Source organism: Streptomyces sp. NPDC045998, assembly GCF_056430285.1.
Genome location: NZ_JBWKLJ010000004.1, coordinates 667,498 through 723,444, shown reverse-complemented (window position 1 = coordinate 723,444; position 55,947 = coordinate 667,498). Strand labels below are relative to the sequence as shown.

General features: G+C 71.5%; 48 protein-coding genes, 6 tRNA genes, 2 pseudogenes and 1 riboswitch (1 of these 57 only partly in view). Of the genes and pseudogenes, 27 read left to right on the top strand and 29 right to left on the bottom strand.

What is annotated here, in order from left to right; translation table 11 throughout:
* Positions 1-1,674: the 5' portion of an asparagine synthase-related protein gene (locus tag AC07FJ_RS16440; RefSeq protein WP_479049471.1), read on the bottom strand. Its footprint begins 417 nt before the window's first position; only the first 1,674 of its 2,091 coding nucleotides appear in the window; the start codon lies at positions 1,672-1,674; its stop codon lies off the left edge, out of view.
* A gap of 720 nt (positions 1,675-2,394) precedes the next feature.
* Here AC07FJ_RS16440 and AC07FJ_RS16435 point away from each other — a divergent pair.
* The 4 genes from AC07FJ_RS16435 (at position 2,395) to AC07FJ_RS16420 (ending at position 7,464) form a co-directional block, all read left to right on the top strand.
* The gene (locus AC07FJ_RS16435) at positions 2,395-3,825 is read left to right on the top strand and encodes an MFS transporter (RefSeq protein ID WP_479049469.1); all 1,431 of its coding nucleotides are present in this window, start codon (positions 2,395-2,397) and stop codon (positions 3,823-3,825) included.
* A gap of 108 nt (positions 3,826-3,933) precedes the next feature.
* Positions 3,934-5,178, top strand: a complete 1,245-nt coding sequence (gene lhgO, locus AC07FJ_RS16430) for an L-2-hydroxyglutarate oxidase (protein WP_479049467.1) — start codon at positions 3,934-3,936, stop codon at positions 5,176-5,178.
* A gap of 85 nt (positions 5,179-5,263) precedes the next feature.
* Positions 5,264-6,052 (top strand): tRNA (guanosine(46)-N7)-methyltransferase TrmB, encoded by a 789-nt coding sequence (gene trmB / locus AC07FJ_RS16425; protein WP_361429762.1) that lies wholly within the window; start codon positions 5,264-5,266, stop codon positions 6,050-6,052.
* A gap of 164 nt (positions 6,053-6,216) precedes the next feature.
* The gene (locus tag AC07FJ_RS16420) at positions 6,217-7,464 is read left to right on the top strand and encodes a PrsW family intramembrane metalloprotease (protein WP_479049465.1); all 1,248 of its coding nucleotides are present in this window, start codon (positions 6,217-6,219) and stop codon (positions 7,462-7,464) included.
* A 43-nt stretch (positions 7,465-7,507) separates the two neighbouring features.
* Here the strand turns inward: AC07FJ_RS16420 and AC07FJ_RS16415 are convergent, their stop codons facing one another.
* The 5 genes from AC07FJ_RS16415 to AC07FJ_RS16395 form a co-directional block, all read right to left on the bottom strand.
* Positions 7,508-8,467 (bottom strand): aldo/keto reductase, encoded by a 960-nt coding sequence (locus tag AC07FJ_RS16415; protein ID WP_479049463.1) that lies wholly within the window; start codon positions 8,465-8,467, stop codon positions 7,508-7,510.
* A gap of 228 nt (positions 8,468-8,695) precedes the next feature.
* Positions 8,696-9,871: a M23 family metallopeptidase gene (locus AC07FJ_RS16410; protein ID WP_479049461.1), complete on the bottom strand. Its 1,176-nt coding sequence runs from the start codon at positions 9,869-9,871 to the stop codon at positions 8,696-8,698.
* Between the two features lie 11 nt (positions 9,872-9,882).
* Positions 9,883-10,018, bottom strand: a riboswitch (cyclic di-AMP (ydaO/yuaA leader).
* Positions 10,019-10,245: 227 nt separating this feature from the next.
* Positions 10,246-11,391, bottom strand: coding sequence for a PP2C family protein-serine/threonine phosphatase (locus AC07FJ_RS16405; protein ID WP_479049459.1), 1,146 nt, complete (start codon positions 11,389-11,391; stop codon positions 10,246-10,248).
* 147 nt (positions 11,392-11,538) lie between these two features.
* Positions 11,539-11,612, bottom strand: a tRNA-Met gene (locus AC07FJ_RS16400).
* A gap of 120 nt (positions 11,613-11,732) precedes the next feature.
* The gene (locus tag AC07FJ_RS16395) at positions 11,733-12,206 is read right to left on the bottom strand and encodes a carboxymuconolactone decarboxylase family protein (protein WP_479049457.1); all 474 of its coding nucleotides are present in this window, start codon (positions 12,204-12,206) and stop codon (positions 11,733-11,735) included.
* Positions 12,207-12,247: 41 nt separating this feature from the next.
* Between AC07FJ_RS16395 and pdxR the strand changes: the two genes are divergently transcribed.
* Positions 12,248-13,753: a MocR-like pyridoxine biosynthesis transcription factor PdxR gene (gene pdxR, locus AC07FJ_RS16390; protein ID WP_479049455.1), complete on the top strand. Its 1,506-nt coding sequence runs from the start codon at positions 12,248-12,250 to the stop codon at positions 13,751-13,753.
* Here the strand turns inward: pdxR and AC07FJ_RS16385 are convergent.
* Complete coding sequence (locus AC07FJ_RS16385; protein ID WP_479049453.1) at positions 13,735-14,172, bottom strand: PaaI family thioesterase; 438 nt, start codon at positions 14,170-14,172, stop codon at positions 13,735-13,737. The genes pdxR and AC07FJ_RS16385 overlap by 19 nt on opposite strands.
* Positions 14,173-14,219: 47 nt before the next feature.
* Positions 14,220-15,407 (bottom strand): aminotransferase-like domain-containing protein, encoded by a 1,188-nt coding sequence (locus tag AC07FJ_RS16380; RefSeq protein ID WP_479049451.1) that lies wholly within the window; start codon positions 15,405-15,407, stop codon positions 14,220-14,222.
* Between the two features lie 551 nt (positions 15,408-15,958).
* Between AC07FJ_RS16380 and AC07FJ_RS16375 the strand changes: the two genes are divergently transcribed.
* The 8 genes from AC07FJ_RS16375 to AC07FJ_RS16340 all read left to right on the top strand — a co-directional run bounded on the left by AC07FJ_RS16375 (position 15,959) and on the right by AC07FJ_RS16340 (position 23,837).
* A complete protein-coding gene (locus tag AC07FJ_RS16375; RefSeq protein WP_479049449.1) occupies positions 15,959-16,678 on the top strand; it encodes a Phenylacetic acid catabolic protein in 720 nt (239 codons plus the stop codon).
* A gap of 83 nt (positions 16,679-16,761) precedes the next feature.
* The gene (locus tag AC07FJ_RS16370; protein WP_479049447.1) at positions 16,762-17,874 is read left to right on the top strand and encodes a radical SAM protein; all 1,113 of its coding nucleotides are present in this window, start codon (positions 16,762-16,764) and stop codon (positions 17,872-17,874) included.
* Positions 17,875-17,946: 72 nt separating this feature from the next.
* Positions 17,947-18,192, top strand: coding sequence for an acyl carrier protein (locus AC07FJ_RS16365; RefSeq protein WP_403547842.1), 246 nt, complete (start codon positions 17,947-17,949; stop codon positions 18,190-18,192).
* Positions 18,185-19,399: a beta-ketoacyl-[acyl-carrier-protein] synthase family protein gene (locus AC07FJ_RS16360; RefSeq protein WP_479049445.1), complete on the top strand. Its 1,215-nt coding sequence runs from the start codon at positions 18,185-18,187 to the stop codon at positions 19,397-19,399. The genes AC07FJ_RS16365 and AC07FJ_RS16360 overlap by 8 nt, the downstream gene beginning before the upstream one ends.
* A gap of 21 nt (positions 19,400-19,420) precedes the next feature.
* Entirely contained in the window at positions 19,421-20,233 is an 813-nt protein-coding gene (fabI, locus tag AC07FJ_RS16355) for an enoyl-ACP reductase FabI (protein WP_479049443.1), read from the top strand.
* Positions 20,230-21,171 carry a beta-ketoacyl-ACP synthase 3 gene (locus AC07FJ_RS16350; RefSeq protein ID WP_479049441.1) on the top strand — a complete coding sequence of 314 codons (942 nt, stop codon included), beginning with the start codon at positions 20,230-20,232 and terminating at the stop codon, positions 21,169-21,171. Before fabI ends, AC07FJ_RS16350 begins: the two co-directional genes overlap by 4 nt.
* Positions 21,168-22,064: an alpha/beta hydrolase family protein gene (locus tag AC07FJ_RS16345; protein WP_479049439.1), complete on the top strand. Its 897-nt coding sequence runs from the start codon at positions 21,168-21,170 to the stop codon at positions 22,062-22,064. The genes AC07FJ_RS16350 and AC07FJ_RS16345 overlap by 4 nt, the downstream gene beginning before the upstream one ends.
* A gap of 240 nt (positions 22,065-22,304) precedes the next feature.
* Positions 22,305-23,837, top strand: a complete 1,533-nt coding sequence (locus AC07FJ_RS16340; RefSeq protein WP_479049437.1) for a long-chain-fatty-acid--CoA ligase — start codon at positions 22,305-22,307, stop codon at positions 23,835-23,837.
* Positions 23,838-24,334: 497 nt separating this feature from the next.
* Here AC07FJ_RS16340 and AC07FJ_RS16335 read toward each other — a convergent pair whose 3' ends face one another.
* Positions 24,335-24,589, bottom strand: a complete 255-nt coding sequence (locus tag AC07FJ_RS16335) for a hypothetical protein (RefSeq protein WP_479049435.1) — start codon at positions 24,587-24,589, stop codon at positions 24,335-24,337.
* A 162-nt stretch (positions 24,590-24,751) separates the two neighbouring features.
* Between AC07FJ_RS16335 and AC07FJ_RS16330 the strand changes: the two are divergent.
* Positions 24,752-24,907, top strand: a pseudogene (locus tag AC07FJ_RS16330) (helix-turn-helix domain-containing protein); the annotation flags it as partial.
* Positions 24,908-25,138: 231 nt separating this feature from the next.
* Entirely contained in the window at positions 25,139-26,065 is a 927-nt protein-coding gene (locus tag AC07FJ_RS16325) for a pentapeptide repeat-containing protein (RefSeq protein ID WP_479049527.1), read from the top strand.
* Here AC07FJ_RS16325 and AC07FJ_RS16320 read toward each other — a convergent pair.
* Positions 26,062-26,937, bottom strand: coding sequence for a hypothetical protein (locus AC07FJ_RS16320; protein WP_479049433.1), 876 nt, complete (start codon positions 26,935-26,937; stop codon positions 26,062-26,064). The genes AC07FJ_RS16325 and AC07FJ_RS16320 overlap by 4 nt on opposite strands.
* Positions 26,938-27,269: 332 nt before the next feature.
* Here AC07FJ_RS16320 and AC07FJ_RS16315 point away from each other — a divergent pair.
* Positions 27,270-27,655 (top strand): annotated as a pseudogene (locus AC07FJ_RS16315) (site-specific integrase); the annotation flags it as partial.
* A 13-nt stretch (positions 27,656-27,668) separates the two neighbouring features.
* On the opposite strand, the gene AC07FJ_RS16310 reads toward AC07FJ_RS16315, so the two are convergent.
* On the bottom strand, positions 27,669-29,156 hold the full coding sequence (locus AC07FJ_RS16310; protein ID WP_479049431.1) for a 5'-methylthioadenosine/S-adenosylhomocysteine nucleosidase family protein: 1,488 nt from the start codon (positions 29,154-29,156) through the stop codon (positions 27,669-27,671).
* A gap of 76 nt (positions 29,157-29,232) precedes the next feature.
* On the opposite strand from AC07FJ_RS16310, the gene AC07FJ_RS16305 reads away from it, so the two are divergent.
* On the top strand, positions 29,233-29,802 hold the full coding sequence (locus tag AC07FJ_RS16305) for a hypothetical protein (RefSeq protein ID WP_479049429.1): 570 nt from the start codon (positions 29,233-29,235) through the stop codon (positions 29,800-29,802).
* A gap of 134 nt (positions 29,803-29,936) precedes the next feature.
* Here the strand turns inward: AC07FJ_RS16305 and AC07FJ_RS16300 are convergent.
* From AC07FJ_RS16300 to AC07FJ_RS16285, 4 genes are all read right to left on the bottom strand, one after another.
* Positions 29,937-30,009, bottom strand: a tRNA-Lys gene (locus AC07FJ_RS16300).
* A 190-nt stretch (positions 30,010-30,199) separates the two neighbouring features.
* Positions 30,200-32,380: a DEAD/DEAH box helicase gene (locus AC07FJ_RS16295; protein ID WP_479049427.1), complete on the bottom strand. Its 2,181-nt coding sequence runs from the start codon at positions 32,378-32,380 to the stop codon at positions 30,200-30,202.
* 202 nt (positions 32,381-32,582) lie between these two features.
* Positions 32,583-33,227, bottom strand: coding sequence for a hypothetical protein (locus AC07FJ_RS16290; RefSeq protein ID WP_479049425.1), 645 nt, complete (start codon positions 33,225-33,227; stop codon positions 32,583-32,585).
* A 128-nt stretch (positions 33,228-33,355) separates the two neighbouring features.
* On the bottom strand, positions 33,356-33,706 hold the full coding sequence (locus tag AC07FJ_RS16285; protein ID WP_064072095.1) for a metallopeptidase family protein: 351 nt from the start codon (positions 33,704-33,706) through the stop codon (positions 33,356-33,358).
* 84 nt (positions 33,707-33,790) lie between these two features.
* Between AC07FJ_RS16285 and AC07FJ_RS16280 the strand changes: the two genes are divergently transcribed.
* The 5 genes from AC07FJ_RS16280 to AC07FJ_RS16260 all read left to right on the top strand — a co-directional run bounded on the left by AC07FJ_RS16280 (position 33,791) and on the right by AC07FJ_RS16260 (position 35,987).
* Positions 33,791-35,383 carry a metallophosphoesterase family protein gene (locus AC07FJ_RS16280; RefSeq protein WP_479049423.1) on the top strand — a complete coding sequence of 531 codons (1,593 nt, stop codon included), beginning with the start codon at positions 33,791-33,793 and terminating at the stop codon, positions 35,381-35,383.
* Between the two features lie 81 nt (positions 35,384-35,464).
* Positions 35,465-35,537, top strand: a tRNA-Glu gene (locus tag AC07FJ_RS16275).
* A gap of 39 nt (positions 35,538-35,576) precedes the next feature.
* Positions 35,577-35,651 (top strand) — tRNA-Asp (locus tag AC07FJ_RS16270).
* A gap of 22 nt (positions 35,652-35,673) precedes the next feature.
* Positions 35,674-35,747, top strand: a tRNA-Phe gene (locus AC07FJ_RS16265).
* Between the two features lie 78 nt (positions 35,748-35,825).
* Positions 35,826-35,987, top strand: a complete 162-nt coding sequence (locus AC07FJ_RS16260; RefSeq protein WP_479049422.1) for a hypothetical protein — start codon at positions 35,826-35,828, stop codon at positions 35,985-35,987.
* 98 nt (positions 35,988-36,085) lie between these two features.
* On the opposite strand, the gene AC07FJ_RS16255 is transcribed toward AC07FJ_RS16260, so the two are convergent.
* From AC07FJ_RS16255 to AC07FJ_RS16245, 3 genes are all read right to left on the bottom strand, one after another.
* On the bottom strand, positions 36,086-36,910 hold the full coding sequence (locus AC07FJ_RS16255; protein WP_479049420.1) for a cytochrome c biogenesis CcdA family protein: 825 nt from the start codon (positions 36,908-36,910) through the stop codon (positions 36,086-36,088).
* A complete protein-coding gene (locus AC07FJ_RS16250) occupies positions 36,907-37,638 on the bottom strand; it encodes a DsbA family protein (RefSeq protein WP_479049418.1) in 732 nt (243 codons plus the stop codon). The genes AC07FJ_RS16255 and AC07FJ_RS16250 overlap by 4 nt, the downstream gene beginning before the upstream one ends.
* Before the next feature lie 66 nt (positions 37,639-37,704).
* Positions 37,705-38,052: a hypothetical protein gene (locus AC07FJ_RS16245; RefSeq protein WP_479049416.1), complete on the bottom strand. Its 348-nt coding sequence runs from the start codon at positions 38,050-38,052 to the stop codon at positions 37,705-37,707.
* 112 nt (positions 38,053-38,164) lie between these two features.
* Between AC07FJ_RS16245 and hrpA the strand changes: the two genes are divergently transcribed.
* From hrpA to AC07FJ_RS16230, 3 genes are all read left to right on the top strand, one after another.
* The gene (gene hrpA, locus AC07FJ_RS16240) at positions 38,165-42,103 is read left to right on the top strand and encodes an ATP-dependent RNA helicase HrpA (protein ID WP_479049414.1); all 3,939 of its coding nucleotides are present in this window, start codon (positions 38,165-38,167) and stop codon (positions 42,101-42,103) included.
* Positions 42,104-42,201: 98 nt separating this feature from the next.
* Positions 42,202-42,276 (top strand) — tRNA-Asp (locus AC07FJ_RS16235).
* 124 nt (positions 42,277-42,400) lie between these two features.
* Positions 42,401-42,673 carry a DUF6274 family protein gene (locus AC07FJ_RS16230; protein ID WP_479049412.1) on the top strand — a complete coding sequence of 91 codons (273 nt, stop codon included), beginning with the start codon at positions 42,401-42,403 and terminating at the stop codon, positions 42,671-42,673.
* A gap of 317 nt (positions 42,674-42,990) precedes the next feature.
* On the opposite strand, the gene bldC is transcribed toward AC07FJ_RS16230, so the two are convergent.
* Both bldC and AC07FJ_RS16220 read right to left on the bottom strand, forming a co-directional pair.
* Positions 42,991-43,197, bottom strand: a complete 207-nt coding sequence (gene bldC / locus AC07FJ_RS16225; RefSeq protein WP_003949541.1) for a developmental transcriptional regulator BldC — start codon at positions 43,195-43,197, stop codon at positions 42,991-42,993.
* Positions 43,198-43,677: 480 nt separating this feature from the next.
* Positions 43,678-44,532, bottom strand: a complete 855-nt coding sequence (locus AC07FJ_RS16220) for a DUF8083 family protein (protein ID WP_479049410.1) — start codon at positions 44,530-44,532, stop codon at positions 43,678-43,680.
* A 154-nt stretch (positions 44,533-44,686) separates the two neighbouring features.
* Between AC07FJ_RS16220 and AC07FJ_RS16215 the strand changes: the two genes are divergently transcribed.
* Together AC07FJ_RS16215 and AC07FJ_RS16210 are read left to right on the top strand one after the other, a co-directional pair.
* Complete coding sequence (locus tag AC07FJ_RS16215) at positions 44,687-45,769, top strand: Leu/Phe/Val dehydrogenase (protein ID WP_361423835.1); 1,083 nt, start codon at positions 44,687-44,689, stop codon at positions 45,767-45,769.
* 331 nt (positions 45,770-46,100) lie between these two features.
* The gene (locus AC07FJ_RS16210) at positions 46,101-46,349 is read left to right on the top strand and encodes a DUF3073 domain-containing protein (protein ID WP_361423838.1); all 249 of its coding nucleotides are present in this window, start codon (positions 46,101-46,103) and stop codon (positions 46,347-46,349) included.
* Positions 46,350-46,492: 143 nt separating this feature from the next.
* Here the strand turns inward: AC07FJ_RS16210 and purM are convergent, their stop codons facing one another.
* The 9 genes from purM to purS form a co-directional block, all read right to left on the bottom strand.
* Complete coding sequence (gene purM / locus AC07FJ_RS16205; protein WP_479049407.1) at positions 46,493-47,569, bottom strand: phosphoribosylformylglycinamidine cyclo-ligase; 1,077 nt, start codon at positions 47,567-47,569, stop codon at positions 46,493-46,495.
* A gap of 46 nt (positions 47,570-47,615) precedes the next feature.
* The gene (gene purF, locus AC07FJ_RS16200; protein WP_361423844.1) at positions 47,616-49,142 is read right to left on the bottom strand and encodes an amidophosphoribosyltransferase; all 1,527 of its coding nucleotides are present in this window, start codon (positions 49,140-49,142) and stop codon (positions 47,616-47,618) included.
* 159 nt (positions 49,143-49,301) lie between these two features.
* Positions 49,302-50,156, bottom strand: a complete 855-nt coding sequence (locus AC07FJ_RS16195; RefSeq protein ID WP_479049405.1) for an META domain-containing protein — start codon at positions 50,154-50,156, stop codon at positions 49,302-49,304.
* Between the two features lie 48 nt (positions 50,157-50,204).
* Complete coding sequence (locus AC07FJ_RS16190) at positions 50,205-51,011, bottom strand: maleylpyruvate isomerase family mycothiol-dependent enzyme (RefSeq protein WP_361423850.1); 807 nt, start codon at positions 51,009-51,011, stop codon at positions 50,205-50,207.
* A 69-nt stretch (positions 51,012-51,080) separates the two neighbouring features.
* Complete coding sequence (locus AC07FJ_RS16185; protein WP_479049403.1) at positions 51,081-51,926, bottom strand: M23 family metallopeptidase; 846 nt, start codon at positions 51,924-51,926, stop codon at positions 51,081-51,083.
* A gap of 33 nt (positions 51,927-51,959) precedes the next feature.
* A complete protein-coding gene (locus AC07FJ_RS16180; RefSeq protein ID WP_479049401.1) occupies positions 51,960-52,475 on the bottom strand; it encodes an ArsR/SmtB family transcription factor in 516 nt (171 codons plus the stop codon).
* A gap of 193 nt (positions 52,476-52,668) precedes the next feature.
* Positions 52,669-54,918: a phosphoribosylformylglycinamidine synthase subunit PurL gene (gene purL, locus AC07FJ_RS16175; protein ID WP_479049399.1), complete on the bottom strand. Its 2,250-nt coding sequence runs from the start codon at positions 54,916-54,918 to the stop codon at positions 52,669-52,671.
* Complete coding sequence (gene purQ, locus AC07FJ_RS16170) at positions 54,915-55,598, bottom strand: phosphoribosylformylglycinamidine synthase subunit PurQ (RefSeq protein ID WP_355352597.1); 684 nt, start codon at positions 55,596-55,598, stop codon at positions 54,915-54,917. The genes purL and purQ overlap by 4 nt, the downstream gene beginning before the upstream one ends.
* Positions 55,595-55,840, bottom strand: coding sequence for a phosphoribosylformylglycinamidine synthase subunit PurS (gene purS / locus AC07FJ_RS16165; RefSeq protein ID WP_215092426.1), 246 nt, complete (start codon positions 55,838-55,840; stop codon positions 55,595-55,597). Before purS ends, purQ begins: the two co-directional genes overlap by 4 nt.
* Between the last annotated feature and the right edge of the window lie 107 nt (positions 55,841-55,947).

Below are 55,947 nucleotides of genomic sequence, written 5' to 3'. Positions count from 1 at the left end.
GCGGCAGGCGCGTACGACCTGGTTGTCGAGGAAGGGGGCGTGCAGCCGCTGGCTGCGGATCTCGGCGGCCTGCTCCAGGATGCGGTGGTCCGCCGCGTGCCGCGCCAGGGCCGCCCGCGCGCGTGCCTCGCCCGGCCGCTGGACGGATGTGGGGCGGGTCGCCGCCTGCCCCAGGCGAACCGATACTTCAGCGAGCGCCTCGCCGGTGAGCCAGCGCGCGGCGGGCCCCGGCCGGGACCAGGCCAGTGCGGAGAGGGAGGCGTCCAGGGGCCCGGCCGCGGCCGGCACGGTCCGGTTCGCCGCGAGCAGCCCGTCGGCGGCGGACTCCAGACCCGCGCGGTACGGCGTACGGGCCAGCTTGCGCGCCGCCCGGTACACGGTCAGCGGCACCAGAAGGGAGCCCGCCGAGGGCCCGGCGGCCTTGGCGAGCGCGGTGACCGGACGCAGCAGGTGCCGGCGTCTGCGGTCCAGCAGCAGGTCGGCGAGGCGCGCGGGGTGGGCGTCCAGGACCTGGCGGGCGCCGTGCCCGGTGAAGTGGTCGGCGCTGCCCGCCGCGAGGCGCCGCCGGTGGCGTGCGGCGGTCACCAGGGAGGGGCCCGGTTCGTCGGTCAGGGGGCCCTCCAACTCCAGGAAGGGAAGGGCCTCTTCGCCCGCCGCGACCACCACGTGGTGGAGGCGGGGGTTCTCGGCGATGAGGCGGGCCCGTTCCCGTTCGTCGTCGTGGCCGCCCGTGGCCAGGTCGTTGAAGGTGACGGCGAGCAGCCGCTCCCCGGCACCCGTACCGTGCCCGAGGACCGTGCCGGGCGCGCCGGGCAGCCCCGCCGCGAGCAGCGCCAGCGTGCTGGACGCGCTGCCGCCCGACAGGTCGGCACCGATGCCGGGGGCGGGCGCCCCGCGCGCGGCGCGCCGTTCGGCGGGCCCCATCCCGGGCACGGGCCCGGGGTCGGGCGGCGGTGTCTCCGGGGCGTGCCGGGGCGCGGTGAGCCGGGCGCGTACCGCCTCGACCAGCGCTTCCCGTACGCCTTCGACGGCCCGGTCCGGGTCGATGCGGGGCCCCTCGACGGCGAGCGAGGCGACCGGTTCGTAGCCGGTGATCTCGCGCGAGCCCTCGCGCAGCACGAGCGCGTGGCCCGGCGGGACCCGCTTCACCCCGGCGTACGGCGTGGAGTCGCGCAGGGCCTCGGGGGTCTCGGGGCAGGCGAGGAGCGCCGCCAGGTGGCCGATGTCCAGCTGTGCCTCGATGAGGTCGGCGAGCGGCAGGGCGGCGGTCGCGTACGCCGTGCCGTTGGCCCACGGCGTGTGGAACACCGGGCGCGCCCCGGCCAGGTCCCCCGCGACGATGATGCGCCGCCCGGTCTGGACGACGGCGGTGTAGCTTCCCGGCCACGCCGTGAGGTGGCGCATGGCGCCGCCGCGCGCCGCGAACAGCCCGACCCTCAGCTGCTCGTCGCTGGCGGCACAACAGCCCAGTACGGCAAGGCGCGTGCACGCGTCGACGGAGATGACCCGCACTTCGTCCGGGCGCCAGTCGCCCACCGCCCACAGCGGATCCGGGTCGCCCCACAGCAGTTGGGCGCCGACCGGGTGCACGGTGCGTCCGTCGTCGTCCGCCCCTACCGCCCCCGCCGTACCGAAGCTCGCGGCGATACTGCTCCACCCCACCAGCCACCGCATCGCCGCCTCCACCGCCTGTGGACAACATCAGCCTTCGATGAGGACATGCTGCCACGACAACGGCGCGCAAGAGGGCTCCCGGGCGCGCCCCCGGGAAAAGGGAACACGCCCCTGGCATGGGCGATATGACGTTGGTGACGACGACGCTTCGGAAAGGGTTCGGAGTCGGAAGGGGGATGGTTCGACCGGTTCGGCGATGGGCATCATCCAGCCAATCTGCCCCGCATCCGTACAGATCCGGTACCGGCTTCGGACCGGATCCGTACGCACGGCATCGGATCCGTACGGAGGTTCGTACGCATGGCTCCCTACGTACGGTTCCGTACGCACGGCTCCGGACGGATCGACGGTCCGGGAGGCGCCCTTCGCCTCCCGGACCGGTCCGCCACCCGCGGGGAATGAGGCGGCGGTGTCCCCCAGCCCACTGGTTCCAGTACGCAGCGGGCCGACCCACGCAGGCTCCATGGAAGCGCTCCCCCTCCGACCAGGGCCAGAGCGCACGGCCGGGCGCACGGCCACACGGCCGGAGCACGGAGCAGGGGTGGCGGGCGCGCGTCCGGAACACCGCACGCTCCTCACCATCCGCCCGTACGCACAACAATCTCGCCATACGGAACACTGCCTCTTAACGGTCGGGATCCGCCGAACTACGCTGGGTTTACGAATGCCGCGCGCCTATGCCTGGCGTGCGGCGGCCGTCTGGGTGTCGAGGGGTGGCGCATGTCCAGGGAGCAACGCGGGCCGAACGAGAAGCTCGGCACCGTTCTCGCCCTCGCGGGAATCAGCAACGCCGGCCTGGCCCGGCGGGTCAACGACCTCGGGGCGCAGCGCGGTCTGACCCTGCGCTACGACAAGACGTCGGTGGCCAGGTGGGTGTCGAAGGGCATGGTGCCGCAGGGCGCCGCGCCCCACCTCATCGCGGCCGCGATCGGGCAGAAGCTCGGCCGTCCGGTGCCGCTGCACGAGATCGGTCTGGCGGACGCCGACCCGGCGCCGGAGGTCGGTCTCGCCTTCCCGCGCGACGTCGGCGAGGCGGTCAAGTCGGCGACCGAGCTGTACCGGCTGGATCTGGCCGGGCGGCGGGCGGGCGGCGGCGGGATCTGGCAGTCGCTGGCCGGTTCCTTCGCGGTGAGCGCGTACGCGACGCCCGCGTCCCGCTGGCTGATCACCCCCGCCGACTCGTCGGTGGAGCGGTCGGTGCCGCCGGGGGACGGGCCGGACGGGACGGGGCTCGTGCGCGTGGGCCACAGCGACGTGGCCAAGCTCCGCGAGGCGGCCGAGGACGCACGCCGCTGGGACTCCAAGTACGGCGGCGGGGACTGGCGTTCGTCGATGGTGCCGGAGTGCCTGCGGGTGGACGCGGCGCCGCTGCTGCTCGCTTCGTACTCGGACGAGGTGGGCCGGGCGCTGTTCGGGGCGACCGCCGAGCTGACCCGGCTGGCGGGCTGGATGGCGTTCGACACGGGCCAGCAGGAGGCGGCCCAGCGGTACTACATCCAGGCGCTGCGGCTCGCGCGGGCGGCGGCGGACGTGCCGCTCGGCGGGTACGTGCTGGCGTCGATGTCGCTGCAGGCCACCTACCGGGGCTTCGCCGACGAGGGCGTGGACCTCGCGCAGGCGGCGCTGGAGCGCAACCGGGGGCTGGCGACGGCCCGGACCATGTCGTTCTTCCGGCTGGTGGAGGCGCGGGCGCACGCGAAGGCGGGCGACGCGGTGGCGGCCGGGGCCGCGCTCAAGGCGGCGGAGGGGTGGCTGGAGCGGTCGCGGGAGGGCGACGCGGACCCCACGTGGCTGGGCTTCTACTCGTACGACCGGTTCTGCGCGGACGCCGCCGAGTGCTACCGCGATCTGAAGGCGCCGCGGCAGGTGCGCCGGTTCACCGAGCAGGCCCTGTCCCGGCCCACGGAGGAGTTCGTCCGCTCGCACGGCCTGCGGCTGGTGGTGAGCGCGGTCGCCGAGCTGGAGTCGGGGAACCTGGACGCGGCGTGCGCGGCGGGCACGCGCGCGGTGGAGGTGGCCGGGCGCATATCGTCGGCCCGTACGACCGAGTACGTACGGGACCTGCTGCACCGGCTGGAGCCGTACGGCGACGAGCCGCGGGTGGTGGAGCTGCGGGAGCGGGCGCGGCCGCTGCTGATGACACCGGCGTGAGGCCCGGGCGCGAGGCCCGGGCGTAAGACCCGGGCGTGACCCGCGTCCCACCGGGTTTAGCGCCATTGTCAGTGGGCCAGTGCACTATCTGGGGTGGGAGGTGGCACGGTGTCCGCGTACGGCAGTGAGGGTTCGACCCAGGTCGACAGGTTCGACCGGTTCGTCCGGTTCGACTGCGACGTGCTCGTGATCGGCGGCGGGATCGTCGGCTTGTCGACGGCGTACGCCCTCACGCGCGCCGCGCCCGGGACGCGCGTGGTGGTGCTGGAGAAGGAGCCCGGCCCCGCCCGCCACCAGACCGGGCGCAACAGCGGCGTGATCCACAGCGGCATCTACTACCGCCCCGGCTCCCTCAAGGCGCGGTACGCCGTGCGCGGCGCGGCCGAGATGGTGAAGTTCTGCGCCGAGTACGGCCTGCCGTACGAGGTCACGGGCAAGCTGATCGTCGCCACCGAGCGCGACGAGCTGCCCCGGCTGCACGCGCTGGTCCAGCGGGGCCGGGAGAACGGCATCCCGGTCCGGGAGCTGGGCCCGGCGCAGATCAGCGAGTACGAGCCCCAGGTGCGGGGCCTCGCCGCCATCCACGTCGGCACGACGGGCGTGTGCGACTACGGCGCGGTGGCGGCCCAGCTGGCGGAGTCCTCCGGCGCGGACGTCCGGTACGGCGCGGAGGTCACCGCCGTCGACCGGCGCCCCTGGGGCGTCGCCGTCCGTACGGCCGCCGGGGACGTCGTCCGCGCGCGGGCCCTGGTCAACTGCGCGGGCCTGCACTGCGACCGGGTCGCGCGACTGGCGGGCGACGAGCCGGGCGTGCGGATCGTCCCGTTCCGCGGCGAGTACTACGAACTGGTCCGACCGGAGCTGGTGCGCGGCCTGGTGTACCCGGTGCCCGACCCCGCCTTCCCGTTCCTCGGGGTGCATCTGACCCGGGGCATCGACGGCGGCGTCCACGTCGGGCCGAACGCCGTGCCGGCGCTGGCCCGCGAGGGGTACGGCTGGACCACCGTCCGCCCGCGCGACCTGGCCGGGACGCTGACGTGGCCCGGCTCCTGGCACATCGCCCGCCGCCACTGGCGGTACGGCGCCGGCGAGCTGCGCCGGTCCGCGTCGAAGCGCGCCTTCACGGAGGCGGTGCGGCGCCTGCTGCCCGCGATCGGCCCTGGTGACCTGCGCCGCACCCCGGCGGGCGTCCGGGCGCAGGCGGTCCTGCGCGACGGCACCCTCGTCGACGACTTCCTGATCCACGAGGCGCCCCGCACGGTCCACGTGCTGAACGCCCCGTCGCCGGCGGCCACGGCGTCCCTCCCGATCGGCCGGGAGGTGGCGCGGCGCGCACTGGCGCAGCTGGGGTAGCCCGTCCGCAGAGCGGCCGCGGGGCCGCCCCGGGGCCCTTCGGCCCTGCCGCCCCGGTGGGTCGGGGCCGTAGAATCGGGGCATTGTGTCTGAGATCCGTGAAACCGCCGCGCCCCTCCGGCCCAAGGGTGAACCCCGCTTCCCCGAGGGTCCCGCGCCCGATCCCGCCGGGTCGCACTTCGAGCGGCGGATCCGCAGCTTCCAGCCCCGGCGCAGCCGCGTCACGCCCGGGCAGGCCGACGCCCTGCGCCGGCTGTGGGGCCGGTGGGGGCTGGACATCGACGGCCGTCGGGTGCTCGACCTGGACGAGCTGTTCGACGGGCTGCCGGTCGTGCTGGAGATCGGCTTCGGGATGGGCGAGGCCACCGCGCGGATGGCCGCCGACGACCCGACGACCGGCATCCTCGCGGTCGACGTGCACACCCCCGGCCAGGGCAACCTGCTCGCCCTCGCGGACCGGGCCGGCCTCACCAACGTACGCGTGGCCAACGGCGACGCGATCATCCTGCTGCGCGAGATGCTGGCGCCCGACGCCCTCGACGGCGTGCGCGTGTACTTCCCGGACCCCTGGCCCAAGAAGCGGCACCACAAGCGGCGGCTGATCCAGCCCGAGTTCCTGACGCTCGCCGCGTCCCGCATGAAGCCCGGGGCCGTCCTGCACTGCGCGACCGACTGGGAGCCGTACGCCGAGCAGATGCTGGACGTGCTGAGCGCCCACCCGGACTTCGAGAACACCCAGGCCGACGGGGGCTACGCGCCCCGGCCCGCCTTCCGGCCGCTGACCCGGTTCGAGGGGCAGGGACTGGACAAGGGGCACGTGGTGCACGACCTGCTGTTCCGGCGGCGGGCCGAGCGCGCGGACTCACAGCCGTAACCAAAGCGTCGCGGGCTGTCAGTGGTCGTCGTTAGGGTCGTTGTGTGACCCACTCGTTCCCGCAACCCGCAGCGCAGGCAGCGCAACCGGCACACGCGGCGCACCCGGGGCAGCCGGCCCAGCCGGCTGTTCCGGCGTACGACCCCGAGCCATCGTTCGAGGCCGTGCCCGAGCGCGCCCGCTGGCGCTACAAACCGCGGCGCCTGTGGCGCAGCCGGGTGGTGCGGCTCGGCTCGGTGTTCACCGTGCTCGCGCTGTGCGGGCTGGTGATCCTGGCGCTGGTGCGGGAGCAGACCGGCACGGAGGGCTTCCTGGTGGGGCTCGGGCTCGCCCTGCTCCCCGTGCCGCTGCTCCTGGCGGCGTTCCGGTGGCTGGACCGGGTGGAACCGGCCCCCTGGCGGAACATGATCTTCGTCTTCTCCTGGGGCGCCTTCGCCGCCGCGCTCGTCGCGATCATCGCGAACACCTTCGCGCACCGCTGGATAGCCACCGCCACCGCCGATCCGACGGCCGCGGACACGATCGGCGCGACGGTCATAGCGCCCGTGGTGGAGGAGACCGCGAAGGCCGTCGCCGTGCTGCTGCTCTTCCTCTTCCGCAGACGGGAGTTCACGGGCGTCGTCGACGGCGTCGTGACGGCGGGTTTCACGGCGACCGGCTTCGCCTTCACCGAGAACATCCTGTACCTGGGGAACGCCTTCGGGGAGGACCAGCAGCTCGGGGCGACCGGCTTCGCCTCGGTCACGGCCGCGACCTTCTTCGTACGGGTCGTGATGTCGCCCTTCGCGCACCCGCTGTTCACGGTCTTCACCGGCCTGGGCTTCGGCATCGCCGCCGTCAGCGCGCGCCGCAAGCGCGTACGCCGCATCGCGCTGCCCCTGCTCGGGCTCCTGCTGGCGATGGGCATGCACGCGATGTGGAACGGCTCGGTGTCGTTCTTCGGCCCCTGGGGGTTCTACGCGGTCTACGGGGCGTTCATGCTGCCCGCCTTCGGGCTGATGACCTGGCTGGTGATCTGGACCCGCCAGCGCGAGCTGCGCACCATATCCGGCGAGCTGCCCGCGTACGCGGCGGCCGGCTGGCTCTCGCCCACCGAGCCGCTGGCGCTGGCCTCGATGCGGGCGCGCGGCCTGGCCCGCGGGTACGCGGCCCGCTCCTTCGGCCCGGCGGCGGCACGGGCGGTCGGCGAGTACGAGGCGTTCGCGACGACGCTGGCGTTCCTGCGCCACCGGGCCCGCAGGGGTGCGGCGGACCCGGACTTCGTGGCGCGGGAGCAGGAGCTGCTGCACCACCTGTGGCAGCGCAAGGCGGTGGCGAGCCCGGCCCTGACGTACGCGGCGCGCGCGACGGGCCGGGTGTGGGCGCCGCCTCCGCACCGGGACTACGACGGCTACAACCCGTACCGGGCCTGACGCACGCCTCGGAACCGGCCCCGGCCGTCAGGAGCCCTACGCCCTACGCCGACGCCTCGGACGCGGCCGTCAGCGTGGCGACCTCGTCCGCCGTGAGCTCCAGGTCCGCGGACGCGAGCAGCGGGGGCAGCTGCTCGACCGCGCGGGCGGAGGCGAGCGGCGCGGCGACGGTCGGCTGCGCGGCCAGCCACGCCAGCGCGACGCTCGAGACCTCGGCGCCCCGCGCCTCGGCGACGGTGTCGAGCGCGGCGAGGACCTTGCGGCCCCGCTCGGTCCCGAGGTGCTTGGCGGCCCCCTCGGCCCGGGCGCTGTCGACCTGCGCGCCCGGCCGGTACTTGCCGGTGAGGAACCCGGAGGCCAGCGCCCAGTACGGCACAGCCGACAGCCCCGCCCGCTCGGCGGTGTCGCGCAGGGCGCCCTCGTAGGTGTCGCGCGAGACAAGGCTGTAGTGCGGCTGAAGCGCGACGTACGAGGCGAGGCCCTCGCGCGCGGAGAAGTCCAGCGCCTCCTGGAGCCGCTCGGCGGAGATGTTGGAGGCGGCGACGGCCCGCACCTTGCCCTCCTTCACCAGCTGGTCCAGCGCCGGGATGAACTCCTCGACCGGGACGGCCGGGTCGTCGAAGTGGGTGTAGTACAGGTCGATGTAGTCGGTCCTCAGGCGGCGCAGTGACTGCTCGGCCGCGGCCTTGATGTTGGCGGCGCCGATCCCCTTGTACTGGGGGTGGCCGCCGACCTTCGTGGCGACGATGACGTCCGACCTGTTGCCCCGGGCGGCCATCCAGTCACCGATGACCGTCTCGGACTCGCCGCCCTGGTGGCCGGGGGCCCACGAGGAGTAGGTGTCGGCGGTGTCGACGAAGTTGCCGCCGGCCGCCGTGTAGGCGTCGAGGACGGCGAAGGACTGCGCGGCGTCGGCGGTCCAGCCGAAGACGTTGCCGCCGAGGCCGAGGGGGAAGACGTGGAGGTCGGACGTACCCAGCTTGCGAAGGGGAAGTGAGGTCATGCGGTACCTCAACACCCCGTCTGCCGTGCCGTATTTCCGATGGCGGGCGGATTCACAGCACGAGTGGACCGGCGGCCCTGGCGTCGGGGGGTGGAACGCCAGGGCCACCGGAGTGCCGGGGCGGCCGGGCCTCAGGAGGCCGGGCCGCGGACTGCCGGGCCTCAGGAGGCCGGGCCTTCAGGGGGCGCGGGCCGCGGAGTGTCGGGCCTCAGGCGGGCGGGCCGGGCCTCAGACCGACAGGCCCTTGCCGCGCAGCCAGGCCAGCGGGTCCACGCCGGCGCCGCCCGCCGTGTGGACCTCCAGGTGCAGGTGCGGTCCGGTCACGTTGCCGGTCGCGCCGACGCGCCCGATGGTCTCGCCCGTGCCGACCTTCTGCCCGGCGCCGACCGTCATCGAGGAGAGGTGGCAGTACCAGACCTCGGTGCCGTCCTCCAGCTCCAGGACGATCCGGTAGCCGTACGAGCCGGACCAGCCGGCCGACTTGATGGTGCCGCCGTGCACGGCCTTGGCCGGGGTGCCCGTGGGAGCCGCGAGGTCGAGGCCGGTGTGGTAGCCGGAGGACCACATGTTGCCGGCCTGGCCGTAGGTGGAGGTGATCGTGTACGAGGAGGTCGGCAGCGCGTAGCTGCCGGCGAGCTTGGCCAGGCGCTCGGCCTCCGCCTTGGCCGCCGCGGCGGCCTCGGCGGCCTCGGCCTTCGCCGCCGCCTCCGCCTTGGCCTTCGCCTCGGCGGCGGCCTCCTTCTCGGCGGCGGTCTGCTGGGCCTTGGCCGCGGTGGCCGCCTGCTCGGCGGCCTCCTTCTCGGCCGCGAGCTTCGCCGCCGCGTCCGCGGACGCCTGCTGCTGCTCGGCCTGCTGGAGGATGCGGGCCCGCAGGGCCTCGCCCGCGCTCGCACCGCTCTCGGCGCGGCCCCCGGCGGACCCTCCGGCGGCGGAGGACCCGGCAGTCAGCGGCGCGGCGGCCGGCTGGGCGTCGGCGGAGGCGCCGGCTCCGTCGGACCCGTCCGCACCGCCATCGGCGCCGTCGTCGGAGAGCAGGGAGCCGATGCCCGGCATGGACTCGGCGTCCGGGAGGCTGTCGGCTATCGCACCGGGCAGGTCGGGCAGCGATATGGAGACCGGCGGCTTGTCCTGCGCGGTGGCCATTCCGCCCGCGCCGACGGCCGCGATGACGCCCACGCCCAGGACGGTGGAGCTACGGGCCAGCCCGCCGCGCTGCTTGACCACGCGATGGCGGCCGCGGACGGGGCGGACGGTGTCCTCGGTGGGGTTCCACTCCTCCCACTGCCCCTGACTCTCAGCGGGGGAACCGGAACTGGGGCCCGGACCGAAGGCATCGACGAAATGAGGGGCCGGGGAGGCCGATGGAGCAGACGGCGCTTCGGGGGCAGGCCTGTTGGACGCCACGGGGGCGCACTCCTTTCCTTCCTTCTCGCCTACCGGGTTAGCTGACGGGTTCGGAGCAGGAAGGTCTCCTTCAGGCCGCGATGCGGCCCGATTCACCCCAAGGTGGTGGTTCCCCGGTTCCCTTGCGGAATTCGGCGCGCGCGCACGGTGCCGTCGCTCTTGCGTCGGCTGGGACGACCGCGCTGCGTTATCGAACGTTAATAGACGCGGGGCCGTGTTTCCAAGCTGTTCCTACTGATCATTAACTACTTAGCCCCTGGCATACCGCCCCACAAACGGGCAAGAGCAGTCAAGTTGACTGCCCCTCACACCCCGTGGGCCTCACCACACTTCCTGACGGTTCGTCAACTGTTATGCGGAGCGCTCCACGCCGATCACCCTCCGTGCGGGACCGCCCTGGCCCGCTGCCCCTGGGGCTTGGTCACCGCGAGCAGCGCGAGGTCGTCGGTCGTCCCCCCGCCCCCCGTATGCCGCCGTACGTCCTCGACCAGGGCGTCCAGCAGCTCCCCCGGCCCCGCGAAGTTCCGCCCCGCCAGCCACTCCGCCGGTTCGTAGAAGGCCCCGCCCGCGTCCCGCGCCTCGGAGAGCCCGTCCGTGTAGAAGAGCAGCGTCGCCCCGGGCGGGAACGGCACCTCGTCCGCGCGGTCCGGCCACGGCCCCAGGTCCACCATCCCGAGCGGCAGCGCGGGCTCGGTCGGCGCCAGCCGCTCCAGGCCCCCGTCGGCGTACAGCATCAGCGGCTCCGGGTGGCCGCGGTTGACCAGCCGCACCACCGCGTCACCGCGCGCCACCTCGGCCAGGACGGCGGTGGTGAAGCCCTCGAAGGCGTCGAGCCCGTCACGCCGGGTCCCCTCCCGCGCCAGCGCCCGCTCCAGCCGCTGCGACACCCCCTCCAGCGAGCTCTCCTGCTCGGCCGCCTCCCGGAACGCCCCGAGCACGACCGCCACCGCCTCGACCGCGCCCATCCCCTTCCCCCGTACGTCCCCGACCACCAGCCGCACCCCGTAGGGCGTGTCCTGCACGGCGTAGAGGTCGCCCCCGATGAACGCGTCCGCCTGCGCCGCCTCGTACCGCGCCGCCACCCGCAGGCCGCCGATCCGCTCGGCCGGCGTCGGCAGCACGGCGCGCTGGGCCGACTCGGCGATGCCGCGGGCGGAGGCGAGCCGCTCGCCGCTGCGCCGCACGACCCGGTTGATCATCAGCGCGAACGCCGAGACCGTGGCCAGGGTGACGAGCTCGGTGACGGACGGCGCCTCGTCCAGGGTGCCGCTGTGGAGGCGCAGTCCGGCCAGCGCCAGAAGGGCGGCGGCCCCGGCCACCAGCGTGATCCGCGCGGTGAAGAACGGCGCGGCGACGAGCGGGGCGGCGGTGAACAGCGGCACGGCCGTGAACCGGGGCGGCGTCAGCAGGTCGAACACCACCCCGCCGACGATCATCAGGACGGGCACCACCCGGAGGAAGCGGCGCACCTTCGCGCGTCGCGCGCTCCGACTCCAGGTCCTGTCGCCGTTGTCACCCACGGTTACGGACGGTAGGCGGGCCGCGCGCACGCCGTCCGGAGCCGCGCCGCACGACGCCCCGCCATCGGCCGACCGGGCGACCGGGGCGTACGACATGCGCATACGACGAAGGCCCGGTGCCTTGCGGCACCGGGCCTTCGCCATCAGTAGCGGGGACAGGATTTGAACCTGCGACCTCTGGGTTATGAGCCCAGCGAGCTACCGAGCTGCTCCACCCCGCGTCGGTGAACACCACCTTACGCCATGCGGAGCAAGATCATCTCCATTTACGCAGCCGGCCTCACGCGACCGGCCTCCCGCGACGGCCGCAGCCGAACCCGCGGGCGACGCAGCCGGCGCCCTCACGCACCCGGCACCTTCGCGGTGCTGATCGCGATGCGGTTCCAGGTGTTGATGGTGAAGATCAGCGCGAGCAGCCGCCCGAGCTCGCCCTCCTCGAAGTGGGCGGCGGCGCGCGCGTACACCTCGTCCGGCACACCCCCGGCCGCGACCAGCGTGACGGCCTCGGTCAGGGCGAGGGCGGCCCGCTCCCGCTCGGTGAAGAAGTGCGCCGCGTCCCGCCAGACGGCGACCATGTGCAGCCGCTCCTCGCTCTCGCCCGCCTTGCGGGCGTCGGTGGTGTGCATGTGCAGGCAGTACGCGCAGCCGTTGAGCTGGGAGGAGCGGATCTGTACGAGCTCGACGAGGGCGGGGTCCAGGCCCTCGCGGGCGGCGGCGTCGAAGCCGATCAGGGCCTTGAACGCCTGGGGGGCGGCCTTCGCGAAGTTGATCCGGGAAACGGGGTCCGTGTGCGTGTTCGTCTTCGTCATGACCATGAATCTACGGGCCGGAAAGACCCCCAGTAGGGTGCACTTCCATGCCGGAATCTCGGGTCAATCCACCAGGCCGTCCCTGGTCCGAAGCAGCCGAACGCATCGGTGCCGACCTCCACCTGGAGCTGTCCCCCACGGGCAGCCGCCGCGCCGCGCTCACCACCGCCCTGCGCGACGCCGTACGCGACGGCCGGCTCGCCCCCGGCACGCGCCTGCCGCCGTACCGCTCGCTCGCCGCCGACCTGGGCCTGGCCCGCAACACGGTCGCCGACGCGTACGCCGAACTCGTCGCCGAGGGCTGGCTCACCGCCCGCCAGGGCTCGGGCACCCGGGTCGCCGAACGCGCCGCGCCCGCGAGGCCGCCCCGCGTCCCGAAGAAGTCCCCGGCGCTCCCCGCCGCCACCCCTACGCCCCGCCACAACCTGCGCCAGGGCACCCCCGACGCCGCCTCCTTCCCCCGCGCCGCCTGGCTCACCTCGGCCCGCCGCGCGCTGAACGCCGCCCCGAACGAAGCCTTCGGGCCCGGCGATCCCCAGGGCCGGGTCGAACTGCGCACCGCGCTCGCCGCCTACCTGGCACGCGCCCGCGGCGTGTACACCGCCCCCGAGCGCATCGTCGTCTGCTCCGGCTTCGCGCACGCGCTGCGGCTGCTGTTCGGCGGCGGCGTCCTGCGCGGGCCGCTCGCGGTCGAGTCGTACGGGCTGGGCTTCCACCGCTCGCTCCTCCAGGCCGCGGGCGTCCGCACGGTTCCGCTCGGGCTCGACGAGGACGGTGCGCGTACCGGGGAACTGGCCTCCCTCACGCGCGGCGTACGGGCGGTCCTGCTCACCCCCGCGCACCAGTTCCCCACCGGCGGCCCGCTCCACCCCGCCCGCCGCGCCGCAGCGGTCGACTGGGCACGCGCGCACGGCGGCCTCGTCCTGGAGGACGACTACGACGGCGAGTTCCGCTACGACCGCGAACCGGTCGGCGCCGTCCAGGGTCTCGACCCGGCCCGCGTGCTCTACCTCGGCTCGGTCAGCAAGAGCCTGTCGCCCGCCGTACGGCTCGGCTGGATGGTCCTGCCCGAGCACCTCGTCGAGCCGGTCCTCACCGCCAAGGGCGAGCGGGAGGCGTGGGCGAGCGCCTTGGACCAGCTCGCCCTCGCGGACCTCATCGCCTCGGGCGCGTACGACCGCCACGTCCGCCACATGCGCCAGCGCTACCGGCGCCGCCGCGACCGGCTGGTCGCCGCCCTCGCCGACCGCGCCCCGCACATCACGCCCACCGGCGTCGCGGCCGGCCTCCACGCCGTCCTGCGCCTCCCGCCGGGCACGGAGGCCTCCACGGTGAAGGCGGCCACCTGGCAGGGCATCGCCCTCGACGGCCTCGCCGCCTTCCGCCACCCGGCGGCCACCGGGCCGCACCCGGACGGCCTGGTCGTCGGTTACGCCACCCCGCCGGACCACGCCTACGGCGCCGCCCTGGAGGCACTGTGCCGGGCGCTGCCGCCGGGCGGCCCGGATCGGGCCACCCGGCGCCCGCCCGAGGGCTACCGGGGCACGGAGTAGGTGACCGTCGCGGTGGCGGCCAGGGTGCCGGCGCTGTCGCGGAGTTCGGCGAGGACGACGCAGAGGCGGTTGCCGAACTTGGCCATCTCCGCGCGGGTGCGGAGCAGGCCCGGGCGGGGGCGGCTGAGGTAGCTGATCTGGAGGGAGCTGGTCAGGGCCATGGGGGTCGGGCGGCCCAGGCGCGCGTTGATGAGCAGGAAGGCGGCCAGGTCCACGAGGGCGGCCTGCTCGGGACCGGAGATGGTGCCGCCGGGGCGGGTGCGGAGACGGGTGCCGTCGGCCTCCATGGTGAGGCGGGTTCCGGTGGCCTCGGTGACCTCGCAGGCGGCGTAGTCCTGGAAGTCCCGCGCGATCATGTCGTTGAGCGCGGCGGGGGTCATCGGGGCGTCGTCAACCAGGGTGGCCGACTCGGTGGGCATGGGAATCCCTTCTGGGGCACGTGGATGACGCGGCTCGGGGGTACGGATTACGCGAACGCCTTGGCCAGACGGCGCAGGCCCTCGGTGATCTCCTCGGGGGAGTGGGTGGTGAAGGAGAGGCGCAGGGCGGCCGGGTCGGGCTCACCGGCGAAGAACGGGGCGCCGGGCACGTAGGCGACCTCATGCCCGATGGCGACCTGGAGGAGCTGGGTGGCGTCGGATCCCTCGGGCAGGCGGGCCCAGACGAACATGCCGCCGGCGGGCTGGTTCCAGTGGCTGCCGGCGGGCAGGGCGGCGGGCAGGCCGTCGAGGAGGGCGTCGCGGCGTTCCCGGTAGGCGTCGCGGATGGTCCGGATGTGGGCGTCCAGGTCGCTGTCGCGCAGATAGCGGGCGGCCACGGCCTGGTCGACCGTGGAGGTGTGGAGGTCGGCGGCCTGCTTCGCGATGACGCAGGACCGGCGGATGGCCGCGGGGGCGCGCAGATAACCGAGGCGCATGCCGGGGGCCATGATCTTGGAGAAGGAGCCCAGCAGGATGGTGCGGTCGGACGCGGCGGGCGACGTGGCGATCCAGGGCACCTGCTCGCCGTCGTAGCGGAGTTCGCCGTAGGGGTCGTCCTCCACGATCCAGAAGCCGTGCCGGGCGGCCGTCTCGGCGACGGCGGTCCGCCTCGCGGCCGGGAGGGTGCGGCCGGTCGGGTTCTGGAAGGTGGGGACGAGGTAGAGCAGCTTGGCGGGTTCGCGGGCGGCGATCTCGTCCAGGGCCTCGGGGATGATGCCGTCGTCGTCGGTGGGGACGGGGACGACGCGGGCGCCGGCGAAGCCGAAGGTCTGGAGGGCGGCCAGGTAGCAGGGGTCCTCGACCAGGACGACGTCGCCGGCCTCCAGGGTGGTCGTGGTGATGAGGGTGAGGGCCTGCTGCGACCCCGTGGTGATCACCAGGTCGTCGGCGCCGGTCGGCAGCGCACGCGCCGTGAGCCGCCGCGCGACGGCCTCGCGCAGGTCGGCGTCGCCCTCGGTGGTGGAGTACTGGAGGGCCCGGCGGGCCCCTTCGGCCATGACGCGGTCGAATGCCGCCTTCAGGCCGTCGACGTCGAACAGTTCCGGAGCCGGAAGTCCCCCCGCGAAAGAGATCACTTCGGGGCGTGCGGTGAGCAACAGGATGTCCCGTACCGGCGAGGAAACGACGCTGGCCAGGCGGGAGGCGACTGCGGGCGGGGGGACAGAAGGCTGCATGCCCCAAGCATAAAGAAATCAGGGGGGCTGTCCAGGCTGCGGATTGGTCAGGAGGCCCTGATTCGCGGGGAGTTGTGCCTGCCTGCCGGACGCGCTTCGGCTCAGCATTTGAGACTTCGGTGCATAGGGAAGGAATATTTGCGGGGAGTCCTTGGCCGATTTACGACGGCGGATTCGAGCACACTCCACCGGTGGCGCTCGGTGAGGAGTCGGCGCAGATGGGAGGCGCTGCGACGGGAGGGCGCTCCAGGGTGGCGGAGGTCGCCCCACCCCCTGCCGGGGAGGCGGGAGGGGGAGGGAATCCCGACACCTCTCGGTGGCGTGTCGGCTGCCGTGGCCGAAAGGTTTCCATTGAACAGCCGTTTGGGGTGTGGTTATCGTCGGCCCGCTCTGCTGAAGGCAGCGGTGCCGACCGGCGGCGCGGACAGGTGAAGCGGAACCGGAGTTCCGTTCGGGCGCGTACACAATCCCCATCCCCGATTTCCCCGACCGAGTTTCGGTGATCCGGCATGCCCGGACCCGGTGGGGGCCAGTGAGGTGTAGAAACGCACATGTCATTCACCATCCCGAGCGATGAGGTCGTCGTAGTCCGCACTCCCGACGAATTCCTCGCGATGCCCGAGGACTACCGGGAGATCGCGATCCGGGGAATGATCGTCAACACCGAGGGGGAACTCTCGGGCGCCGACGACTACATACAGGTCTTCCTGCCACTGGCGCCCAACGCCGAGGAGCGGCAGGTCTGCGCGGAACGCGCGGTCGAGGAGTACGACCACTACAAGATCGGCAAGCGCATCCTCGCCGACATCGGCATCGACACGTCCTCCATGGAGAAGCAGACGCTCGCCGAGCGGAAGCTCTTCGCCGGCCACGAGTTCCACCAGTGCACCACCTGGGCCGAGCGCGGCATCTTCTCCTACATCGGTGAGGAGACGGCGATGGTGATGATCTCCGAGTTCGCGCAGAGCAGCTACAAGCCGTGGGCCGAGGCCGTCCGCACCATCATCCTCGACGAGAAGGTCCACATCGCGCACGGGGCGCGGGTCTGCCGCAATCTGGCGCAGACGGACGAGGGGCGTGAGGAGCTGCAGCAGGCGCTGGACCGGCTGTGGCCCGGGTTCGAGCGGATCTTCGGCAGCTCGCGGTCCGAGCGCTCCCGCATGGCGGTCCGCTTCGGACTGCGGCAGACGACGAACGGTCAGGCGCGGGACATCTGGCGGGAGAAGGTGACGCCCCGCATCAAGAACCTGGGGCTGAAGGTTCCGGAGTAGGCGGGACGCTCCCCGAGCGTCCCGTGAGGGGAGTGGCAACGACAGCACGTCTCTGAGATCCCGAGAACGAGGAGCACATCCCCATGGCGACACCGGTCACCATAGGCCAGCGCCCCCTTACCCGCAGGGAGGCCAAGGAGCGGACCGCCGCTCTGCTGGCGGAGCGGCCCGACCTGGCCGACCGGCTGCACCGTCTGCGCCGACTCGGACGTACCGTCCGCTCGTGCGAGGTGCACCTGACCAACACGTGCAACATCCGCTGCAAGGGCTGCTGGTACTTCGAGGGCGGCTTCGACACGGCGGTCAAGGAACTGTCCGACGTCGACAAGATCAAGGCGTTCGCGAGGAGGCTGCGCGACGACGGCGTCAACCAGGCGACACTGATCGGCGGGGAACCCACGCTGGTCCTGCGCCGGGTCGAGGCGTTCGTCGAGGAGCTGCCGTACATCACCATCTCCACCAACGGGCTGCGCCCGATGCCCATGCAGGGCTTCGAGCACATCGCCGTGGCCGTCAGCATCTTCGGCGGCGGGCCGCTGGACGACGACCTGCGTGCCATCCGCGTCAACGGGTCGAAGTTCACCGGCCTGTTCGACACGGCGCTCTCCCACTACCGCGACGACCCCCGGGTGCTGTTCATCTTCGCGCTCTCCGAGGCCGGCCTGCGCTATCTGGAGCCGACGGTCCGGAAGATCGCGGACAACGGCAACATCGTCACCTTCAACTTCTACAGCGAGCACGGCTCCGACCACCCGATCCAGATCGAGAACGAGCGCCGGGTGCTGGAAGAGGCGCTGCGGGTCAAGGAGCTGTACCCGGAGACGGTGGTGAGCCACCCGTACTTCATCCGCACCCTCATCACCGGCACCTCCCACTGGGGCGCCCGGTTCGGCTACGACGTCTGCCCGAGCCTGAGCGTGGACCACCCGGACCACGAGGAGCGCGTCGCCAACGGCAACCCGGTGATCCCCGGCTTCGCGGCCTGGGGCGCCGACTACGAGACCCTCCAGTTCTGCTGCACCTCCGGCGACTGCGGCGGCTGCCGGGACAGCCAGGCCGTTTACAGCTGGCTGGTGGTCAGCGCCAGCCGGTTCCTGGACAGCGCGGAGCGGCTGGAGGAGTGGCTGGACATCGCGGAGAGCTACTGGCGGCAGTGGCACTGGTCCCCGCTCCACGCCACCAAGGTCGCGGCGTAGCCCGCGAAGCCGACGGCACGCAACCCCCACGACGTCCCGCACGACGTCCCGCACGAGGAGGGCACATCACCCATGCTTGACCACGCCGCGATCGAGAAGTTCATCCACGAGGCGCTGGTGGAACTCGGTGTCGACGACGGGGACATCCGCCCCGACGCCGCGCTCGACGACCTGGAGATCGACTCGCTCGACATGGTCGAACTGGCGCAGGCCATCAAGAAGGACCTGCAGGTCCCGGTGAAACCGAAGGACTTCGACGGGCTCGACACCGTCGGCCAGATACTCGAGCTCTGCTACGCGAAGGCCGGACTTGAGTGACGCCGTGACGGGGGCGGTGGTGACCGGCTTCGGCGCGGTCACCCCGCTCGGTGTCGGCGCCGACGTGCTGCACGAGCGGGCCGTCGCCGGGGAGAGCGGGCTGCACGAGGGGCTCGGTACCTGTGACGGTTTCCGCGCCGCCGACCACCTCTCCCGTCACCTCGTGCGCCGCACCGACCGGTTCACGCAGTTCACGCTGGTGGCGGCGGAGGAGGCGCTGACGCGCGCCGGCTGGACACCCGGGGCCGCGCCGTACGACGCCGGGCGCGTCGCCTGCGTCATCGGCTGCGGCCTCGGCGGAACGGCCAGCTTCGAGGCGCAGGGCCCGGTCCTCGCCGAGCAGGGCGCCGAGTACGTCTCGGCGCTCATGGTGCCGCAGATGATGGCCAACGCCGCCGCCGCGCACCTGTCGATGCGGTACGGCTTCCGGGGCGAGTCGCTGTGCGTGGCGTCCGCGTGCAGCAGCGGCGCGCAGGCCATCGGTACGGGGCTGCGGCTGCTGGCGGCCGGCGCGGCGGACGCCGTGGTGGTGGGCGGCGCCGAAGCGTCGACGTCGGAGCTCGTCAGCGCCGCCTTCCGCAACGCCGGGGCGCTCTCGCCCACCGGCCGCTGCCGGCCGTTCGACGCGGAGCGCGACGGCTTCGTCATCGGGGAGGGCGCCGGCGTCCTCGTCCTGGAGACGGCCGCCGGAGCCGCCCGGCGCGGGGCCGAGGTCCTCGGCGTCGTACGGGGCTACGGCGCCACCTCCGACGCCCACCACCTCACCGCCCCCGAGCCCGGCGGCCGCCCCGCCGCCGAGGCCGTCTCCCAGGCGCTGCGCCACGCCGGGACGGCCCCCGGGGAGCTGGACTACGTCAACGCCCACGGCACCGGCACCCTGCTCAACGACCGGCTGGAGTGCGACGCCCTGCGCCTCGCCCTCGGCGACGACACCCTGGCCGGCATCCCGGTGTCGTCCAGCAAAGGCGGCATCGGGCACCTCTTCGGCGCGGCCGGAGCGGTGGAGGCCATCGTCACCCTGCAGGCGCTGCGCCACGCCGTCGCACCCCCGACCGCCGGCCTCCGGCAGCCGGACGAGCGGCTCGGCGGGCTCGACCTGATCCGGACGGCACGCGAGCTGCCCGGCGGCGACCGGCCGCGGGTGGGCCTGTCCACGTCGTTCGGTTTCGGCGGCCACAACGCGGCGCTCGTCCTCTCCACCCCCTGACCGACGAAAGGCCACAGCGTGATGCTCGGCTTCGCAGGACGCCGCTATCTCGTGACCGGGGTCCTCAACGACGACTCCATCGCCTGGCACACCGCCAAGGCCCTCCAGGAGGCGGGCGCGGAGGTCCTGCTGACCGGGTTCGGCCGGACGCGGCGGATCACCGAGGCCGCGGCGGCCAGGCTGCCTCACCCCGTGGACGTCCTGGAGCTGGACGTCACCCGGCCGGACGACCTCACCCGGCTGGCCAAGGAGCTGGAGGTCCGATGGGGTGCGGTCGACGGCGTCCTGCACGCGATCGCCGCCGCCCCGCAGTCCGCGCTGAGCGGCAACTTCCTCACCACCCCCGTGGAGAGCGCCACGCACGCCCTCCACACGGCGGCCGTCTCCCTGCACGGGCTCACCGCCGCACTCGCCCCCCTGCTGGCCAGGAAGCGCGGCAGCGTCGTCGGGCTGGACTTCGACTCCACCGGCGCCTGGCCCGGCTACGACTGGATGGGCGTCAGCAAGGCCGCCCTCGGCGCCGTCTGCCGCTACCTCGCCCTCTACCTCGGTGACAGCGGCATCCGCGTCAACCTCGTCGCCGCCGGACCCGTGGAGACGGTGGCGGGGTCGGCCATCAGCACCTTCGACGCCATCGCCGACCGGTGGGAGCAGGAGGCGCCGCTCGGCTGGGACCGCGCGGACGTCCAGCGCCTCACCGGGCCCGTCCTCTTCCTGCTCTCCGATCTCGCCGCCGCCGTCACCGGCGAGATCGTGCACGCCGACGGCGGAATGCACGCCGTCCGCATGGGCGTGGGCGGCGGCCGGACCTCCGGGAAGGAGACCGCACGATGACAGCGGCGATCACCGGTATCGGGGCGGCGCTGCCCGAACGCACCGTGCCGAACAGCCACTTCGAGGCGATCGGTTCGTCGGACGAATGGATCGTCAAGCGGACGGGGATCAGGGAACGCCGCTTCCTGCCCGAGGACGGCCGGCTCGCCGACCTCGCCGTCACCGCCGCCCGGGCAGCGCTGCGGCAGGCCGGACGGGACGCCGCCGACCTCAGCCACGTCGTCGTCGCGACGACCACCCCCGACCGGACGACGCCCGGACTGGCGGTGGAGGTGGCCGCACGGCTCGGCACACCGCAGGCCGCCGCCTTCGACCTGCACGCGGCCTGCGCCGGATTCGTCTACGCGCTGGACCACGGGACGGCGCTGATCGAGTCCGGGCGGGCGGAGGCCGTCCTCGTCTGCGGGGCGGAGGCGCTGACCCGCATCACCGACGCCCAGGACCGGTCGACGGCCGTCCTGCTCGGCGACGGCGCCGGTGCCGTCGTCCTCACCGACCTCCCGGACGCCCCCGTCGCGCCCGCCTTCCACCTCGCCTCCGACGGCAAGCAGATCCCCCTGCTCTTCGCCGACCGCCATGACCGCAAACTCCGCATGAACGGCCCCGAGATCTTCGTCCACGCCGTGGAGAAGATGAGCGACGCGGCCCGACGGGTACTGGAGCGACGCCACCTGACCTGCGACGACGTCGACCTCTTCGTCGCCCACCAGGCCAACGCCCGCATCGTGAGGGCCGTCGGCAAGGAGATCGGGGTGCCACCCGAGAAGCTGTTCCTCAACGTCGACCGGGTGGCCAACACCTCGTCGGCGTCCATCCCCATCGCCCTGACCCACGCCCAGGAGGCCGGCCGGCTCGGGCCGTCCGGGGTGCTGGGCGTAGCGGCCTTCGGCGCGGGGATCACCTGGGGTGCCGGTGTGCTCGGCTGGCGGCTGGGATGAGCGCCAAGCAGCCCCGCCTGCCGCTGCTGGGCGAGATCACGGCCCCCGACGGCGCGCGGCTCACCGTACGCGTACGGGCGCGGGACGACGACGCCGATGCGCCCGTCGTCGTCCTGCTGCCCGCGATGGGGACGCCCGCGCGGAACTACCTCCCGCTCGTGCGGGCGCTGCACCGGCGCGGCATGACGGTGGTGACGACGGACCTGCGCGGGCAGGGCGAGAGCGTGCCCGTGCCCGCGCGCGGCGTCCGGTTCGGCTACCGCGACATCGTCGAGCACGACATCGGGGCCGTGCTCGACGTCGTCGACGCCGCGTACCCCACGGCACCGCGGCTGCTGCTCGGGCACAGCCTGGGCGGACAGCTGGGGCTGGTGCACTGCGGGCTGTTCCAACCCGCGCGGCTCGACGGCGTCGTGCTCGTCGCCAGCGGCTCCGCCTGGTACCGGACACTGGGGCGCGACGGCGCGCGGTGGCTGGTACGCAGTCAGCTCAGCGCCCTGGGGGCCGGGATGCTCGGGTACTGGCCGGGGGAGCGGTTCGGATTCGGCGGCCGGGAAACGGCGCGGCTCATGCGGGACTGGGCCCGCCAGATGCGCACCGGCCGCTACACCGTCCCCGGGGCGCGGGTGGACTACGAGCGGGCCCTGCGGGCGGTGACGCTGCCCGTCCTCGCCGTCGACGTCGAGAACGACACCATGGCGCCGCCGACGGCCGTGGACCACCTGTGCGCCAAGATGCCCGCCGCCCGGGTCGAACGCCTCCACTACGCGTGCGCCGACGCGGGCGGCCGCCCGCTGGACCACTTCCGCTGGATACGGCACCACGGCGGCCTCGTCGAACGCATCGGGGCCTGGGCGGAGCGAGTCGTCCTCGCCTCCGACCGGGCGGCCTGATGCCGGGCGGCCCGCCCGGGCGAGCGCTGCCACCGTGACGCCCTGCCGACGGCCGCGATCGCCCTGAGCCGCCGTCGCCCGCTCGCCCTCGACCCGCCGTACGGGAACGCCGTACGGGAACGCCGCACGAGAACCGCCGCGCTGAAACCGCCGTACGAGAACGGCCGCACGAGAACCGCCGCACTGGAACCGCCGCACTGGAACCGCCGCACTGGAACCGCCGCACTGGAGGATGACCCGATGCAGCCCGAGCCTGCCCCCGACCCCGGAACCGTCCCCGCCCTCCTGGCCCGCGCGGCCGCCGCGTACCCCGACCGCCCGGCCCTGCGGTTCGACGGCGACGAGCTGACGTTCGCCGAGCTGGACGACCTCAGCTCCCGTGCCGCCGCCCTGCTCCGCGCCCTGGGCACGGCACCGGGCGACCGCGTCGCCCTCCTGCTCCCCAACACCCCCCTCTTCGCGGTGCTGTACTACGGCATCCTCCGCGCCGGAGCGATCGTCGTGCCCATGAACCCGCTGTTGAAGGCCGGGGAGATCGAGCACTGCCTGAACGACGCGGGAGCGGCCCTCCTCTTCGCCTGGCACCAGGACGGGCACGAGGCGGCTGAAGGCGCCCGCCGGGCCGGCCCCCCGCGCATCGTGGTCGAACCGGAGGCGTTCCTCGCCACGCTGCGCACCCACCTCCCGTCGGCCCACGACGAGCCGCGCTCACCCGCGGACTCCGCCGTCGTCCTGTACACCTCCGGAACCACCGGCAAGCCCAAGGGCGCCGAACTCACCCACCACAACCTGCGCCGCAACATCGACGAGGGCGCGCGCGTACTGCGCCTCGGTCCCGCCGACGTCATCTTCGGCGGGCTGCCGCTCTTCCACTCCTTCGGACAGGTCATGGGCCTGAACTGCGCGGTGTCGGTGGGCGCCTGCCTCACCCTGCTGGCCCGCTTCACACCGGCAGCCGCCTTCTCCGTGATCCAACGGGACCGGGTGACCGTCCTCCTGGGAGTCCCCACGATGTACACGCTGATGCTGCGGCTGGCGGAGAGTCCCGAGTCGGGCCCGTACGACCTCTCCACCCTGCGCGTCGGCCTGTGCGGCGGCTCCCCGCTGCCCGTGGAGGTGCTGCACGGGTTCGAGAAGGTGTTCGGCTGCGCCGTACTGGAGGGGTACGGGCTCTCGGAGTCGTCGCCGCTCGCCTGCGTGAACCGCCTCGACCGTGAGCGCGTCGCCGGCACGGTCGGCATCCCCGTCGACGGCGTCGAGATGCGCGTCGTCGACCGCGAGGGCAAGGAGCTGCCCGACGGCGAGGTGGGCGAGATCGTCATCCGCGGGCACAACGTCATGCGGGGCTACTGGCGCCGTCCGCAGGAGACCGCGGAGACGGTACGGAACGGCTGGCTGCACACCGGTGACCTCGGCACCCGGGACGCCCGCGGGGACTTCCGGATCGTGGACCGCATCAAGGACCTGGTCATCCGCGGCGGGTACAACGTCTATCCGCGCGAGGTGGAGGAGGTGCTCTACGCCCATCCAGCGGTCGCGGAGGCGGCGGTCCTCGGCGTCCCGCACCCCGTCCACGGCCAGGAGGTCGCCGCCGCCGTGGTGCTGCGTGACGGAGCGTCCGCCACACCCGACGAACTGCTCGGCTTCGTCCGTGAGCGCGTCGCACCCTTCAAGTACCCGCGCATCGTGTGGATCGCCGACTTCCTGCCGAAGGGCCCCACCGGCAAGATCCTCAAACGGGAGATCGTCCGGCCCGACCCGGCCGCCGGCTGAGAAACGCACACGCCCCACCTGCGGCCACCGGATCGGGATCCAGGGGCCGCAGATGGGGCGTTCCGCCGCCCTGTCCCGCTTCCTCGCAGGTCAGGGCATTTTCGGCGGTACATCGACGGTAGGCCGTGTGGGACTCGAACCCACAACCAACGGATTAAAAGTCCTGGCCGGGTCCGACCGGATGATGGCGAGCAGTGTTGCTCCGTCCAGGGATGCCTGGTCGGACGGGGTGAGCGGTGCTGAGTGATCCGGCCAAGACCAGGCTGTGTCGGAACGTCCGCTTACGCATCGCTCACGCACGGACGGACGTCGCTGCGGCCCGCCGTTTGACCAGCGCTGTTGCTCCCCTCATTCCCCGTGGTTACCTGCGTCAGCTGGAACTCATCTGGCGCTGCCAACGTGTCACCGCACAGCGGCCTGGCACTTAGCGCGAGCAGAACTGCCACAGGTCGCTGACCCTCCCCTATAGGGACAGGAGGGCCAGCAGCCGCCAGAGGTCAGGAAATCAACCAGTCCAGAACCTCAGACCAGCGGAACTGCTGAGCCTCATGCATGAGTGCCAGGGCGGCGGAACCACTGAGCGCCCGGACCAACACATCCGCTAGCGGAAGTGCATTCAGCCGCCAACTGTGGCGCAGCTTGGGTACCGGTGTGGCCGTTGCACCGGCCTGTCCCTCCAGTACGACTACTACCGTCGTCCCCTCAGCCGCTCCGCGTATCTGGACCAGCACCACCCGGCCATCCTTGCTCATGGTCCTCTCCTCGTCATCACTGCTGTCGTTGGGTCGAGATTGGTCGCCGCAGGCCCTGAACAGTGCTGATCGCAGACAGGCCGCGAACGCGCCCCGAACAGGGCAACTTGGGGTTTCCTGGTGATCGACGGGTCGAGGCTGAGATCCTGAGAGGATGCTGGGGTGAACGAGGTGGCTACGGACTGGCAGAAGGCCGTCCGGCGATTCGGGGGCTTGCTCGGCCAACTGCGCGTAGAGGCCAGACTGACCGTGCGCGAGCTCGCCGCAGCCATCGGGGTCTCCCCTGCCACCGTTTCGAAGACCGAGAACGGAGGCCACGCTAGGCCGCAGGACTTCTACGTCGTCAGGCAGTGGGTCACGGCCTGCACGCATCACATGGAAGGGCACAGTAGGTCGAGCTCGATTCCGGTGTCACTCGACTGGTGGCGTAAGGAGCACAGTCAACTAGAGCGCCTACACCAGAAGTTGAGTCTGCGCATACCTGGCCCTGAGCTAACCAGTCCCGCCGCGCCGGCTGCGGGCCCCAGCCAGGAGCACGATCCCCCTCTGGTGTCCTTCGAGGTACTGCATCAGAAGGCAGTTGATCATCTGGCCGACCGATCGCCCCACGTACGCATGGCCGCTCTGCGCACGCTGGGAGACCTAGGGGACCAGTACCGCGAGAAGCGGCAGCGCATCGTCGACGAGTTGTGTGACTACCTCCGTATCCCTCCAGACACCAGCGACGCTGGCGAGGGCCAGGTCAGACGCACGGCCCAGATGGTGCTGGCTGCCCGTCTGCGGCCCGAACGCGGTAAAGGCGCGACCGCCACGAACACTTCCTTCTGGCCAGGCATGGAGGTCGACCTAAAGCGGGCGTTCCTCCGCGATGTTTGCTTTAACGGCTGCGAGTTCCTCCGCGCCGACTTCGACGAAGCACAATTCGAGGGGGAGGCTCATTTTGATGATGCACGTTTCATCGGGGAGGCAAGATTCGTCGGAGCCGCATTCCTTGGATACGAGGCCTCGTTCCAGCGCGCGCGCTTCGAGGGAGTCAGCTGGTTCCGGTGGGTGGCCTTCCACGGCTACGCCTACTTCCAAGGAAGCTACTTCGGCTTTAATGCAGAGTTTTCGCGATCACAGTTTAGCGAAGACGCTTATTTCGACCACACGATGGTAGTGGAACACGCCTGGTTCACGCACGCCGTGTTCCACGGACCCGTCACATTTAGGCATGCCCGGGCTGAGCGTGCGACGTTTTGGCTCGACTCCTTCCGGGCGGCCACTGACTTCCGGTGGTCGCAATTCACCTCACCTCCAGAGGTCTACGATTGCGAAGCATTTGGCCATGCCGATCGATACTGGCCCGATAACTGGGTGGAACTGGCTGCTGAGGATACTCCTGGGATCGCCGCCCCGTGGCCAGCAGGCTGGGTGGCAATCGCCGATGAGGCACATATCACAGAAATAAGGGATCGGCGGGAATCTCCACCCTAACCAAGATTCCCAATCGGGGACATTACTAGCCCGTGATTCGGGCGGCCCTCTCGCACAGCTCTTGCGCCTCCGCCACTCCGCTGTACCGCCGAAGACGGACCCGCATGTCCTGGAGTGCGGCCTGGACCTTGACCGAGCGGATGCCGTCCGCGCAGTCGAGGAAGTCGCGCCAGGTGGCCAGGGCTCCATCTGCGTCGCCTTGGCGGAGGCGGACGCCACCGAGATCGGCGAGGACGATGGCGCGGGTGGCGGCGGTCTAGGCCGTGGATGTCGAGGGCGAGGTGGAGGTGTTCCTCGGCGGCGTCGAGGTCGCCAAGGCGGGCGACGATCATGCCGGTTTCGTGGGCCCAGCGGCCAGGGGAGTAGTGGGCGGCCCACGAGTCGCCGGGCGTGGCGGCCGGCTTTCCGATGGCGGTCTCGGACATGGCGAGGTGCTTGGTGGCCATGCGGCGGTCGTCGTCCTGGGCGGCGGCGTTGGCGAGGGTGGCTTCGTAGTAGGCGACGGCGCGCGGGTTGTCGAGGTGGCGGCCGTAGTCCACGCAGGCTTCGCCGAGCTGGACGGCTTCGGCCCGGTAGCCGAGGTCGACGCACTGCACGGCGAGGCCGCGGAGAGCCGTCGCGGACAGCTCCGGGTCGCCGGCCTCGGCGGCCAGACGGAAGGCGTGGGCGTAGTAGCGCTGGGCGAGTCCGCGCAGTTCGGGAGTGTCGCCTTCGTCCTGGGCCATCCAGCCGGCGAGGTGGACGAGCTGGGAAGTGGCGGCGAACAGGTCGCGGCCGATGGCCTCCGTGAAGCGGCCCTCCAGCCATCGGGCGACCGAGCGCCCCGCCGCCGAAGCGCTCGCCCGCCTCGTTCTCCAGGCGTGGCTGGACACCCTCCCCGGGGAGACACGGTGAGCGCGAGCACCCGGCGAACCGCGGCACCGGCAGGCGCCTTCCACAAGCCGGTGGCGACCCGCGAGCAGGCCGAGGCCGAGGCGAAGGGATGGGCACGGCTCGCCTCCCGTATTGCGGTCCCGGCCCTCCACGGGCAGATCGCGTTGCCGGACAGGCAGCTCCTCGCCTGCGAGGACGTCTTCGCCACCGGCCGGTGTGAGCTGCTCCTGGGCGACGTGATCGCCCTCGCCGACCGCGACCCGGCCGTGCAGCCCCGACTCGAAGAACGTCACAGGAACCCCGAGGATCTCCGCGACCGGGGGATCAAGTGGTGGCCGTCCTACGCGCGCACAGGAAGCGCCAGGCACGAGAGCGGAAGAAGGCGGGTGCTGCCTCGCAGGAGACCGGGAAGATCTTCACCAAGGAGGATGACTCCTGGCTCCACGCGGAAACGGTCTTGGAGACCTTCCGCCGCCTCCTCGCCACCACCGACCTCCCGCCCATCACCCTGCGGGACCTCCGCCATGTGGCGGCGACGCTCACCACGACATCCACACCATCAAGGAGACTCTCCGCCACTCCATGATCACCCTGACCTCGGACACGTACACGAGCCTGCTTCCCGAGGTAGACCGTGAGATCGCGGAGAAGGCAGCCGCTCTGGTGCAGCGCAGCCGCCCTATGACGTCACAGTCCGATTCGTCTCCGGCCCCATGACAGGCGGCCCTCTCTACCAGCGACGACGCGGGTTTCGGAAAGAGTAAATCAATCGAGCAGTAAGTTCTTCAGCCAATTCCCGACCACGCCTGGAAATCATTTCAACACCGATAACCTCTTCGGGTTCGACTTCGATGGGCGCATCGGTTGGTCGGATTCTGGCGGAATGTGGGTTAACTTCACTAAGGCGCTCCACGGTGACCATCGAGGTATTCTCGATAGCCACAGCAGGGGCGTAATGCGAAGCAGCGGGACTAGCAATAGAATCCAAAATTTTCAGCAGGATTTCGATCCTATCGCGCGTGCGGTCCTCGTCCAGCACATAGGAAAGACCCGGATGCGGGAGAGCCTCCCAGGCACTTCGCTGACCTGATCTTGTAATTGCGATTCCAGACGAACGATCATGCCGATCATTTACGGCTACCAAAGCTACCTCGGTCGAGTCATAAGCGTCTACATGCTCAAGACTCGTGAAGAACCCTTCCGCCCGCCCTAGATCAACCAACTCGGCAGTCAGCTGTTGCATTCTCACTGCAGGCACTCTGCCGGTTGCGGGAACAGGCACGAGGTGGAGTTCAAGCAACGAAGCACTGCTGGCGTGCGCACTCGTTGGGACCAGATCTTTGTGCCAGGACACCGCAGCTGGCCGCTCAAGGGCCTGCCAGACCAGTTCGTCGCCGGATCGTTGTGAGGCGCTGAAGTCTGAGCCGCCAGCAGGAACCGGTGGTGGGGTGAGCTGAGCAATCACTTCTGCCAGGAAGAGCGCAGCATGACTGGCAGCCGCTTCCTGTAGCCCTTGACCATCAGTGTCCTGCTTCGTTCCATCCGCTCGATCGCTGATTCCCCGGATCATCAGATGGGGCACGGCTTGAGCTTTATGGGCCGCGCTCGCGAACCCGGCGCCTTCCATTTCCACAGCGACGGCACCATTGTAATGGTGGTCCAAGAACGTTCGCAGAGAGGACTCCTGAGGAGCATTCAGCACGATGTCACCCGCCACAATCGGCCTGAAATGCACCTTGACCGAAGCGCGCGTTTTCTCGGGAAGTTTATTTCTCCATGCGCCGACATTCGCAACGTACTGGGCCACCTGCTGCAACTGGTAGGAGGATTCCCAACTGCGAGAGCGGACCTTGAACCCATCCAGATCCTGCTTCCCTCCGTGATATGCGTGCACTTCAGTCGCGACTACGACATCCCCTGGAGAGATGTCCGATTTAAGCCCTCCAGCAATTCCCGTGAAGAAAACAGCTCGCGGTTGGACGAAACTGGCGGCTCGCTCCGTAAGCGATGCGGCCGAATCGTTGCCGGGACCGGTAGACGTCAAATAGACCGTGTGCGAGGTACCAGCAAGGCGCCCTTGCTCGAAGATAGTTCCAGCGTGATCAACACGCCTCGGGTCCTCAAGGAGGCTACGCACGGCCTGGTACTCCAACGGCAGCGCCGTCAGCACAACGACCTTGTCCGATGTCTCGTTCAACTCGGCCCCCTTGCCCAGCATCGCTTCACGGTGCAGCCTCGCAGCGAAGTCCGCTCTCCAGATTCATACCGTAGGCCCTGTCGGCGACTCTGAACGGGTGAACGGCATCGCGTCGGTACATGAGGGGGAACCCATGGCTGGTAACGGCGAAACGAGCGAGAGCGCCGTGCTCCTCGCTGAGTACACCCAGATCAAGGATGAGCAGCGAGCGCGCATCGGATTCCGCGACAACTTGCTGTACGTCACGCTGGCGGCCGTGACTGCTCTGACTGCTGTCGCTCTACAGACCAAGCGCCCACAGCTGCTGCTGGCTCTACCGGTCGTCTGCATCGTGCTTGGGTGGACCTACCTCGTCAACGACGAGAAGATCTCAGCCATCGGACGGTACGTCCGCACCGAACTTGCCGGTCAACTGGCAACAAGAGTGGACGCAGGGTCCCCGCTCTTCGGCTGGGAGACCTTCCACCGCAACGACGCGAAGCGGGTCTCTCGCAAGGTCACCCAGACGATCGTCGATCTGACGGCCTTCTTCCTCACCCCCTTCTCCGCGCTCATCACCTTCTGGTGCTCGGGTGGGGACAGCCCTCTGTTGACCACGGCCTCCGTCCTGGAAGCCGTCATGTTGGTCGGCCTGGGCATCCAGTTCCTCCGTTACGCGGAAACGTAACCGCCTCGTGAGCGCAGCGTTCGGTATCAGTGGCGCTCACGCACACGCCCCCGAACGACGAAGCGCCCCGCCCGGTCGAAACCGGTCGGGGCGCTCCATCGCAGGTCAGGAGGTTCCTCCTGTCCTACCTTCGGTAGGCCGTGTGGGACTCGAACCCACAACCAACGGATTAAAAGTCCGCTGCTCTGCCAATTGAGCTAACGGCCCGTAACCCGCAGCATAGCCCGGGCGCGGAGCGTCATGCCGAGCATAGTCCCCCCGCGTCGGGGAGCCGATCGAGTATCGGCCCTCCCCCGCGATGCGGAACGGGCCCGTACGGCACCGAAGTGCTGTACGGGCCCGTCTCAGGCGCGTGGATCAGGCGTACGCGTCAGGCGTACGGATCCAGGCGTACGGATCAGCCGTTGCGCTTCCAGCGCGGCTTGTCGTCGCGGCGGAAGCCACCGCTGGACGGACGGTCGTTGTCCCGGCGGAAACCACCGCTGGACGGACGGTCGTCGCGACGGTCGCGGTTGAACGGGCGGTCGCTGCCACGGTGGCCGCCGGAGGGGCGGTCGTCGCGGCGGAAGCCACCGCTGGAGGGACGGTCGTTGTCGCGGCGGAAGCCACCCGACGGACGGTCGTTGTCGCGGCGCTCGAAGGAACGGCCACCACGGTCGTCACGGTCGCGGTTGAACCCACCACGGTCGTCACGGTCCCGGCGGAAGCCGCCGGAGGGACGGTCGTTGTCGCGACGGAAGCCACCGCTGGAGGGACGGTCGTTGTCGCGACGGAAACCGCCCGACGGACGGTCGTCACGGTCGCGGCGGAAGCCACCCGACGGACGGTCGTTGTCCCGACGGAAGCCACCGGACGGACGGTCGTTGTCGCGGCGCTCGAAGGAACGGCCACCACGGTCGTCGCGGTCGCGGTTGAACCCACCACGGTCACCACGGTCACCGCGGTCGTCACGGTCGCGGCGCTGGAAGTTGCCCCGCTCGTCGCGGCGCTGGAAGCCACCCTCGCGGCGGTCGTCACGACGGTCGTCGCGGTCGCGGCGCTCGTCGCGCGGCTGCTCCGGTACGGAGAGGGCGGCGGCCACCTCGGCGAGCTCGGCCTCCGCGGCCTCCGTCACCTCGGCGACGGCGGCCTCGGGGTCCTCGCCGCGCTCGCGGGCGGCGCGGGCCACCAGGCGGTCGGCCTCCTCGCGGAGCTCGGCGGCACGGCGCTGCACGCGCTCCAGCTGCTTGGTGAGCTCGGCGACCTCGCGCTCGGCCTGCTTGGCGGCGTTGTTCGCGGAGTCGGCCTGCACCTCGGTCAGGGACCGGGCGCCGGTGATCTCGGCGACCTCCGGGTCGAAGGCGCCGGCGCCGCCGACGATGTGGCGCGAGGCGTCGACGCCCGCGTCCTCCATCAGGCGGAAGATCTGGCGCCGCTGGTGCGGCAGGGCCAGCGAGACGACCACACCGGACTTGCCCGCACGGGCCGTACGACCCGAGCGGTGCAGGTAGTCCTTGTGGTCACCGGCCGGGTCCACGTTCAGGACCAGGTCGATGCCGTCGACGTGGATGCCGCGCGCGGCGACGTCGGTGGCGACGAGCGCGTTGACGTAACCGTCCTTGAAGTCGGCCAGGGTGCGCGTACGGGCGCCCTGCGTCATGCCGCCGTGGAGCGCGTCGGCCTTCACGCCGGCCTCGCGCAGCTGCTCCGCGATGCGGTCGGCGCCCAGCTGGGTGCGGACGAAGATGATGGTGCGGCCCTTGCGCGCGGCGATCGCGGCGGTGACCGGCGCCTTGTCCTTCGGCTTCACGACGAGGACGTGGTGCGTCATGGTCGTGACGTTGCCCTGGGCGCTGTCGACCTCGTGGACCACCGGGTCGGTCAGGTAGCGCTTGACCAGCGTGGCGATCTCGTTCTCCATCGTCGCGGAGAAGAGCAGGCGCTGGCCGCCGGCCGGCACCTGGTCGAGCAGCTCGGTGACCTCGGGCAGGAAGCCCAGGTCCGCCATCTGGTCGGCCTCGTCGAGGACGGCGACCTGGACGGCCTCCAGGGAGCAGGCGCCGCGGTTGATGACGTCGCGCAGGCGGCCCGGGGTGGCGACGAGGATGTCGACACCGCGCTCCAGCGCGTAGATCTGGTTGCCCATGGACGTACCGCCGCAGACGACCTTCATCTTGAGGCCGAGCACGTCGCCGTACGGCTGGAGGGCGTCCGCGACCTGCATCGCGAGCTCACGGGTGGGCGTGAGGATGACGCCGCGGGGCTTCTTCTTGTCGGTGTGACCGCCGGCCAGGGTGGCGAGCAGCGGCAGACCGAAGGAGAGGGTCTTGCCGGAGCCGGTGCGGCCGCGGCCGAGGATGTCCTTGCCGGCCAGGGCGTCCGGGATGGTCGCGGCCTGGATCGGGAAGGGGGTGGTCACGCCGTTCTGCGCGAGCTTGCGGACGACGCCCTCGGGCAGACCGAGGTCCGCGAAGGTGATGGTCGGCTCGTCGTCGGCGACGACGTCCGCGAGGGCCTCGGTCTCGACGGCCTCTACGGCCTCGACGAGCGCCTCGTCGGCCTCGGGCAGGACAGCGTGGTCAGAACTGAAAATGGACATGCGAAATGCGAAACCTTCCGGAGTCTCGGCACGCGCCCGTCAACTCCGTGTTTCGCAATTCGACCGCCTCGATGCGGTCAGCCACGGCTGGGAGTACGCGCCACACGCGGCGCGCTTCTGTCGGCGCCGGGCAAATGGGAAATGGGATCAAACGATCTACCACCATACGCACCTACCCCCCTCTGACGCAAACCGGCCCCTCTCAGGCGGGCGCGACCTGCGGCGATGCGTGCGGCTCGGCCGACCAGTCCGGCCCCCGCAGCGCCTGCGTCCGGGTCGTGTCCGCGGCCGGCGACGCGGACGGCGAGTCGGACGGCTTCGGGCCCGGGCCGGGGTCCGTGGGCGGGTCGGCCGGGGTGGGCGTGGGGTCCGCCGGGGTGGGCGCGGGCGGTGTCGGCGCCTGGCTGGGCGAGGCCTCCCCGCCGCCGGTCCCGCCGGAGTCCCCCGGCCCGCCGCCCTGGCCGCCACCGGGACCGCCGGCCGGGGGCGTGGGGTCCTGCGGCCGTCCCGGCCGGCCGCCGTCGCCGGGGCCGCCCGCGGACGGCTTGGCCGACGGCGCCGCCGAGGCGCTCGGCTCCGCGGAGGCGCCGGCCTCGCCGGCCTCCTCCGCCGCGCCGGGCCTCCGGTCCACACCGAGGCCCTCGGCGCGCGCCCCCGGCCGGACTCCCGGCCCGGCGGCGCCACCGTCCACGTCGGCCGCCGCCGCGCCGGAAGGGCCGGCCGAACCGGACGGCACGGGCTTGGCGCTCTCGTCGGACACGCTCATGCAACCGCTGAGCGAGCCTGCGGACGCCGCGACCGCCAGTGCGGTCACGGCCCATCGGACGGGGGCGGGCAACTGGCGCACGCGGGCACCTCCACAGGCACGGGTCAGGGTTTCCCTGCCCAACTCCCCACGCCCGTCAAGGACACGCCCGAAAGCGGGGGCCGTGGCCAGCCGTGGCCACCGGCGCCGCCCGTACGGGCCGCCGCCCGTCAGCCGTAGCCCAGCTCGTGCAGCCGCTCGTCGTCGATCCCGAAGTGATGGGCGATCTCGTGCACCACCGTGACCTCGGTCTCCGCGACCACGTCCTCGCGCGAGTCACACATCCGCAGCGTCGGCCCCCGGTAGATCGTGATCCGGTCCGGCAGCACGCCCGCGTACCACTCGCCCCGGTCGGTCAGCGGCGTCCCCTCGTACAGCCCCAGCAGATCGGGGTCGTCCGGGGACGGCTCGTCCTCCACGAACACCGCGACGTTGTCCATCAGCCGCGTCAGCTCCGGCGGGATCCTGTCCAGCGCCTCGGCGACCAGTTCCTCGAACTCCTCGCGCGTCATCTCCAGCACCCGGCCATTGTCCCGGATGACCCGGACGTACGGGCACCGCCGCCCGCGCGCATAGCGGCCCGCGCGCCCGGGCATACGGCGGCCATGGTCGCCCCAGCCGTTCTCCGCACCGCGTACGACCGCCTCCGCCGCCACTACCGCTCGCGCCACACCGGCCCCACGCCCGCCCTGGTCCACGCCCCGCACCCGTACGCACGCGCCCTCGGCCTGATCACCGTCGTCCTGTTCGGCGCCTGGCTGGGCCTCCTGGCCGTCGGCAGCGTCCGTACGCCGGTCGGGCCGATGGACACGAGCATGACCCTGCGCCCGTCCCTCTCCGGCGGCACGAAGATCAACGTCTCGCCGCTCGGCGCGCTCACGCTGGACTCGCACCACGCGCCCATCCGCCTCGACGTGGACGTCGAGCAGCTCGACCCCGTACGCGCCCAGGCCCTGGTCAAGCACCCCGAACGGCTCTCCGGGCTCCAGGACGAGATCACCCGGGACGTCGCGGACGGCACCCGCGAGCTGGCGCTGCGCTCGTGCGTCGCCGTCGTCACCGGCGCCACCGCCCTCGGCCTCGCCGTCTACCGCCGCCCGCGCCGCGCGCTCGCCGCCGGCGGCCTGGCGCTGGCCCTGCTCGCCGCCTCGGGCACCTCCGCCTTCGCCACCTGGAACCCGAAGTCCGTCCTCGAGCCCAAGTTCTCCGGACTCCTCTCCTCCGCGCCCTCCGTGGTCGGCAACGCCCGCTCGATCGTCAGCGAATTCGACGTCTACCAGAAGGAGTTGGCGCGGCTCGTCACCAACGTGACCAAGCTGTACGAGGCGACCTCCACGCTCCCGACGTACCAGCCCGACCCGGCGACCATGCGGGTGCTGCACGTCTCGGACATCCACCTCAACCCGGCGGCGTGGGAGATCATCCGCTCGCTCGTCGAGCAGTACAAGATCGACGTGATCATCGACTCCGGTGACACCATGGACCACGGCACCGCCGCCGAGAACGGCTTCCTCGACCCCATCAGCGACCTCGGCGCGCCGTACGTCTGGGTACGCGGCAACCACGACTCCGCGGCCACCCAGCGCTACCTGGAGAACCTCGACAACGTCCACGTCCTCGACCAGGGGCGCGCCGTCACGGTCGCGGGCCTGCGGGTGGCCGGCACGGGAGACCCCCAGTTCACGCCCGACCGCTCCGTCGCCCCGGCGGGCGACGACGCCGAGCGCGCGGCGGGGGAACGGCTGGCGGACGCGCTGCGGCAGCAGCGGCTCGCGGGCACGCCCGTCGACATCGCGGTCGCCCACAACCCCGTGGCCGCGCAGGAGACCGACGGCGAGGTCCCCCTCGTCCTGGCGGGCCACGTCCACCGCCGCGTGACCAAGGTCCTCCCGGACGGCACCCGCCTCAAGATCGAGGGCTCCACGGGCGGCGGCGGCCTGCGCGCCCTGGAGCGGGACGAGCCCGAGAAGGTCCACGCCTCCGTGCTCTACCTCGACCGGGACACCCGCCACCTCCAGGCCTGGGACGAGATCACCCTGGGCGGCCTGGGCCTGACGACAGCCGAGGTCAGCCGCCACCTGCCGGACGAGAACCGCCCCGGCGCCCCCTCCCCCGGCCCGTCCCCCAGCCCGTCCGGCCCGTCCCCCAGCCGGCCCTCCACCGCGGCCACCAGCCCCTCGCCGTCCGCCTCCCGATAAAGCGTTTTGGCGAACCGTCCCCGCATCCCATATGCTTCTCACGTCCCCGACGCGCTGACGAAGCGCCCAGGCGGGCCATCAGCCCTCATCGTCTAGTGGCCCAGGACGCCGCCCTTTCAAGGCGGTAGCACGGGTTCGAATCCCGTTGGGGGCACGCATTACCGTGTGCGAGACTGGTTCTCGCACAGTGCTTGGTCCTGTGGAGCAGTTTGGAGTGCTCGCCACCCTGTCAAGGTGGAGGCCGCGGGTTCAAATCCCGTCAGGACCGCTGCGGCTCGCAAGAGCCGCGTGGCTGGGTAGCTCAGTTGGTACGAGCGTCCGCCTGAAAAGCGGAAGGTCGCCGGTTCGACCCCGGCCCCAGCCACCGCAGCCCTATCAGGGCACACACCCCCTCCGGGATCCTCTGGAGGGGGTGTTCTCGTGTCGGGCTATTGTCGCGGCCATGGGGGAGCCCATGGGGGAAGGGCAGACGCGGGTGAAGCAGTGCAAGCAGTGCCACCGGCCGCTCGACGAGCGGCGGTGGGGACGTCCGAAGCGGTTCTGCAACCGGCGGCACCGGGTGCGGTACTGGCTGGAGGAGCTGGCGGAGCTCCTGTTCGGCTAGCCGGTCGCGCCGCTCTCCCCCGCCCCGCCCTTCCGGGATCCGAAGGCTGACGCCCCGGACCCCGGACCCCGGACGGCGGGGGCAGCCCGGGCCGGACCTCACGCCCCCCGCCGGTGGCGCCACCCCCGCGCCCCCAGGACCACCGCCGCCACCGCCACCGCGCCCAGCAGCAGCGCCCAGTCCGGTACCGCGCGGCCCAGCGCGGCGACGCGGGTTTCGAGCGCGTACGAGTCGTCCACGGAGAGCAGGCCCGGCAGGGCGGTCGTGCCGTCGAAGGCGAGGAACAGCACGCCCAGGGCGACGAAGAAGAGGCCCGACAGCGCCGACGTGCTGTGCAGGGTGAAGCGGCCCACCCGCAGCGCCCGGCCCCGGAGCCAGGTGCGGCGCCCCAGGTCCCAGCGCTCCCAGAACACGGCCAGGAGGAACAGCGGTACGGCCATCCCGAGCGCGTACACCGCCAGCAGCAGGCCCCCGTAGACCGGGTTGCCGCCGAGCGCCGCGACCGTCAGGACGCTGCCCAGGATCGGCCCCGCGCAGAAGCCCGCCAGGCCGTACACCAGGCCCAGCGCGTACACCGACACCGCCGAGACCGGCCGGATCCGGCCGCCGGCCTCGGCGAGGCGCCGGGAGGCGAAGCCCAGGCCCACCACCTGGGCCACGCCCAGCGCGATGATCAGCCAGCCGCCCACCGCCACCAGCAGGTCCCGGTGGCCGAAGAAGAGCCGGCCCGCGAGGGAGCCGGCGGCGCCCAGCGGGACGAGGGTGGTGGCGAGGCCCGCGTAGAAGATCCCGGTACGGGCCAGCAGCCGGCCCGGGCTGTCGACCGAGTACGCGAAGAACGCCGGGAGCAGCAGCGCGCTGCACGGGCTCAGCAGCGCGAGCAGGCCGCCCAGCAGGGCCGCGAGGTAGCCGATACCCGTCACTTCGCCGCCCCGCGGCGAGCGGACGCGTGCGCGGATTCGATTGCGCTCGCGAACGTCTCCATCGGCTGTGCACCCGCGATCGGTCGCCCGTTCACCAGGAAGGACGGCGTCGAGGTCGCCCCCAGGGACCAGCCCTGCTCCTGGTCGGCCGTCACGGCGGCCCGCGCCCCCGCGCTGTCGAGGTCCCGCCCGAACCGGTCCAGGTCCGGCACGCCCGCCTCCCGCGCCAGCGCGAGCAGCCGGTCCTTCGCGAAGCCCCGCTCCTTCGCGCCCTCGGCGTACGCGGCCTTGTGGAACTGCCAGAACCGGCCCTGCCGCCCGGCCGCCCACGAGGCCCGCGCCGCGCGTTCCGACTCCTCGCCGAAGATCGGGAAGTTGCGCCACTCGATGCGCAGCACCCCGGCCTCGACGTACTTCTCGATCAGCGCGGGCTCGATGTCGCGGGCGAACTTCCCGCAGTACCCGCACGCGAAGTCGGCGTACTCGAGCATGACGACGGGCGCGTCGGCGCGCCCCACGGCGAGCGGGTCGGCGGCGTCGCGCCGGGCGTACTTCTCCAGCTCCGGGTAGGCGGCGACCTGCTGCTCGACGACCGCGGGCGGGGCGGGCTTGGTCGCGGCGTAGGAGGCGAGGCCGGCCAGCGTGGCGACGACGGCGACCCCCGCGCCGATCAGGTACGGCGCGGTCTTGGACTTCTTGGAGTTCGTGGACTTCTTGGACACGGACATGGTGGAGCGACTCCTGGGCGAGCACGAGGAAAGGGGAGACCAGCGGTACGACGTACGCACCGGCGGCTATACGCGCAGGATCGACAGCTCCACGGGCGACGGCCCCGACGACCACGGCGGCGCCCGCTCCGGCCGGACGCCCGGCACCACCGGCTCGGCCTGCCACAGGGGCACCCGCGTGTCGGTGTGCGGAGCGGACGGCGGACAGTCCACCGTCAGGGCGCGCGGCGGAACGCCCGGCTCCAGCCCGCCCTCCCCGTCGAACGGATCGCAGGAGGAGCCCTGGCCGGCCGCGGCCACCACGTCGTGCGGGACACCGGTCCCGGACCCGTGGACCAGCAGCGCGCCCACCACCAGCACCAGTACGGCGGCCACCACACGGCACCACCGCCACCGGCCGCCGGTGCACCGCATGCGGACCGCCCCTCCATGACGCAAGATCGTCGACGGCTCGTCGACTCGCCGGAAATGGTACGGGGAAATCGGTTCGCCACTCCGTTGCCGCGAGTGAGATCCTGGAGCAGGTATGTCTACTTCCCTCGCCGACCTCCAGACCCTGCTGGCCGAGGTATCGCTGCGCGACGCGCACCGGCTCGGCCGCCGTCTCGAAGGCACCCGCCGCATCCGCAAGCCCGAGGCCCGTCAGGCCGTCCTGGACGACATCGCCGCCGAGGCCACGAAGGCCGCCGCCCGCACGGCCGAGCGGGCGGCGCGCAGGCCGGAGGTCACGTACCCCGAGCAACTGCCGGTCAGCCAGAAGAAGGACGAGATCGCGGAGGCGATACGCGACCACCAGGTCGTGATCGTCGCCGGTGAGACGGGTTCCGGCAAGACGACCCAGATCCCCAAGATCTGCCTGGAGCTGGGGCGCGGCGTACGCGGCATGATCGGCCATACGCAGCCGAGGAGGATCGCCGCCCGCACGGTCGCCGAGCGCGTCGCGGACGAGCTGAAGACCCCGCTGGGCGAGGCGGTCGGCTGGAAGGTCCGCTTCACCGACCAGGTCAACCCGGACGCGACCTTCGTCAAGCTGATGACGGACGGCATCCTGCTCGCCGAGATCCAGACGGACCGCGAGCTGCGCGCCTACGACACGATCATCATCGACGAGGCCCACGAGCGCAGCCTCAACATCGACTTCCTGCTCGGGTACCTCGCCCAGCTGCTCCCCAAGCGCCCCGACCTCAAGGTCGTGATCACCTCCGCGACCATCGACCCGGAGCGCTTCTCCCGCCACTTCGGCGACGCGCCGATCGTCGAGGTCTCCGGCCGTACGTACCCGGTCGAGGTCCGCTACCGCCCCCTCCTCGAAGAGGACTCCGAGGACTCCGACCGCGACCAGATCACCGCGATCTGCGACGCGGTCGACGAGCTCCAGGCGGAGGGCCCGGGCGACATCCTGGTCTTCCTCTCCGGCGAGCGCGAGATCCGCGACACGGCGGACGCGCTGGAGAAGAAGAGGCTGCGCAACACCGAGGTCCTCCCCCTCTACGCGCGCCTCTCGCACGCCGAGCAGCACCGCGTCTTCCAGGCGCACCCGGGCCGCCGGATCGTCCTCGCCACGAACGTCGCCGAGACCTCGCTGACCGTCCCCGGCATCAAGTACGTCATCGACCCCGGCACCGCCCGCATCTCCCGCTACAGCCACCGCACGAAGGTGCAGCGCCTGCCGATCGAGCCGGTCAGCCAGGCCAGCGCCAACCAGCGCAAGGGCCGCTGCGGCCGTACGTCCGACGGCATCTGCATCCGGCTGTACTCGGAGGACGACTTCCTCGCCCGCCCCGAGTTCACGGACGCCGAGATCCTCCGTACGAACCTGGCGTCGGTCATCCTCCAGATGACGGCGGCGGGCCTCGGCGACATCGAGAAGTTCCCGTTCATCGACCCGCCGGACCACCGCAACATCCGCGACGGCGTGCAGCTCCTGCAGGAGCTCGGCGCGATCGACCCGACGCAGAAGGACCCGAAGAAGCGCCTCACGGAGCAGGGCCGCAAGCTGGCCCAGCTGCCCGTCGACCCGCGCCTGGCCCGCATGGTCCTGGAGGCGGACAAGAACGGCTGCGTGCGCGAGGTCATGGTCATCGCGGCGGCCCTCTCCATCCAGGACCCGCGCGAGCGGCCGGCGGAGAAGCAGGCGCAGGCCGACCAGCAGCACGCCCGCTTCAAGGACGAGACCTCCGACTTCCTCGCCTTCCTCAACCTCTGGCGCTACATCCGCGAGCAGCAGAAGGCGCTGTCGTCGTCGGCGTTCCGCCGGATGTGCAAGTCCGAGTACCTGAACTATCTGCGCATTCGCGAATGGCAGGACATCTATACGCAGTTGCGTACGGTCGCGAAGCAGATGGGCATCCACCTCAACGACGAGGACGCCCCCGACGACCGCGTCCACGTCTCGCTGCTCGCCGGCCTGCTCTCCCACATCGGGATGAAGGACATCAAGGAAGGCGCGAAGAACGAGTACCTGGGCGCCCGCAGCGCCAAGTTCGCGATCTTCCCCGGCTCGGCGCTCTTCAAGAAGCCGCCGCGCTTCGTGATGTCCGCCGAGCTGGTGGAGACCTCCCGCCTGTGGGCGCGGGTCAACGCGAAGATCGAGCCCGAGTGGATCGAGCCGCTGGCGGAGCACCTGCTCAAGCGCACGTACTCCGAGCCGCACTGGGAGAAGGACCAGGCGGCGGTCATGGCGTACGAGAAGGTCACGCTGTACGGCGTGCCGATCGTGGCCCAGCGGAAGGTCAACTACGGCCGCATCGACCCGGAGACCAGCCGTGAGCTGTTCATCCGGCACGCGCTGGTGGAGGGCGACTGGCGCACCCACCACAAGTTCTTCGCGGACAACCGCAAGCTGCTGACCGAGGTCGAGGAGCTGGAGCACCGCGCCCGGCGCCGCGACATCCTCGTGGACGACGAGACGCTCTTCGACTTCTACGACCAGCGGGTGCCCGAGCACGTGGTGTCGGGCGCGCACTTCGACTCGTGGTGGAAGCACAAGCGGCGCGAGGCGCCGGACCTGCTCGACTTCGAGCGCGAGATGCTCATCAACGAGAAGGCGGGCGCGGTCACCAAGGCCGACTACCCCGACTCGTGGCGGCAGGGCGCGCTGAAGTTCCGCGTGACGTACCAGTTCGAGCCGGGCGCGGACGCGGACGGTGTGACCGTGCACATCCCGCTCCAGGTGCTGAACCAGGTGACGGACGACGGCTTCGACTGGCAGATCCCGGGCCTGCGCGAGGAGGTCGTCACGGAGCTGATCCGCTCCCTGCCGAAGCCGATCCGCCGCAACTACGTGCCCGCGCCGAACTTCGCGAAGCGCTTCCTGGACACGGCGGTCCCGCTCCAGGAGCCGCTGGACGTGACGCTCGCCCGTGAGCTCCAGCGGATGGTCGGCGTCCCGGTCGCCGCCGACGACTTCGACTGGTCGCGGGTACCGGACCACCTGAAGATCACCTTCCGGATCGTCGACGAGCGGCGCCGCAAGCTCGCCGAGGACAAGGACCTGGAGACCCTGAAGCTCCAGCTGCGCCCGAAGGCCCGCCAGGCCCTCTCCAAGGCCGCCGCGGCCGCCACGGCAGGCCCCTCGGGCTCCGGGCAGTCCCTGGAGCGCACGGGCCTGACGGACTGGACGATCGGCACGCTGGTGAAGGTCTTCGAGACCCGCCGCGCCGGCCAGCCGGTCAAGGCGTACCCGGCCCTCGTCGACGCGGGCGACACCGTCTCCGTACGGCTCTTCGACACGGAGGCCGAGCAGGAGCAGGCGATGTGGCGCGGCACGCGCCGGCTCATCATGCTGAACATCCCGGTGAACCCGGCGAAGTTCGCGGCCGACAAGCTGACGAACCAGCAGAAGCTGGCGCTGTCGCGCAATCCGCACGGCTCGGTGCAGGCGCTCTTCGAGGACTGCGCCACCGCGGCGGCCGACCGGCTGATCGCCGAGCACGGCGGACCGGCGTGGGACGAGGAGTCCTTCCGCAAGCTGTACGACAAGGTCCGTGCCGACCTCGTCGAGCTGACCATCCGCACGGTCGGCCAGGTGCAGCAGATCCTGGCCGCCTGGCAGTCCTGCGAGCGGCGTCTGAAGGCCACGAACAGCCTGGTCCTGGTGCGCAACGTCCAGGACGTACGGGAGCAGCTGGCGGCCCTCGTGCCGGCCGGCTTCGTGACGAAGACGGGCCTGCGGCGCCTGCCGGACCTGATGCGCTACCTGGTGGCGGTGGACCGCCGGCTCCAGCAGATGCCGACGTCCGTCCAGCGCGACACCACGCGCATGGAGAAGGTCCACGAGATGCAGGACGAGTACGCGTGGCTGCTGGAGCAGCTGCCCAAGGGCCGCCCGGTGCCGCAGGAGGTCCTGGACATCCGCTGGATGATCGAGGAGCTGCGGGTCAGCTACTTCGCCCACGCCCTGGGCACCGCCCAGCCGGTCTCCGACAAGCGCATCCTGAAGGCGATCGACGCGGCCGCGCCGTAGTCCGCGCCGCTCGCCACGGCGCGAGTTCGACCGGACCCTCCGACCTGCTGTACAGTCTCTCTCGCAGCCAAACGCAGAACTCACCGGCTGCGAAACCTGGTCCTGTGGAGCAGTTTGGAGTGCTCGCCACCCTGTCAAGGTGGAGGCCGCGGGTTCAAATCCCGTCAGGACCGCAGTAAGCAGTGACGAAAAGGCCCGGATCTCAGGATCCGGGCCTTTTCGTCGTATTGACGTCGGCATCCGCCAGGGGTACCCAAGCAACAAGGGGTACGGGGCCCTTCGGCGGAGGTGACGCGGATGCCCAGCACACCGGTCCGGCCGGTCGCAGCGGCCCAGCCGGTCCCAGCGGCCCGGCCGGACGCGTCCGTACGGTCGGAGCGGCCGGTCAGGCACGCGACCCGCGCGCTGCTCCGTGCCCATCTGGCGGCCGCTTCCGGCTATCGCCACGCCACACCCCGCTGCGTGGTCTGCCGGCACCTCCAACGGCTCGCCATGGAGGCCCAGGACGACAGCGGAAACGACCCCGCCGAAGGCGCCGGAGACCCCCTCCCGGAGCCCTCCGCTGTGTGACGCGAGTCACGAAATCGGTTTTGAAAACTGCTCAACTTACGCCCCGCCTACAACGGCCCCATTTAATATGTGCAATTGCACCGGCCGACAGAGGCCCGGGAGCCGGTTCCCACCGCCCCTCCGCGCGGGCGGACGCGGGCGAAGACCGGCAGCCAGGCGCTCGCCGCGGGCACAAAAAGATCGCGCTGGACCCGGCGGAGTCCAGCGCGATCGATGACGAAGACCCGTTGGGGCGGGCACCCGTCGGTGGAGCTATGGGTGGGCGGACCGGGTTGGGGGATCCGGATGTGCCCGGTTCAGCGGGGTGTTCAGGGTGTTCAGGCCTCGCTGCGCTGCTGCGGAATGCCCGCCAGCAGTGCGCGGACCTCTGCCTCGCGGTACCGACGGTGTCCACCCAGGGTGCGGATGGACGTGAGCTTGCCCGCCTTAGCCCAGCGGGTCACCGTCTTCGGGTCCACGCGGAACATCGTGGCAACCTCAGCGGGGGTCAGCAGCGGCTCGGCATCAGGGGTGCGAGCGGTCATGAGCGGCCTCCTCGGGAGAACCGAACCTTCTCGGTTCTTTCCTCTAAATTCTGCACCTTGACCCGCGTTGCCCGAAATGGCGGACGCGAGCCGAGTCGGTTATAGGACGAACGGCTTGTCCTCGGCACTACAACTACACCATCTGTCCAGCCACGTTCGGCCAAACCGACGGAATTGCCCTCTCAGGTGTTCATCAGCGACGGAAGCCGATGGACCATGCCATAGCGGACAGTCACGTCACAGTGACGATCAGTCACAGAGCGATCAGGAGCCACCAGACCCCCCATAGCGTGCAATGCTTAGCCTTCCGCCCACACTTGGACGGAAGGAGCCCCTCCCGGACTCCTTGTCCTATTTTGGCATGAGGTTGGGTGATAGGCGCAAGAGCCCGGTTAGTGCTGTCCGTCACGCTTGACACAAAGGCCCGGATCGGGACCTAGGGCCCGGTCCTCCCGCGCGGACCGCGAGAGCGAGATCATCTCAGTTGGCGAACTGCCGGTCCCGCACGGACCGCCACCTCTCCATCAGCCGCTCGTACGCCGCACCCGCGCCCGCGGCGTCCCCGGCCCGCAGCGCCGCGATCCCCTCGGCCACATCAGCCGCCGACCGGTCCGCGGCGAGCTGCTCGGCGGAGAGGGCGTACACCAGCCCGCCGTAGTCGAGCTCCACCAGCGCACGCGGGTGGAACTCCTCCAGCCACCGCCCCACGTCCACCAGGCCCTCGATCAGCGGGCCCTCGTCGGTCGACTCCCGCAGGGTCTTCAGCGCCCGTGCCACCCGCCGCCGCGCCTGCACCATCGGCGTCCGGTAGCGCAGCACCGGCGCCTTGTCGGGGCCGGCGGCCTCCACGTACTCCCGCTCCTCGTCGGAGAAGAGCGCGAACCAGCGCACCGGCACCTGCCACACCGAGGTGCGGATCCACGGGCGCGCGTCCGGGTTCTCCTCGCGCCACCGCTCGTGGTCCGCCTCCGCCTGCCCGCGCACCACCGGCGGCAGCGCCGCGTCCAGGACCACCGCCGGCAGCAGGCCCGGCAGCGCCTCCAGCGCCAGCCACCCGCGCATCCTCGTGCGCCACGGGCAGACGCACACCACGCCGTCCACCTCCAGCACGAAGGCGTCGGCGCTCTCGTGCACCGGGACCGGGACCGGCGGCGTCGCCACGAGCCCGGCCAGCGAGCGGCGCAGCTCGTCCTGCGCCGTCGGGGCGGCCCCGTCGGCGACACGGCGCGCGTAGCGGGCCCAATGCCCCCGCTCGGGCTCCGGGAAGGCCGCCAACGGCTCGTACACGCGCAGGTAGGAGGCGTACGGGACGAGGACCGAAGTGACCGCTGGCATGCCGCAGATCCTTCCACGCCGGTACTCCGGGAGGGGGTGATCCTCGGCACTGGGTCCCCTCTACGCGCAGGTAGGACTTACTCTCTTGCCGTCAAGGCCCTCCCCCACCCGCCGGGGGGCCTCCTCCGCCGCTTCGTACTTGGGAGTCACCACCGTGACCGATGTGACCGACGGCGTCCTGCACACCCTGTTCCACTCGGAGCAGGGGGGCCACGAACAAGTCGTGCTCTGCCAGGACCGTGCCACCGGCCTCAAGGCCGTCATCGCCCTCCACTCGACCGCCCTGGGCCCGGCCCTCGGCGGTACCCGTTTCTACCCGTACGCCTCCGAGGCCGAGGCCGTCGCCGACGCGCTCAACCTCTCCCGGGGGATGTCGTACAAGAACGCCATGGCCGGTCTGGAGCACGGCGGCGGCAAGGCCGTGATCATCGGCGACCCAGACAAGATCAAGACCGAGGAGCTGCTGCTGGCCTACGGCCGGTTCGTCGCCTCGCTCGGCGGCCGGTACGTCACCGCCTGCGACGTCGGCACCTACGTGGCCGACATGGACGTCGTCGCCCGGGAGTGCCGCTGGACCACCGGCCGCTCCCCCGAGAACGGCGGCGCCGGGGACTCCTCCGTCCTCACCGCCTTCGGCGTCTTCCAGGGCATGCGCGCCTCCGCCCAGCACCTGTGGGGCGACCCGACCCTCCGCGGCCGCAAGGTCGGCGTCGCGGGCGTCGGCAAGGTCGGCCACTACCTGGTCGAGCACCTGCTGGAGGACGGCGCCGAGGTCGTCATCACGGACGTGCGCGAGGAGTCGCTGCGGCGCGTGACCGACAAGTTCCCGCAGGTCGCCGTGGTCGCGGACACGGACGCGCTGATCCGTACCGAGGGCCTGGACATCTACGCGCCCTGTGCGCTCGGCGGTGCGCTCAACGACGACACCGTGCCCGTCCTGACGGCGAAGGTGGTGTGCGGCGCGGCCAACAACCAGCTGGCGCACCCGGGTGTCGAGAAGGACCTCGCCGACCGCGGGATCCTCTACGCGCCCGACTACGTCGTCAACGCCGGCGGCGTGATCCAGGTCGCCGACGAGCTGCACGGCTTCGACTTCGACCGGTGCAAGGCGAAGGCCACGAAGATCTTCGACACCACGCTGGCAATATTCGCACGTGCGAAGGAAGACGGGATTCCGCCGGCCGCGGCGGCCGACCGGATCGCCGAGCAGCGGATGGCCGAGGCTCGACGCCGGTAATCCCGGATTTCGGGCGTTCAGGTGAGTTGACAGGGATGCCCCGCCGACGGGGCGTGAGCCTCTCCCCCGGAGATCCGGAGAGAGACAAGACTCACGCCGGTCGGCGGGTCGCCCGCCGGGAAGAGGTTAAAATCGCAGCTGACCAGCGAGGACAGGGCACCTCGTCGGTCCGGCTCCGAGGCGCCTCGTGCGGGCGACGTACCGTATGGCGGCGGAAGCAGGTACCGTTGAAGCCCTACGGGCCGGTCTCTCCACGGAGAGCCCGTTCCGAATCATGAACGCGTGTCAAGACTCTGGGGCCGTCGAGCCCCGTCACCGAGGGGGTCGAGCCATGGGGCGCGGCCGGGCCAAGGCCAAGCAGACGAAGGTCGCCCGCCAGCTGAAGTACAACAGCGGTGGGACGGACCTCGCACGCCTGGCCAGCGAGCTGGGCGCATCTTCGAGTCAGCCACCGAACGGCGAGCCGTTCGAGGACGACGACGAGGAAGACGACCCGTACGCCCGCTACGCGGAGTTGTACAACGACGACGAGGACGAGGACGAAGAGTCCGGTCCGTCGTCCCAGCGTCGCGGCGCTTGACGCCTGCACTCTTCTTCACCCGGTCCGGGGCCCTGCCCCGGACCGGGTTCTGTGCTGTCCGCCGTCTGAGACGCCTTGGCTGACCGGCGGCTCCGGGCACGGGGTGCGGGAGCCGCCGTTCGCGTCCGCCGGGGCGGCGGCCGCTAGGCCGTGGCGTACTCCCCGACCAGCTCGGCACCGGTCGTGTGGTCACCGCGCTCGGTGATCTCGCCGGCGACCCAGGCGTCGACGCCCCGGTCCGCCAGGGTGGTCAGCGCCACATCGACGGAGTCGGCGGGGACGACGGCCATCATGCCGACGCCCATGTTCAGGGTCTTCTCCAGCTCCGGCCGCTCCACCTGACCGGCCTTGCCGACCAGGTCGAAGATCGCGTCCGGCGTCCAGGTCGAACGGTCGACCGTGGCGTGCAGCGCGTCCGGGATCACCCGGGCCAGGTTGGCGGCGAGACCGCCGCCGGTGATGTGGCTGAAGGCGTGCACCTCGGTCGTCCGGGTGAGCGCCAGACAGTCCAGCGAGTAGATCTTGGTGGGCTCCAGCAGCTCCTCGCCGAGCGTCCGGCCGAGCTCTTCGACCCGCTGGTCCAGGCTCATGCCCGCGCGGTCGAAGAGCACATGGCGTACGAGCGAGTACCCGTTGGAGTGAAGGCCGGAGGACGCCATGGCGATGACGGCGTCACCCGTACGGATGCGATCGGGGCCGAGCAGCCGGTCCGCCTCGACCACGCCCGTACCGGCGCCGGCGACGTCGAAGTCGTCCGGGCCCAGCAGGCCGGGGTGCTCGGCGGTCTCGCCGCCGACCAGGGCGCAGCCGGCGAGGACGCAGCCTTCGGCGATGCCCTTGACGATGGCGGCGACCCGTTCGGGGTGGACCTTGCCGACGCAGATGTAGTCGGTCATGAAGAGCGGCTCGGCGCCGCAGACGACGATGTCGTCCATGACCATCGCGACCAGGTCGTGGCCGATCGTGTCGTACACGCCCATCTGGCGGGCGATGTCGACCTTGGTACCGACGCCGTCGGTGGCGGAGGCGAGGAGCGGACGCTCGTAGCGCTTGAGGGCGGATGCGTCGAAGAGGCCGGCGAAGCCGCCGAGGCCGCCGAGTACCTCGGGGCGCTGCGTCTTCTTCACCCACTCCTTCATCAGCTCGACGGCGCGGTCGCCCGCTTCGATGTCGACGCCCGCGGCTGCGTAGCTGGCACCGGTGGTCTCAGTCTCAGACATGACTGTGAGAGCTTTCGTGTCGTACTGCAGGGATTGCGGGGTGCTGTTACGGGCGGCGGAGCGCATCGGCCGCGGCCGTGGCGGCGGGGCCGGCGGCCAGCTCGGTCTCCAGCAGCTGCTTGCCGAGCAGCTCGGGATCGGGCAGCTCCATCGGGTACTCACCGTCGAAGCAGGCGCGGCAGAGCTTCTGCTTCGGGATGGTGGTGGCCTCGATCATGGCGTCGATGGAGATGTACGAGAGGGAGTCGGCCCCCAGCGACGTGCCGATCTCCTCGACCGACATGCCGTTGGCGATCAGCTCCGCGCGGGTGGCGAAGTCGATGCCGAAGAAGCAGGGCCACTTCACCGGCGGCGACGAGATCCGGATGTGGACCTCGGCGGCGCCCGCCTCGCGGAGCATCCGGACGAGTGCGCGCTGGGTGTTGCCGCGGACGATCGAGTCGTCGACGACCACGAGGCGCTTGCCCTTGATGACTTCCTTCAGGGGGTTCAGCTTCAGGCGGATGCCCAGCTGGCGGATGGTCTGGGAGGGCTGGATGAAGGTCCGGCCCACGTACGCGTTCTTGACCAGGCCCGCGCCGAAGGGGATGCCGCTGGCCTCCGCGTACCCGATGGCGGCGGGGGTGCCGGACTCCGGGGTCGCTATGACCAGGTCGGCGTCGACCGGGGCTTCCTTGGCGAGGCGCCGGCCCATCTCCACGCGGGAGAGGTAGACGTTCCGCCCGGCGATGTCGGTGTCGGGGCGCGCCAGGTAGACGTACTCGAAGACACAGCCCTTGGGCTTCGCTTCTGCGAATCGCGAGGTGCGGATGCCGTTCTCGTCGATGGCGATCATCTCGCCCGGCTCGACCTCGCGCACGTACGCGGCGCCGCAGATGTCGAGGGCGGCGGACTCGGAGGCGACGACCCAGCCGCGCTCCAGGCGACCGAGGACCAGCGGGCGGATGCCCTGCGGGTCACGGGCGGCGTAGAGGGTGCCCTCGTCCATGAAGACGAGCGAGAAGGCACCCCGGACCTGGGGAAGTACCTTGGCGGCGGCTTCCTCGACGGTCAGCGGCTTGCCGTCGTCGTCGACCTGGCCCGCGAGGAGCGCGGTGACGAGGTCGGTGTCGTTGGTGGCGGCCACCTGCGTGGCGCGGCCGTCCATCTTGGGGAGGTCGGCGACCATCTCGGCGAGCTGCGCCGTGTTCACCAGGTTGCCGTTGTGGCCGAGCGCGATGGAGCCGTGGGCGGTGGCCCGGAAGGTCGGCTGCGCGTTCTCCCACACGGAGGCGCCGGTGGTCGAGTAGCGGGCGTGTCCGACCGCGATGTGGCCCTGGAGGGAGCCGAGGGAGGTCTCGTCGAAGACCTGGGAGACCAGGCCCATGTCCTTGAAGACGAGGATCTGGGAGCCGTTGCTGACCGCGATTCCCGCGGATTCCTGGCCCCGATGCTGGAGGGCGTAGAGCCCGAAGTACGTGAGCTTTGCGACCTCTTCACCCGGAGCCCAGACACCGAAGACGCCACAAGCGTCCTGGGGGCCTTTTTCGCCGGGAAGCAGATCGTGATTGAGTCGACCGTCACCACGTGGCACGCCTCCGAGTGTAGGCGAGATCGACCACTGGTCCGAATTGGTGAAGGGGCCGCCGGCCCGAAGCGGAGCCGGTGCTTTCACCGGCCACCGCGCTGACCAGCGGGCTTTGCCGGATGGCGCGGTGCAGGGGGTGTGACGGACCTCGCAGTGGCCCCGGAGCTACTTCTCGCTCGCCCGGGCGGCGAAGCCGGTGCCGTCGGGGCCGGTGAGGGTCAGGGTGCGGTGGTCGATCGTGTAGGTGGCCGTCCCCTCCAGCACCTTGAGCAGGGCGCGCTCGACGTCCATCGCGGGTCCGGGGCACAGCTTGCGGGTGGAGGTCACGCGGCCGAAAGTGATCGCCGAGCCCTCGGTGGTGACGGTGGCACTGAAGCTGTTGCAGCCCAGGTTGCCCCGGATGGAACCCTCCTTGCCGCGCACCTTGCCGGTGCTCTTGCCGCCGTCCTCGGTGACGACGAAACGGGCCTTGCCCTCGGCGCCGGCGGGCAGCGAGGTGGCCGTCCCGTCCGAGGTGAGCGACTCGACGGTCCAGGTGGTGCCGGTGAGCGGCGCCGGGCGCTGCTCGCTCAGCAGGACGGAGTCGCCCTGGGCGGTGGTGAGGGTCAGCCGGCCGCCGTCCAGCGTGGCCTTGAGCCTGCCGTCGAGCGCGGCCCGCAGGGCGTCCTCGAAGCGCTGGACGTCGCCGGAGCAGGCCATCTCCGTCATGCCCGCATCGCTGATGGTGATGTGGTCGCCGTCGATGTCGGCCTTGGCGTTGAAGTGGTTGCAGCCGTAGTTGCCCGTGACCTTGCCCTTGGCGTCGACCTGGACCTGCGCCCGGGCCGGGGCGGTGTGCTTGCGGCCGTCGACGGTGACGCTGTCGACGGCCCAGGTCACGCCGGTGACCGGCACGTCCGGACGCTTGGAGCCGCCGCCGTCGCCCGCGCCGGACCCCGGTTCGGTGCCGCAGGCGGTGAGGGCGAGGAGCGCGACGAGCGCGGCTGTCGCGGTGAGGTGGTGCTTGTGCGTGGTCGGCATGCCTCTGGGACGGTCCAGGCCGCCGACCGGTTCCGCCGCGGCTGCCGGTCAGCCGAGGATCGGCAGCAGGGCCGCCAGGTCCGCGCGCTCGCCGCTGGCCCGCACCTGGGCGGCGGAGAGGGCCTCCTGCCAGCTCGTACGGCCCGTGGCCAGGCGGATCCAGGTCAGCGGGTCGGTCTCCACGACGTTCGGCGGGGTGCCCCGCGTGTGCCGGGGGCCCTCGACGCACTGCACCACCGCGTACGGGGGCACCCGCACCTCCACGGACCCGCCCGGGGCCTTCACCGCGAGCGCGTCGGCGAGCAGCCGGGTGCAGGCGGCCAGGGCCTGGCGGTCGAACGGGACGGTGAGTCCGGTGGCGTCGTTGAGGTCGTCGGTGTGGACCACCAGCTCGACGGTGCGGGTCACCAGGAAGTCCCCGAGGCGCACCCCGCCGAACCGCGTCTCGATCAGCCGCTCGTCCGAGGCCGCCGCCAGCGCGTCCGCGAACTGCCGCCCGGCCTCGTCGTACAGCGCGGCGAGCCCGGCCGGGTCGACCGCCGCCGTGCCGGCGATCTCGCGCGCGGCCGCGTCGACGTCCTCGGCGTACTTCCGGGTGGCCGGCGCCCACTCCATCAGCTCCAGGTCCCGGCTCGCCGGCTCCGGTGCCGCCACGCCCCGGATGATGGAGCCGAGCCCCATGCTGATGTGCGCGGCGAGCTCCCGCACCGTCCACTCCCCGAGCCGGGTCGGCTGGGCGAGCTGCTCGGGCGTGAGGGTGAGGACCGCGTCCCGTACGTGACCGAACTGCGCGAGTACGGCCGCGCGGGTCTTGGCGGAGTCGTAACCACGGGTGCGCTTCTTGGCAGTTGGCATGGGCCGAGGTTAGTTCAGGGCGTGTGTGCGGGGGCGTGTGTCCGGGGGTGGGTGTTCAGGAGTGGGTGTTCAGGGCTGTGACCGCAGGGCCGGGACGTCGGCGGTGACGGTGAAGACCTCGCCGTTCTTCGGCACGCCCACGCCCCGCCAGGTGAACGGCACACCGCGCGCGGTGTGCGCGACGGGACCGTCCGTGAGCTGGAAGTGGAGGTGCGGTTCGGTGGAGTTGCCGGAGTTCCCGCACTGGGCGATGACCTGCCCCGCGGTGACCCGGTCGCCCGCGCGGACCACGAGCGAGCCGCGGCGGAGGTGTGCGTAGGTCGCGTACGTACCGTCACCGAGGTCCAGCACCAGGTGGTTGCCCAGGATCCGGCGGGGTCCGCCCAGCCAGCGGAACAGGGCCTCGATCACCATGAAGTAGAGGAACCCGGGCAGGGAGTTGCGGCTCAGGTGGTCGCGCTGGCCGTCCTCCGCGTACACCACCGTCCCGTCGGCCACCGCGAGGAGCGGTGCCCCGAAGGCCGGGAAGTCACCGCTGGGCCGGGCTATCGGCCACAGCCAGGCGAACCCCGGGCGGGGGCGCTGCTCCGACTCGGCGACGATGTCGATGGCGTGCGACTGGCCGAGGTGGTGGGTGCCGTGGCTGGGCACCCGGTCGGCGGGGCTGTTCAGTGCGCTCCAGGTGCCGGTCACGGGTGGCTCGACGGCGACCGCCTCCCGGCCCTCGGTGGCGATACGCCGGCTCTCCGCGCGGTGCAGCGCCACCTGGAGGGCGATGGCCGCGACGGCCGGCAGCCAGCCCAGCCGGGCGTCGTACGGAGGCTCCACCCAGACCGAGACGACGGCCTGGACGATGAAGACGAACCACAGCAGGCGCGCGAGCAGCACGCCCCGCCTGCGGGCGGGTGCGGACATGGTTGTTCCCCCGATGGTCGATGGGTCGATCGCTTACGGTCGCGCCGCGGCGAGGGCCACCAGCAGCGGCACCACGCGGCCCGCCGGGACCTCGTAACGGCCGCGTCCGGCGGTGTGCAGCCAGCCGGCGCCGGTGAGTTGGCGCAGGTGGTGGTAGATCTGGCCGGTCGTGCCGACCTCCTCCAGGAGGGCCAGATCGGCGGCGGTGCGCCGGCCCCCGACGATCTCGCGCAGCAGCCGGAGCCGTATCGGATGGCCGAGCGCCGCGAAGGACTCCGCCACCTCCGTCCAGTCCTCCTCCATCTGGCGCTCGGTCAGGGCGCCGTCCTGCCACTCGTACTGCTCCCCCGTCGGCAGCCGTATGGCACCGGTGAACAGCACCCCGCCATCGGGCGCGTCCGCCTCCGCGAGCTGCGCCTTGAGCCCCTCCAGGGCCCAGAAGTCGCTCTCGTGCGGCGGTCGTGGCGACGGCGGGTCGATGTGCGGGTCGATGCGCTCCAGGGCGGCGAGCCGCCGTTCGAGCGCGGTGAGGCGTTCCTCCAGCTCCATGCCGTCCATTGTTACGTAGTTACGTAATCCCGTGCAAGCGCGTTGGCGAGTGAACGCCACCGGCGGCCCGCGGAAGCCCGCGGCAGCCCCCAGTAGCCCGCGGAGCCCGGGTGAACGACGGAGCCCGGGTGAACGACGAAGCCCCCGCCGAACCCTTCTCGGGTCCGGCGGGGGCTCCAGTCGCAGACGAACGTCAGGCCAGCAGGCCCGGGATCGTCGCCTCGTGCGCCGTGCGCAGCTCGCCCAGCGGGATGCTGAACTCGCCCTGGACGTCGACCTCGTCGCCGTCCACCACACCGATGCGGGTCGCGGGCAGGCCACGTGCGCCGCACATGTCGGTGAAGCGGAGCTCCTCGCTGCGCGGGACGGCCACGACCGCGCGGCCGGCCGACTCGCTGAAGAGGAACGTGAACGCGTCCAGGCCGTCCGGGACGATCAGCCGCGCCCCGGTGCCACCCCGCAGGCAGGACTCGACGACCGCCTGGATCAGACCGCCGTCGGAGAGGTCGTGCGCCGCGTCGATCATGCCGTCGCGGGAGGCCGAGATCAGGATCTCGCCCAGCAGCTTCTCCCGGTCCAGGTCCACGGCCGGCGGCAGACCGCCCAGGTGCCCGTGCACGACCTCGGACCACGCCGAGCCGCCGAACTCCTCACGCGTGTCGCCCAGCAGGTAGAGGAGCTGGCCCTCCTCCGCGAAGGCGATCGGCGTGCGCCGCGTGACGTCGTCGATCACGCCGAGCACCGCGACCACGGGGGTCGGGTGGATGGCCACGTCACCGGTCTGGTTGTAGAGGGAGACGTTGCCACCGGTCACCGGCGTACCGAGCTGCAGGCAGCCGTCCGCCAGACCGCGCGTGGCCTCGGCGAACTGCCACATGACGCCCGGGTCCTCCGGCGAACCGAAGTTCAGGCAGTCGGAGATGGCGAGCGGCTTGGCACCGGAGGCCGCGACGTTCCGGTACGCCTCCGCCAGCGCGAGCTGGGCGCCCGTGTACGGGTCGAGCTTGGCGTACCGGCCGTTGCCGTCCGTGGCGATCGCGACGCCGAGGTTGGTCTCCTCGTCGATGCGGATCATGCCGGAGTCCTCGGGCTGCGCGAGGACGGTGTTGCCCTGCACGAAGCGGTCGTACTGGTCGGTGACCCACGCCTTGGAGGCCTGGTTCGGGTGCGCGACCAGCTTGAGGACCTGCTCGCGCAGCTCCTCGGCGGAGGACGGCCGGGGCAGCTTGTTCGCGTCGTCGGCCTGGAGCGCGTCCTGCCACTCCGGGCGCGCGTACGGCCGGTGGTAGACCGGGCCCTCGTGCGCGACGGTGCGCGGCGGCACGTCGACAATCTGCTCGCCGTGCCAGAAGATCTCCAGCCGCTCGCCGTCCGTCACCTCACCGATGACGGTGGCGATGACGTCCCACTTCTCGCAGATCTCCATGAACCGGTCGACGTGCTGCGGCTCGACGATCGCGCACATCCGCTCCTGCGACTCGCTCATGAGGATCTCCTCGGGGGAGAGCGAGGAGTCGCGCAGGGGCACGGTGTCCAGCTCGACGCGCATGCCGCCGGTGCCCGCGGAGGCCAGCTCGCTGGTCGCGCAGGACAGACCCGCGCCACCGAGGTCCTGGATGCCCGCGACGAGCTTCTCCTTGAAGATCTCAAGGGTGCACTCGATCAGGAGCTTCTCCTGGAACGGGTCGCCGACCTGCACCGCCGGCCGCTTCGTCGGCTTGGTGTCGTCGAAGGTCTCCGAGGCCAGCACGGACACGCCGCCGATGCCGTCGCCGCCCGTCCGGGCGCCGTACAGGATGACCTTGTTGCCCGGGCCGGACGCCTTCGCGAGGTGGATGTCCTCGTGCTTCATCACGCCGATGCAGCCGGCGTTGACCAGCGGGTTGCCCTGGTAGCAGGAGTCGAAGACGACCTCGCCGCCGATGTTCGGCAGGCCCAGGCAGTTGCCGTAGCCGCCGATGCCCGCGACGACGCCCGGCAGGACGCGCTTGGTGTCGGGGTGGTCGGCCGCGCCGAACCGCAGCGGGTCGACGACCGCGACCGGGCGGGCGCCCATGGCGAGGATGTCGCGGACGATGCCGCCGACGCCGGTGGCCGCGCCCTGGTAGGGCTCGATGTACGAGGGGTGGTTGTGCGACTCGACCTTGAAGGTCACGGCGTAGCCCTGGCCGACGTCCACGACGCCGGCGTTCTCGCCGATGCCGACGAGCAGGGCGTCGTTCTCAGGGGCCTTCTCGCCGAACTGCTTCAGGTGCACCTTGCTGCTCTTGTACGAGCAGTGCTCGGACCACATGACGGAGTACATGGCGAGCTCGGCGCCGGTCGGCCGCCGCCCGAGGATCTCGCGGATGCGCTCGTACTCGTCCTGCTTCAGGCCGAGCTCGGCCCACGGCTGCTCGACGTCCGGGGTCTCACCGGCGTGCTTGACGGTGTCGAGGGTCATGAGGCGCTGACCAACTTCTTGAGGATCGAGGTGAAGAAACCGAGGCCGTCGGTCCGGCCCGTACCGACCAGCGGCTCGACGGCGTGCTCCGGGTGCGGCATGAGGCCCACGACGTTCCCGGCGGCGTTGGTGATGCCGGCGATGTCGCGCAGCGAGCCGTTGGGGTTGCCGTCCAGGTAGCGGAAGGCGACCCGGCCCTCCGCCTCCAGCTCGTCCAGCACGCGCTCGTCGGCGACGTACCGGCCGTCGATGTTCTTGAGGGGTACGGAGATCTCCTGGCCCTCGGTGTAGTCGCTGGTCCACGCCGTCCCGGCGTTCTCCACCCGCAGCTTCTGGTCGCGGCAGATGAAGTGCAGGTGGTTGTTGCGCAGCATCGCGCCCGGCAGCAGATGCGACTCGGTGAGGATCTGGAAGCCGTTGCAGATTCCCAGGACCGGCATACCGGCCTTCGCCTGCTCGATGATCGTCTCCATCACCGGCGAGAACCGCGAGATGGCGCCGGCGCGCAGATAGTCGCCGTAACTGAAGCCGCCCGCGAGAACGACCGCGTCGACCTGCTTGAGGTCCTTGTCGCGGTGCCAGAGCGAAACGGGCTCGGCGCCCGCGAGCCGGGCGGCGCGGAGCGCGTCCCGGTCGTCGAGCGTGCCGGGGAACGTGACGACTCCAATACGAGAGGTCACGACTCCACCTTTACGACGAAGTCCTCGATGACGGTGTTGGCGAGGAAGGTTTCGGCCATCTCGTGGATGCGGGCGAGGGCGGCGTCGTCGACCGGCCCCTCCACTTCGAGCTCGAAGCGCTTTCCCTGGCGGACGTCGGCGATCCCGTCGAATCCGAGGCGGGGCAGTGCACGCTGCACCGCCTGTCCCTGCGGGTCGAGGATCTCCGGCTTGAGCATGACGTCGACTACGACGCGTGCCACTGGCACTCCCGGTGGTGTGTTGCGTGGGCGGTTCCCTCAGCGTACCTGTCTCCAAATTCTACGCGAGTAGACATCTGGAGGACCCTACAAGTGGCCCCTCCCGCAGG

What these genes read in the sequence shown, in the direction of transcription:
- AC07FJ_RS16180 (WP_479049401.1), bottom strand. Translation starts at nt 52,475, where the DNA reads ATGGAGCTGGAGGAACGCCTCACCGCGCTCGAACGGCGGCTCGCCGCC.
- AC07FJ_RS16395 (WP_479049457.1), bottom strand. Translation starts at nt 12,206, where the DNA reads ATGGTCATGACGAAGACGAACACGCACACGGACCCCGTTTCCCGGATC.
- AC07FJ_RS16385 (WP_479049453.1), bottom strand. Translation starts at nt 14,172, where the DNA reads ATGCCCACCGAGTCGGCCACCCTGGTTGACGACGCCCCGATGACCCCC.
- AC07FJ_RS16190 (WP_361423850.1), bottom strand. Translation starts at nt 51,011, where the DNA reads ATGCCAACTGCCAAGAAGCGCACCCGTGGTTACGACTCCGCCAAGACC.
- purL (WP_479049399.1), bottom strand. Translation starts at nt 54,918, where the DNA reads ATGACCCTCGACACCGTCAAGCACGCCGGTGAGACCCCGGACGTCGAG.
- AC07FJ_RS16260 (WP_479049422.1), top strand. Translation starts at nt 35,826, where the DNA reads ATGGGGGAGCCCATGGGGGAAGGGCAGACGCGGGTGAAGCAGTGCAAG.
- AC07FJ_RS16310 (WP_479049431.1), bottom strand. Translation starts at nt 29,156, where the DNA reads ATGCTGGGCAAGGGGGCCGAGTTGAACGAGACATCGGACAAGGTCGTT.
- purM (WP_479049407.1), bottom strand. Translation starts at nt 47,569, where the DNA reads ATGTCTGAGACTGAGACCACCGGTGCCAGCTACGCAGCCGCGGGCGTC.
- AC07FJ_RS16295 (WP_479049427.1), bottom strand. Translation starts at nt 32,380, where the DNA reads ATGTCCATTTTCAGTTCTGACCACGCTGTCCTGCCCGAGGCCGACGAG.
- AC07FJ_RS16350 (WP_479049441.1), top strand. Translation starts at nt 20,230, where the DNA reads ATGACAGCGGCGATCACCGGTATCGGGGCGGCGCTGCCCGAACGCACC.
- AC07FJ_RS16380 (WP_479049451.1), bottom strand. Translation starts at nt 15,407, where the DNA reads ATGCAGCCTTCTGTCCCCCCGCCCGCAGTCGCCTCCCGCCTGGCCAGC.
- AC07FJ_RS16340 (WP_479049437.1), top strand. Translation starts at nt 22,305, where the DNA reads ATGCAGCCCGAGCCTGCCCCCGACCCCGGAACCGTCCCCGCCCTCCTG.
- AC07FJ_RS16370 (WP_479049447.1), top strand. Translation starts at nt 16,762, where the DNA reads ATGGCGACACCGGTCACCATAGGCCAGCGCCCCCTTACCCGCAGGGAG.
- bldC (WP_003949541.1), bottom strand. Translation starts at nt 43,197, where the DNA reads ATGACCGCTCGCACCCCTGATGCCGAGCCGCTGCTGACCCCCGCTGAG.
- fabI (WP_479049443.1), top strand. Translation starts at nt 19,421, where the DNA reads ATGCTCGGCTTCGCAGGACGCCGCTATCTCGTGACCGGGGTCCTCAAC.
- AC07FJ_RS16185 (WP_479049403.1), bottom strand. Translation starts at nt 51,926, where the DNA reads ATGTCCGCACCCGCCCGCAGGCGGGGCGTGCTGCTCGCGCGCCTGCTG.
- AC07FJ_RS16195 (WP_479049405.1), bottom strand. Translation starts at nt 50,156, where the DNA reads ATGCCGACCACGCACAAGCACCACCTCACCGCGACAGCCGCGCTCGTC.
- AC07FJ_RS16220 (WP_479049410.1), bottom strand. Translation starts at nt 44,532, where the DNA reads ATGCCAGCGGTCACTTCGGTCCTCGTCCCGTACGCCTCCTACCTGCGC.
- AC07FJ_RS16245 (WP_479049416.1), bottom strand. Translation starts at nt 38,052, where the DNA reads ATGCGGTGCACCGGCGGCCGGTGGCGGTGGTGCCGTGTGGTGGCCGCC.
- AC07FJ_RS16435 (WP_479049469.1), top strand. Translation starts at nt 2,395, where the DNA reads ATGTCCAGGGAGCAACGCGGGCCGAACGAGAAGCTCGGCACCGTTCTC.
- AC07FJ_RS16415 (WP_479049463.1), bottom strand. Translation starts at nt 8,467, where the DNA reads ATGACCTCACTTCCCCTTCGCAAGCTGGGTACGTCCGACCTCCACGTC.
- AC07FJ_RS16210 (WP_361423838.1), top strand. Translation starts at nt 46,101, where the DNA reads ATGGGGCGCGGCCGGGCCAAGGCCAAGCAGACGAAGGTCGCCCGCCAG.
- AC07FJ_RS16335 (WP_479049435.1), bottom strand. Translation starts at nt 24,589, where the DNA reads ATGAGCAAGGATGGCCGGGTGGTGCTGGTCCAGATACGCGGAGCGGCT.
- AC07FJ_RS16375 (WP_479049449.1), top strand. Translation starts at nt 15,959, where the DNA reads ATGTCATTCACCATCCCGAGCGATGAGGTCGTCGTAGTCCGCACTCCC.
- AC07FJ_RS16280 (WP_479049423.1), top strand. Translation starts at nt 33,791, where the DNA reads ATGGTCGCCCCAGCCGTTCTCCGCACCGCGTACGACCGCCTCCGCCGC.
- hrpA (WP_479049414.1), top strand. Translation starts at nt 38,165, where the DNA reads ATGTCTACTTCCCTCGCCGACCTCCAGACCCTGCTGGCCGAGGTATCG.
- AC07FJ_RS16250 (WP_479049418.1), bottom strand. Translation starts at nt 37,638, where the DNA reads ATGTCCGTGTCCAAGAAGTCCACGAACTCCAAGAAGTCCAAGACCGCG.
- AC07FJ_RS16345 (WP_479049439.1), top strand. Translation starts at nt 21,168, where the DNA reads ATGAGCGCCAAGCAGCCCCGCCTGCCGCTGCTGGGCGAGATCACGGCC.
- pdxR (WP_479049455.1), top strand. Translation starts at nt 12,248, where the DNA reads ATGCCGGAATCTCGGGTCAATCCACCAGGCCGTCCCTGGTCCGAAGCA.
- AC07FJ_RS16230 (WP_479049412.1), top strand. Translation starts at nt 42,401, where the DNA reads ATGCCCAGCACACCGGTCCGGCCGGTCGCAGCGGCCCAGCCGGTCCCA.
- AC07FJ_RS16365 (WP_403547842.1), top strand. Translation starts at nt 17,947, where the DNA reads ATGCTTGACCACGCCGCGATCGAGAAGTTCATCCACGAGGCGCTGGTG.